This window comes from Microbispora hainanensis, assembly GCF_006874475.1.
Classification (GTDB): Bacteria; Actinomycetota; Actinomycetes; order Streptosporangiales; family Streptosporangiaceae; genus Microbispora; species Microbispora hainanensis.
In genome coordinates this window covers 1-55,777 of sequence record NZ_VIRM01000002.1, presented here as the reverse complement: position 1 = coordinate 55,777, position 55,777 = coordinate 1, and the positions used below count along the sequence as shown (strand labels likewise).

At 70.0% G+C, this 55,777-nt stretch carries 63 protein-coding genes (1 of these 63 cut by a window edge); 10 read left to right on the top strand and 53 right to left on the bottom strand.

Translation table 11 applies throughout. The annotated features are described in order from the left end of the window. From tsaD to FLX08_RS01790, 10 genes are all read right to left on the bottom strand, one after another. On the bottom strand, positions 1-826 hold the 5' portion of the coding sequence (gene tsaD, locus FLX08_RS01835; protein ID WP_142616421.1) for a tRNA (adenosine(37)-N6)-threonylcarbamoyltransferase complex transferase subunit TsaD. 212 nt of this gene lie to the left of the window's left edge; 826 of the gene's 1,038 nt are visible here — the first part of the coding sequence; it begins with the start codon at positions 824-826; its stop codon lies off the left edge, out of view. 22 nt (positions 827-848) lie between these two features. Beyond that, positions 849-1,337: a ribosomal protein S18-alanine N-acetyltransferase gene (gene rimI / locus FLX08_RS01830; RefSeq protein WP_244312203.1), complete on the bottom strand. Its 489-nt coding sequence runs from the start codon at positions 1,335-1,337 to the stop codon at positions 849-851. A 19-nt stretch (positions 1,338-1,356) separates the two neighbouring features. After that, a complete protein-coding gene (gene tsaB, locus FLX08_RS01825) occupies positions 1,357-2,079 on the bottom strand; it encodes a tRNA (adenosine(37)-N6)-threonylcarbamoyltransferase complex dimerization subunit type 1 TsaB (protein ID WP_142616420.1) in 723 nt (240 codons plus the stop codon). A gap of 122 nt (positions 2,080-2,201) precedes the next feature. Beyond that, positions 2,202-2,756, bottom strand: coding sequence for a class F sortase (locus FLX08_RS01820; RefSeq protein WP_142616419.1), 555 nt, complete (start codon positions 2,754-2,756; stop codon positions 2,202-2,204). Positions 2,757-2,758: 2 nt separating this feature from the next. Continuing rightward, positions 2,759-3,391 (bottom strand): hypothetical protein, encoded by a 633-nt coding sequence (locus FLX08_RS01815; protein ID WP_142616418.1) that lies wholly within the window; start codon positions 3,389-3,391, stop codon positions 2,759-2,761. A 291-nt stretch (positions 3,392-3,682) separates the two neighbouring features. Then, on the bottom strand, positions 3,683-4,144 hold the full coding sequence (tsaE, locus tag FLX08_RS01810) for a tRNA (adenosine(37)-N6)-threonylcarbamoyltransferase complex ATPase subunit type 1 TsaE (RefSeq protein WP_142616417.1): 462 nt from the start codon (positions 4,142-4,144) through the stop codon (positions 3,683-3,685). After that, positions 4,141-5,193, bottom strand: a complete 1,053-nt coding sequence (locus FLX08_RS01805) for an alpha/beta fold hydrolase (protein ID WP_142616416.1) — start codon at positions 5,191-5,193, stop codon at positions 4,141-4,143. Before FLX08_RS01805 ends, tsaE begins: the two co-directional genes overlap by 4 nt. Before the next feature lie 24 nt (positions 5,194-5,217). Next, positions 5,218-6,363 carry an alanine racemase gene (alr, locus tag FLX08_RS01800; protein WP_142616415.1) on the bottom strand — a complete coding sequence of 382 codons (1,146 nt, stop codon included), beginning with the start codon at positions 6,361-6,363 and terminating at the stop codon, positions 5,218-5,220. A gap of 54 nt (positions 6,364-6,417) precedes the next feature. After that, positions 6,418-7,923, bottom strand: a complete 1,506-nt coding sequence (locus FLX08_RS01795) for an NAD(P)H-hydrate dehydratase (protein WP_142616414.1) — start codon at positions 7,921-7,923, stop codon at positions 6,418-6,420. A 131-nt stretch (positions 7,924-8,054) separates the two neighbouring features. Further along, complete coding sequence (locus tag FLX08_RS01790; RefSeq protein WP_142616413.1) at positions 8,055-8,405, bottom strand: holo-ACP synthase; 351 nt, start codon at positions 8,403-8,405, stop codon at positions 8,055-8,057. Between the two features lie 106 nt (positions 8,406-8,511). On the opposite strand from FLX08_RS01790, the gene coaA reads away from it, so the two are divergent. From coaA to FLX08_RS01755, 7 genes are all read left to right on the top strand, one after another. Continuing rightward, the gene (coaA, locus tag FLX08_RS01785; protein WP_142616412.1) at positions 8,512-9,453 is read left to right on the top strand and encodes a type I pantothenate kinase; all 942 of its coding nucleotides are present in this window, start codon (positions 8,512-8,514) and stop codon (positions 9,451-9,453) included. A 125-nt stretch (positions 9,454-9,578) separates the two neighbouring features. Next, positions 9,579-10,505: an ABC transporter ATP-binding protein gene (locus tag FLX08_RS01780; protein WP_142616411.1), complete on the top strand. Its 927-nt coding sequence runs from the start codon at positions 9,579-9,581 to the stop codon at positions 10,503-10,505. Next, complete coding sequence (locus FLX08_RS01775; RefSeq protein WP_142616410.1) at positions 10,502-11,368, top strand: ABC transporter permease; 867 nt, start codon at positions 10,502-10,504, stop codon at positions 11,366-11,368. Before FLX08_RS01780 ends, FLX08_RS01775 begins: the two co-directional genes overlap by 4 nt. After that, positions 11,365-12,318 carry an ABC transporter ATP-binding protein gene (locus FLX08_RS01770; RefSeq protein WP_244312201.1) on the top strand — a complete coding sequence of 318 codons (954 nt, stop codon included), beginning with the start codon at positions 11,365-11,367 and terminating at the stop codon, positions 12,316-12,318. Before FLX08_RS01775 ends, FLX08_RS01770 begins: the two co-directional genes overlap by 4 nt. Continuing rightward, positions 12,315-13,031: an ABC transporter permease gene (locus tag FLX08_RS01765; RefSeq protein WP_142616409.1), complete on the top strand. Its 717-nt coding sequence runs from the start codon at positions 12,315-12,317 to the stop codon at positions 13,029-13,031. Before FLX08_RS01770 ends, FLX08_RS01765 begins: the two co-directional genes overlap by 4 nt. 128 nt (positions 13,032-13,159) lie before the next feature. Further along, positions 13,160-14,503, top strand: coding sequence for an AAA family ATPase (locus FLX08_RS01760; RefSeq protein WP_142616408.1), 1,344 nt, complete (start codon positions 13,160-13,162; stop codon positions 14,501-14,503). 23 nt (positions 14,504-14,526) lie between these two features. After that, on the top strand, positions 14,527-14,973 hold the full coding sequence (locus FLX08_RS01755; protein WP_244312200.1) for a hypothetical protein: 447 nt from the start codon (positions 14,527-14,529) through the stop codon (positions 14,971-14,973). Positions 14,974-15,020: 47 nt separating this feature from the next. Here the strand turns inward: FLX08_RS01755 and FLX08_RS01750 are convergent, their stop codons facing one another. The 5 genes from FLX08_RS01750 to rplM all read right to left on the bottom strand — a co-directional run bounded on the left by FLX08_RS01750 (position 15,021) and on the right by rplM (position 21,319). Next, entirely contained in the window at positions 15,021-15,911 is an 891-nt protein-coding gene (locus FLX08_RS01750) for an alpha/beta hydrolase family protein (protein WP_142616407.1), read from the bottom strand. Positions 15,912-16,049: 138 nt separating this feature from the next. After that, positions 16,050-18,836 (bottom strand): helix-turn-helix transcriptional regulator, encoded by a 2,787-nt coding sequence (locus FLX08_RS01745; protein WP_142616406.1) that lies wholly within the window; start codon positions 18,834-18,836, stop codon positions 16,050-16,052. A 102-nt stretch (positions 18,837-18,938) separates the two neighbouring features. Continuing rightward, positions 18,939-20,324 carry a phosphoglucosamine mutase gene (gene glmM, locus FLX08_RS01740; RefSeq protein WP_142616405.1) on the bottom strand — a complete coding sequence of 462 codons (1,386 nt, stop codon included), beginning with the start codon at positions 20,322-20,324 and terminating at the stop codon, positions 18,939-18,941. Further along, positions 20,324-20,845 (bottom strand): 30S ribosomal protein S9, encoded by a 522-nt coding sequence (gene rpsI / locus FLX08_RS01735; RefSeq protein ID WP_142616404.1) that lies wholly within the window; start codon positions 20,843-20,845, stop codon positions 20,324-20,326. The genes glmM and rpsI overlap by 1 nt, the downstream gene beginning before the upstream one ends. Positions 20,846-20,875: 30 nt before the next feature. Continuing rightward, positions 20,876-21,319 (bottom strand): 50S ribosomal protein L13, encoded by a 444-nt coding sequence (rplM, locus tag FLX08_RS01730; protein WP_142616403.1) that lies wholly within the window; start codon positions 21,317-21,319, stop codon positions 20,876-20,878. Positions 21,320-21,656: 337 nt separating this feature from the next. Here rplM and FLX08_RS01725 point away from each other — a divergent pair, with 337 nt between their 5' ends. The 3 genes from FLX08_RS01725 to FLX08_RS01715 all read left to right on the top strand — a co-directional run bounded on the left by FLX08_RS01725 (position 21,657) and on the right by FLX08_RS01715 (position 27,827). Further along, the gene (locus FLX08_RS01725) at positions 21,657-22,379 is read left to right on the top strand and encodes a CAP domain-containing protein (RefSeq protein WP_167530240.1); all 723 of its coding nucleotides are present in this window, start codon (positions 21,657-21,659) and stop codon (positions 22,377-22,379) included. A gap of 41 nt (positions 22,380-22,420) precedes the next feature. Next, a complete protein-coding gene (locus FLX08_RS01720) occupies positions 22,421-23,689 on the top strand; it encodes a hypothetical protein (protein ID WP_142616401.1) in 1,269 nt (422 codons plus the stop codon). A gap of 721 nt (positions 23,690-24,410) precedes the next feature. Then, on the top strand, positions 24,411-27,827 hold the full coding sequence (locus FLX08_RS01715) for a hypothetical protein (protein WP_142616400.1): 3,417 nt from the start codon (positions 24,411-24,413) through the stop codon (positions 27,825-27,827). Positions 27,828-28,081: 254 nt separating this feature from the next. Here the strand turns inward: FLX08_RS01715 and truA are convergent, their stop codons facing one another. From truA to FLX08_RS01525, 38 genes are all read right to left on the bottom strand, one after another. Continuing rightward, positions 28,082-28,972, bottom strand: a complete 891-nt coding sequence (gene truA / locus FLX08_RS01710; protein WP_142616399.1) for a tRNA pseudouridine(38-40) synthase TruA — start codon at positions 28,970-28,972, stop codon at positions 28,082-28,084. A 94-nt stretch (positions 28,973-29,066) separates the two neighbouring features. Beyond that, complete coding sequence (gene rplQ, locus FLX08_RS01705; RefSeq protein ID WP_142616398.1) at positions 29,067-29,588, bottom strand: 50S ribosomal protein L17; 522 nt, start codon at positions 29,586-29,588, stop codon at positions 29,067-29,069. 145 nt (positions 29,589-29,733) lie between these two features. Further along, positions 29,734-30,750 (bottom strand): DNA-directed RNA polymerase subunit alpha, encoded by a 1,017-nt coding sequence (locus tag FLX08_RS01700; protein WP_030508347.1) that lies wholly within the window; start codon positions 30,748-30,750, stop codon positions 29,734-29,736. A gap of 155 nt (positions 30,751-30,905) precedes the next feature. After that, a complete protein-coding gene (rpsD, locus tag FLX08_RS01695) occupies positions 30,906-31,532 on the bottom strand; it encodes a 30S ribosomal protein S4 (RefSeq protein WP_142563118.1) in 627 nt (208 codons plus the stop codon). Positions 31,533-31,552: 20 nt separating this feature from the next. Next, positions 31,553-31,957: a 30S ribosomal protein S11 gene (rpsK, locus tag FLX08_RS01690; RefSeq protein WP_020542285.1), complete on the bottom strand. Its 405-nt coding sequence runs from the start codon at positions 31,955-31,957 to the stop codon at positions 31,553-31,555. A 36-nt stretch (positions 31,958-31,993) separates the two neighbouring features. After that, positions 31,994-32,374 (bottom strand): 30S ribosomal protein S13, encoded by a 381-nt coding sequence (rpsM, locus tag FLX08_RS01685; RefSeq protein ID WP_142563119.1) that lies wholly within the window; start codon positions 32,372-32,374, stop codon positions 31,994-31,996. A 230-nt stretch (positions 32,375-32,604) separates the two neighbouring features. Continuing rightward, positions 32,605-32,718 carry a 50S ribosomal protein L36 gene (rpmJ, locus tag FLX08_RS01680; RefSeq protein WP_003956441.1) on the bottom strand — a complete coding sequence of 38 codons (114 nt, stop codon included), beginning with the start codon at positions 32,716-32,718 and terminating at the stop codon, positions 32,605-32,607. A gap of 46 nt (positions 32,719-32,764) precedes the next feature. Continuing rightward, complete coding sequence (infA, locus tag FLX08_RS01675; protein WP_030508344.1) at positions 32,765-32,986, bottom strand: translation initiation factor IF-1; 222 nt, start codon at positions 32,984-32,986, stop codon at positions 32,765-32,767. A 421-nt stretch (positions 32,987-33,407) separates the two neighbouring features. Beyond that, on the bottom strand, positions 33,408-33,854 hold the full coding sequence (locus FLX08_RS01670; protein ID WP_142616397.1) for a DUF1707 SHOCT-like domain-containing protein: 447 nt from the start codon (positions 33,852-33,854) through the stop codon (positions 33,408-33,410). An 82-nt stretch (positions 33,855-33,936) separates the two neighbouring features. Beyond that, on the bottom strand, positions 33,937-34,767 hold the full coding sequence (map, locus tag FLX08_RS01665; protein ID WP_142616396.1) for a type I methionyl aminopeptidase: 831 nt from the start codon (positions 34,765-34,767) through the stop codon (positions 33,937-33,939). 86 nt (positions 34,768-34,853) lie between these two features. Further along, positions 34,854-35,507, bottom strand: a complete 654-nt coding sequence (locus FLX08_RS01660; protein WP_142616395.1) for an adenylate kinase — start codon at positions 35,505-35,507, stop codon at positions 34,854-34,856. Next, positions 35,507-36,814, bottom strand: coding sequence for a preprotein translocase subunit SecY (gene secY / locus FLX08_RS01655; RefSeq protein WP_142616394.1), 1,308 nt, complete (start codon positions 36,812-36,814; stop codon positions 35,507-35,509). The genes FLX08_RS01660 and secY overlap by 1 nt, the downstream gene beginning before the upstream one ends. A 181-nt stretch (positions 36,815-36,995) precedes the next feature. Beyond that, a complete protein-coding gene (rplO, locus tag FLX08_RS01650) occupies positions 36,996-37,451 on the bottom strand; it encodes a 50S ribosomal protein L15 (RefSeq protein ID WP_142616393.1) in 456 nt (151 codons plus the stop codon). Positions 37,452-37,453: 2 nt separating this feature from the next. Then, a complete protein-coding gene (rpmD, locus tag FLX08_RS01645; RefSeq protein ID WP_079319858.1) occupies positions 37,454-37,636 on the bottom strand; it encodes a 50S ribosomal protein L30 in 183 nt (60 codons plus the stop codon). Positions 37,637-37,638: 2 nt separating this feature from the next. Further along, on the bottom strand, positions 37,639-38,271 hold the full coding sequence (gene rpsE / locus FLX08_RS01640) for a 30S ribosomal protein S5 (protein WP_030508336.1): 633 nt from the start codon (positions 38,269-38,271) through the stop codon (positions 37,639-37,641). 64 nt (positions 38,272-38,335) lie between these two features. Beyond that, positions 38,336-38,719 (bottom strand): 50S ribosomal protein L18, encoded by a 384-nt coding sequence (gene rplR, locus FLX08_RS01635; RefSeq protein WP_079319860.1) that lies wholly within the window; start codon positions 38,717-38,719, stop codon positions 38,336-38,338. Positions 38,720-38,721: 2 nt separating this feature from the next. Beyond that, positions 38,722-39,264, bottom strand: coding sequence for a 50S ribosomal protein L6 (gene rplF, locus FLX08_RS01630; RefSeq protein ID WP_142616392.1), 543 nt, complete (start codon positions 39,262-39,264; stop codon positions 38,722-38,724). Positions 39,265-39,282: 18 nt separating this feature from the next. Continuing rightward, positions 39,283-39,681 carry a 30S ribosomal protein S8 gene (rpsH, locus tag FLX08_RS01625; protein ID WP_030508333.1) on the bottom strand — a complete coding sequence of 133 codons (399 nt, stop codon included), beginning with the start codon at positions 39,679-39,681 and terminating at the stop codon, positions 39,283-39,285. A 112-nt stretch (positions 39,682-39,793) separates the two neighbouring features. After that, complete coding sequence (locus tag FLX08_RS01620) at positions 39,794-39,979, bottom strand: type Z 30S ribosomal protein S14 (protein ID WP_030451489.1); 186 nt, start codon at positions 39,977-39,979, stop codon at positions 39,794-39,796. Between the two features lie 2 nt (positions 39,980-39,981). Further along, entirely contained in the window at positions 39,982-40,566 is a 585-nt protein-coding gene (gene rplE, locus FLX08_RS01615) for a 50S ribosomal protein L5 (RefSeq protein WP_142616390.1), read from the bottom strand. Next, positions 40,566-40,865: a 50S ribosomal protein L24 gene (gene rplX / locus FLX08_RS01610; RefSeq protein ID WP_208761234.1), complete on the bottom strand. Its 300-nt coding sequence runs from the start codon at positions 40,863-40,865 to the stop codon at positions 40,566-40,568. Before rplX ends, rplE begins: the two co-directional genes overlap by 1 nt. Before the next feature lie 8 nt (positions 40,866-40,873). Further along, positions 40,874-41,242 (bottom strand): 50S ribosomal protein L14, encoded by a 369-nt coding sequence (rplN, locus tag FLX08_RS01605; RefSeq protein WP_030508330.1) that lies wholly within the window; start codon positions 41,240-41,242, stop codon positions 40,874-40,876. A 188-nt stretch (positions 41,243-41,430) separates the two neighbouring features. Next, positions 41,431-41,730: a 30S ribosomal protein S17 gene (gene rpsQ / locus FLX08_RS01600; RefSeq protein WP_142616386.1), complete on the bottom strand. Its 300-nt coding sequence runs from the start codon at positions 41,728-41,730 to the stop codon at positions 41,431-41,433. Beyond that, positions 41,723-41,959, bottom strand: coding sequence for a 50S ribosomal protein L29 (rpmC, locus tag FLX08_RS01595; protein ID WP_030508328.1), 237 nt, complete (start codon positions 41,957-41,959; stop codon positions 41,723-41,725). The genes rpsQ and rpmC overlap by 8 nt, the downstream gene beginning before the upstream one ends. Further along, positions 41,959-42,378 (bottom strand): 50S ribosomal protein L16, encoded by a 420-nt coding sequence (rplP, locus tag FLX08_RS01590; RefSeq protein WP_030508327.1) that lies wholly within the window; start codon positions 42,376-42,378, stop codon positions 41,959-41,961. Before rplP ends, rpmC begins: the two co-directional genes overlap by 1 nt. A gap of 2 nt (positions 42,379-42,380) precedes the next feature. Further along, a complete protein-coding gene (gene rpsC / locus FLX08_RS01585) occupies positions 42,381-43,226 on the bottom strand; it encodes a 30S ribosomal protein S3 (protein ID WP_076432510.1) in 846 nt (281 codons plus the stop codon). Continuing rightward, complete coding sequence (rplV, locus tag FLX08_RS01580; RefSeq protein ID WP_036328517.1) at positions 43,226-43,579, bottom strand: 50S ribosomal protein L22; 354 nt, start codon at positions 43,577-43,579, stop codon at positions 43,226-43,228. The genes rpsC and rplV overlap by 1 nt, the downstream gene beginning before the upstream one ends. A gap of 33 nt (positions 43,580-43,612) precedes the next feature. After that, positions 43,613-43,891 carry a 30S ribosomal protein S19 gene (gene rpsS, locus FLX08_RS01575; protein WP_030508324.1) on the bottom strand — a complete coding sequence of 93 codons (279 nt, stop codon included), beginning with the start codon at positions 43,889-43,891 and terminating at the stop codon, positions 43,613-43,615. An 11-nt stretch (positions 43,892-43,902) separates the two neighbouring features. Further along, positions 43,903-44,739 (bottom strand): 50S ribosomal protein L2, encoded by an 837-nt coding sequence (gene rplB, locus FLX08_RS01570; RefSeq protein ID WP_076432507.1) that lies wholly within the window; start codon positions 44,737-44,739, stop codon positions 43,903-43,905. Positions 44,740-44,868: 129 nt separating this feature from the next. Then, the gene (gene rplW, locus FLX08_RS01565) at positions 44,869-45,171 is read right to left on the bottom strand and encodes a 50S ribosomal protein L23 (protein WP_076432505.1); all 303 of its coding nucleotides are present in this window, start codon (positions 45,169-45,171) and stop codon (positions 44,869-44,871) included. Beyond that, positions 45,171-45,821 carry a 50S ribosomal protein L4 gene (gene rplD, locus FLX08_RS01560; protein WP_142616384.1) on the bottom strand — a complete coding sequence of 217 codons (651 nt, stop codon included), beginning with the start codon at positions 45,819-45,821 and terminating at the stop codon, positions 45,171-45,173. The genes rplW and rplD overlap by 1 nt, the downstream gene beginning before the upstream one ends. After that, positions 45,818-46,474, bottom strand: a complete 657-nt coding sequence (gene rplC, locus FLX08_RS01555) for a 50S ribosomal protein L3 (protein ID WP_142616382.1) — start codon at positions 46,472-46,474, stop codon at positions 45,818-45,820. The genes rplD and rplC overlap by 4 nt, the downstream gene beginning before the upstream one ends. Positions 46,475-46,487: 13 nt before the next feature. Further along, a complete protein-coding gene (gene rpsJ, locus FLX08_RS01550) occupies positions 46,488-46,796 on the bottom strand; it encodes a 30S ribosomal protein S10 (RefSeq protein ID WP_012887830.1) in 309 nt (102 codons plus the stop codon). Between the two features lie 245 nt (positions 46,797-47,041). Then, a complete protein-coding gene (gene tuf / locus FLX08_RS01545) occupies positions 47,042-48,235 on the bottom strand; it encodes an elongation factor Tu (protein ID WP_036328531.1) in 1,194 nt (397 codons plus the stop codon). Between the two features lie 99 nt (positions 48,236-48,334). Further along, positions 48,335-50,383, bottom strand: coding sequence for an elongation factor G (gene fusA, locus FLX08_RS01540; protein ID WP_244312278.1), 2,049 nt, complete (start codon positions 50,381-50,383; stop codon positions 48,335-48,337). A gap of 84 nt (positions 50,384-50,467) precedes the next feature. After that, the gene (rpsG, locus tag FLX08_RS01535) at positions 50,468-50,938 is read right to left on the bottom strand and encodes a 30S ribosomal protein S7 (protein WP_142616379.1); all 471 of its coding nucleotides are present in this window, start codon (positions 50,936-50,938) and stop codon (positions 50,468-50,470) included. A 1-nt stretch (position 50,939) separates the two neighbouring features. After that, positions 50,940-51,314, bottom strand: a complete 375-nt coding sequence (gene rpsL, locus FLX08_RS01530) for a 30S ribosomal protein S12 (RefSeq protein WP_030508316.1) — start codon at positions 51,312-51,314, stop codon at positions 50,940-50,942. A gap of 561 nt (positions 51,315-51,875) precedes the next feature. Next, positions 51,876-55,751, bottom strand: a complete 3,876-nt coding sequence (locus FLX08_RS01525) for a DNA-directed RNA polymerase subunit beta' (RefSeq protein WP_142616377.1) — start codon at positions 55,749-55,751, stop codon at positions 51,876-51,878. Positions 55,752-55,777: the final 26 nt, after the last annotated feature.

The following is a 55,777-nucleotide window of genomic DNA, read 5'->3' as shown; positions in this document are numbered from 1 at the left end:
CGCCCCCGATCAGCAGGTCCTTCACGTCATAGCGGGCGCACGCCTGCAGCGCCTTGCGGGTGAGCACGTCCACGACCGCCTCCTGGAACGACGCGGCGACGTCGGCCACGGGCACCGTCTCGCCCGCCGCCTCGCGGGCCTCGACCCACCGCGCCACGGCCGTCTTCAGGCCAGAGAAGGAGAAGTCGAGGGTGCCGTCGTCGTACTTGCCGCGCGGGAACGCCACCGCCGTGCCCGAGCCCTCGCGGGCGGCCCGGTCGATGTGCGGCCCGCCGGGGAAGGGCAGCCCGAGCACCCGCGCCACCTTGTCGAACGCCTCCCCGGCCGCGTCGTCCACGGTCGACCCGAGCGAGATCACGTCCTGGGCCACGTCGGGCACCAGGAGCAGCGAGGAGTGCCCTCCCGAGACCAGCAGCGCGACCGAGGGCTTGGGCAGCGGGCCGTGCTCCAGCTGGTCCACGGCGACGTGCGCGGCGAGATGGTTGACCCCGTAGAGCGGGACGCCGAGCCCCAGCGCGTACGCCTTGGCGGCGGCCACGCCGACGAGCAGCGCACCCGCGAGCCCGGGGCCCGCGGTGACGGCGACAGCGTCGATGTCGGAGAAGCGCAGCCCGGCGGCGGCCAGCGCGCCCTCGACCGTGGGCGTCATCGCCTCCAGGTGAGCCCGCGAGGCCACCTCGGGCACGACGCCGCCGAAGCGGGCGTGCTCGTCCATGCTGGAGGCGACGGTGTTGGCCAGCAGCGTGTGGCCGCGGACGATGCCTATGCCCGTCTCGTCGCAGGACGTCTCGATCCCCAGCACGATCGGCTCGTCATGCCTGCTCATGCCGCCTCCTCGCCTGTGCGGCTCATGCCCCGCCCCCCAGATCTCCGTCTCGTGGCCCGAGGTCCTTCACCATGGTGATGGCGTCGGTGCCGTCTTCGTAGTAGCGCCGTCGCAGGCCCAGCCGCCGGAAACCGAACCGCTCGTACATCGCCTGCGCGGCCGGGTTGTCGGCGCGGACCTCCAGGAACACCGAGACCGCGCCGCGGCGGGCGGCCTCGGTGAGCAGCTCGTTCAACAGCGCGGTCCCGACGCCGGCGCGCCGGTGATCGGCGAGGACCGCGATCGTCTGGACGTCGGCCTGGTCGCCCGCCGCCGCCAGACCGGCGTACCCCACGACGCGGTCGCCCACCTCGGCGACGACGTAGTGCCGGGTGCGCGGCTGGTCGGCCAGCTCGCCGCGCATCATGGCCTCGCTCCAGGCGTCCGCGGGAAACGTGGTCCGCTCGATGTGCATCACGGCGGGCAGATCATCGTGGGTCATCCGGCGCAGCACGACCTCGGTCTGCCTCATGGCGTGCCTCCGTGGCGGATCACGCCGTCACCCGCTTCGGCGCCCCGGGCACCTGCGCGTCGGGACGCCGCAGGTAGATGGGCCGGGGCGGGCCGAGCACGGCCAGCTCCCGCGCCTTCTCGACCGAGTCCACGCGGCCCTCGGGCACCCGGGCGAGCTCCGCCGCCTCCTCCTCGCTCAGCGTCGCGAGATGTTCGGCCGCCAGGGCAGCGAGCGCGCCCGCCGAGGGGTGTTCGGGGCCGCGCACCCGGTCGGGGCCGATCACGTCGGCATACATGGCGCCGCCCGCGCCGATCACCGGCAGTTCCCCGGGCAGGTCGTGCGGCCGGTCCACGCGCGGCCCGTCGAGCCGCGTGCGCGGGTCGCCGTACCGGGCCCAGAAGACCTCCTTGCGGCGCGCGTCGGTCGCGACGAGGAACGGACCGCTCTCCCGCGCGGCGTACGCGAGGGCGTCGAGCGTGCACATCCCGAACGCCGGCACCCCGGCGGCCATGGCCAGCGCCGTCGCGGTCATCAGGCCGACCCGCAGCCCGGTGTACGGCCCGGGGCCGGTCCCGGCGACGATGGCGGTGACGTCCTTGAGCGTCGCGCCGGACTCGCGCAGGACGTGCTCGACGGCGGGTGCGAGGAGCTCCCCGTGCCGCCGCGCGTCGATCGTGGTCGACTCCGCCACCACGCGGACGCCGTCGTGCAGCGCGACGGTGACGGCGGGAGTGGCGGTGTCGAAGGCCAGAACAAGCACGAAGGTCAAGCGTAGTCGCTGTGCGGAGGCGGACGGCCACGCCAGGGACCGGCCCCCGCCGCCCGGTCCTCACCGCCGCCACGGTCCCGGCCGTACGGCTGCCGCCGGCGATCAGGCGGGCTTCAGGCGTCGCGGATCAGGGAGGCGTAGACGATGACGTTGTCGCGGTATTCGTGCCGCGACCAGTCGAAGGCGCCGCCGCAGGTGATCAGGCGCAGGCCGTCTTCGGTGTAGACGCGCTCGGCCGGGAAGTCGTCCTTCGGCACGCGCTCCACCGACTCGACCCGATAGGAGGCGGTCCTGCCGTCGCTGCGCACCACCTTGACGACCTCTCCCCGGCGCAGGTCGCGCAGCCGGTAGAAGACGGCGGGCGCGGTCTTGGTGTCCACGTGGCCGATGATCACGGAGGCGCCGGGGTCGCCCGGCACGGCGCTTCCCGTGTACCAGCCCGCGGTGGACGGCTTGTCGAACGGCGGCAGTTCGACGTCGCCCTCGTCGGACAGGCCGAGCTTCATCAGGGGGGCCTTGAGGCGCAGCGCCGGGATGTCGATCCGCTTGGGTACGACGGAGGATTTGGCGGCGGGCCGGTCCGTCATCCCCTTGCCGCCCGCGACGGCGGCGAACGCGAGCCCGGTGACCACCCCGGCGATGATCACCCCCCGGGTGGACAGCGCCAAGGTCAGGCCCCGGAGCGCCTGCGGGCCACGCCGATGCCGACGCCGAGCGCGGCCAGCAGCACGACGACGGTCACGCCCATCGGCAGGCCGGACTCGTCTTCGGGGCCCCCGGCCGCCGTGCCGCCGCCGCCCGCGTGCGGCGCCCGGGTGGGAATCCTCGTGTGGTCCTGGGTGCGGTCCGGCTCCGGCGCGACGATCCGGAACGACGCGCTGCCGATGTCGTTGGTGGCCTCGCAGCGCACCTGCACGCGGTAGCCGCCCGCCTTGGCCCCGGCCCTGATGGTCGCGCTGCCGCGCACCATCGGCACGGTGGCCGCCGGAGTGGCCGACGCCGGGGCGACGAGCGTGACGAGCCCGGTGAAGGCGTCGGAGCGGGCGGTCGCCCGATATGCCGTGCCGCCCTGGGGCAGCGGGCACCTGGCGGTGATGTGGATGCTCTTGGTCGACCCGCCGACGATCCGCTTCGGATCGACCTCCACCCGCACGTCCTGGCGGGAGATCGAGACGAGCGGCGTCGACTGGGCCGAGGTCTGCGTCGTCGTGGGATCGGTGGAGACCGTCTCGGCCGACGCGGTGCAGCCAAGCGCGCCGAACAGTAAGGCTCCCCCGACGGCGACCTGCGTGATCCTGCTCAACGGCACACCTCTTCCACGCCGGTCCCTTACCCAGAAAATCCTTGCCGACTCATGACCGGGGATCTTCCTTGCCCCGATGATCCTCAGGAACGCGGACAGGCGTCAAGGACTGTGCGGCCGGCCGGTCTGGATCGCGTACGGACGACGTCCGGCTTGTCCCCGCAGGTCCTTGTCGCACGTCAGAGTCCGGGTTGCGGCCTTTATCCGGCTTATCCGGCCCGGGGCGGCTGGGTGCTCAGGCGATGGGCGATCAGGGGGATCGGACGGCGTGGTGGTCAGACGGCGTGGTGGTCAGACGAGGGAGAGATCGGACCAGCGCGGGCCCACGCCGGTCACCCGTACGCGGCGCTCCTCGCCTTCGGCGCCCCGATCGATCTGGACATCCAGGCGGTCCTCGGACAGGCCCTCGACCAGGCCCTCGCCCCACTCGACCACGGTCACCGACTCCTCAAGCGACGCGTCGAGGTCGAGGTCGTCCACCTCCAGCGTGCCGCCCAGCCGGTAGGCGTCCACGTGCACGAGCGCCGGCCCGCCGGACAGGGACGGGTGGACCCGGGCGATCACGAACGTGGGGGACGTGATCGGCCCGCGCACCTTCAGGCCCTCCGCGAGGCCCTGCACCAGGGTCGTCTTCCCCGCGCCCAGTGGCCCGCTCAGCACGACCAGGTCTCCGGGGGCGAGCAGCCCGGCCAGCCGCGCGCCCAGCGCCCGCGTCTCCTCGGCGGTCGTGGCCCGGAACTCGGCCGTCGTCACGTGTTCCCCCTCTCGGCTCGCTTCAGCAGCTCGCGGAGCGCCTCGTTCACGGCGTCGGGCCGTTCGAGCTGAACGAGGTGCGACGTCTCCGGCACGATGGTGAGCTGCGCGGTCGGCACGGCCGCCGCGATCGCCTTGCTGTGGTCGAGCGGCGTCAGCCAGTCGCGGTCGCCCACGATGATCGCGGTCGGCACCTTGTTGAGCACGTCGAGCGCGGTGAGCTTGTCGTGCGTCATCAGCGCCGGATAGAAGTCCGCGATCACCTCGGAGGGGGTCGCCCTGATCATCGACTCGACGAAGTCCACGACGGTGGGGCTGACGTTCTTGGAATCGCCGAACCCGAGGTGGCGCAGCGCCAGGAAGGACAGGTCGGTGCCGGCCTCGCGGCCCCGGTCGACCAGCGCGCCGCTCCTGCGCATGATCGACACGGCCGGCGGCACCGCGAGGTTGACGAGCTTGGAGACCAGGGCGGGCAGGCCCAGGGTGATCTCGGCGAGCTTGCCCGCCGAGGTCGCCACCAGCGAGACGCCGCGGATCTTGTCGCCGAACAACTCGGGCCGCCGCTCCGCCAGCGCCATGACCGTCATGCCGCCCATGGAGTGGCCCACCACCACGCATGGCCCGGGGACGAGCTCGTCCAGCACCAGCGCGAGGTCCTCGCCGAGGCGCTCGATCGTGCAGTCGCTGGCCATCGCGCGGGCGGAGTGGCCGTGGCAGCGCTGGTCCCACAGCACGAGCCGGTAGGAGTCGCGCAGGTCGCGCCGCTGGTAGTGCCAGGAGTCCGACGACAGGCAGTAGCCGTGGCACAGCACCACGGTCAGCGGCGCGTCCTGCACGCCGTCGATCTCGGCATGGATCTGCACGCCGTCCGAGGTCTCGAGCGTCACCGAACGTCCGCGCAGCTCGCCGAAGGGCTCACTCGCCTCCAGGTCCGGCCGCAGACGGATGCGGCCGACGGCGTACCTCTTGGCGAGCGTGGCCGCCGCCACTCCCGCGGACGCCGCACCGAAGACCGCTCCGGCGATCCCGACCTTGCGACGTGTGCTCATGCCTGCCCTCCTCGCAGCCGCGGCTCAGCGTCCGTCCGTATGGACACGAGGCACGCGGGATCCGATCCTCGTCACGATCTCATGGGTAATCGTGCCCAGGGAATCCGCCCATTCCTGACAAGTTGGCTCACCATTGTCCCCGGGACCAAAAAGGATCACCTCGTCCCCCGATTCCGCAGGATCGTCACCCAGGTCGATGACGAACTGGTCCATGCACACGCGCCCGGCGATGCGCCGCCGCCGGCCCGCTGCCAGCACCTCCGCCCGGTTGGTCCCATTTCGCAGGATGCCGTCCGCATACCCGAGAGGGACGAGGCCAAGCGTGGTCTCACGCTCGGTGACGTAGAGGTGCCCGTACGACACGCCCGAGCCCGGGGCGGCCCGCTTGACCTGCGCGAGCCTGGCCGTCAGCGTCATGGCCGGGCGCAGCCCGAAGTCGCCGAGCTCGGGGATCGGGCTCAGGCCATAGACGGCGATGCCCGTACGGACCATGTCATACCTGGCCTGCGGCAGTGTGACGGTCGCCGCCGAGTTGGCGAAGTGACGGATCGCGTCGCTCGGCACCCCCGCCTTGTCGGCGACGGCGAGCGCCTCCTCGAACGTCGCGAGCTGGTCCTCGATAGAGGGGTGACCCGGGATGTCCGCGCAGGCGAAGTGCGACCACAGCCCCGCGATCTCTATGGCCCCGCTCGCCCGCGCGGCGAGCGCGTGCTCGACCAGCGACGACCAGTCCGCCGGCGTCGCGCCGCCGCGGGAGTTGCCGGTGTCGGCCTTCAGGTGCACGCGGGCGGTGCGCCCGGTGCGCCGGGCGGCCTCGACGATCTCGTCCACGACCCACGTCGCCCCGGCCGACAGCTCGACGTCGGCGAGCAGCGCGGCGTCCAGCGGCTCGCCGGGGGTGATGAGCCACGACAGGATCGGCGCGGTGACTCCCGCCTCGCGCAGCGCCAGCGCCTCGCGGACGAGGGCCGTGCCGAGCCGGCTCGCGCCCGCCTCCAGGCACGCCTTGGCCACCGGAGCCGCGCCGTGGCCGTACGCGTCGGCCTTGACGACGGCCATCATCTCGGCGCCGGCGGCCGACTCCGCGAGCAGCCGCACGTTGCGCGCGATGGCGGACAGGTCGACGCGCGCCTCGGCCGGGGTGGCGGAGTGCACCGTTGAGAAGCTCATTTTTCCAGTGTGTCAGGTGGACCCGGGTGAATGCGCCCACCCTGACACCGCACGTCACAGCGTGCGCAGTGCCTCGGGCAGCGCCTCGGCGACGTCGAGCGCGGCGATCGGCGCCTGTCCGGGGCCCGCCGCGACGCCGCCGCCCGAGGCGACCCGCGCCGCCAGCCCGTGGACGTAGGCCGCGCACGAGACCGCGTCGTAGCCCGTCAGCCCGGCGGCGAGCAGGGCGCCCGCGATGCCCGACAGGACGTCGCCCGTGCCGCCCGTCGCCAGCCAGGGCGTCCCCGTGGTGTTGACCCGCACGGGCCTGTGCTCCTCGGCGACGAGCGTGGTCCTGCCCTTGAGCAGCATCGTCGCCCCCAGCTCGGCGGCGGCCCTGCGCACGTGTTCGAGCCGCTCGGCCTCGATGCGCTCACGCGGCACGCCGAGCAGCCGCGACAGCTCCCCCGCGTGCGGCGTGAGCACGGTCGGGGCGGCCCGGCGCAGCAGCGAGCGGTCCTTGGCGACCAGCGTCAGCCCGTCGGCGTCCACCAGCACGGGCACCCCGCTGGACAGCACCGCGCGGGCCACCGCGTGCGCCTCCGGGCCCGTCCCGAGCCCGGGGCCGAGCACCCACGCCTGCACCCGCCCGACCTCGTCGAGCGAGCTCTTCAGCACAAGCGACGGGTCGAGCACGGTCGTGACGGCCTCCGGCCAGCGGATCCTGACCAGCCGCACCGGCTCGGCCGAGCTGGCGAAGCGGACCATCCCCGCGCCGGCGCGCACCGCGCCGCCGACCGAGAGCACGGCGGCCCCGGTATATCTGTCGCTGCCCGCGGCGATCCCGACGACGCCCCGCCGGTATTTGTCGCTCTCCACGTCCGGGCGGGGCAGCAGGTCGGCGACGTCGTCGGCGGTCAGCGCGGTCACCTCGGGGTCCGGCAGGAAGGGCCCCAAGCCGATGTCCACCAGTTCGACCGCGCCCACGTGGGCGGCCCCGGGATCGATCAGCAGGCCGGCCTTGTACGCGCCGAACGTGACCGTCAGGTGCGCGCGCACCGCCGGTCCCTCCACGTGCCCGCTGCTCGCGTCCACCCCGCTCGGCACGTCGACCGCGACGACCAGGCCGCCGGTCGCCCCGGCCAGCTCCGCGAGCGTCGCGTACGGCTCCCGCAGCGCCCCGCTGCCCCCGATGCCGACGAGGCCGTCCATCACGAGGTCGGCGCGGGCCAGCAGCTCACGCGCCCGCGCGGCGTCGTACGGGTGCGCCCGGCCGCCCGCCTGCCGCAACGCGGCCAGGCCGCCCTCGTGGGTGCGCGAGCCCGCGAGGATCGCCTCCACCCGCGCTCCCCTGCGGGCCAGCCGGGCTCCGGCGTACAGGGCGTCCCCGCCGTTGTCGCCGCTGCCGATCAGCAGCGCCACGCGGGAGCCGTACACCCGGCCGCAGGATCCGGTGAGCAGGTGCGCGCAGACCGCGGCGAGCCCCGCGGCGGCCCTGCCCATCAGCGTTCCCTCGGGGAGCCTCGCCATCAGCGCGCGCTCGGCGGAGCGGATCTGGTCGGAGGTGTATGCGGTCCGCATGCGTCCGACGGTAGCCTGCCGGGTCGGCGATGGCGATCACCGGCCGCCCGCATCGGCGGCAAGGCGCCGCTGCGGCGCGGACGGCGGTCTTTCCGGCGCGGCCGGGCGTGCCGCTCTGTAAGGGCGTGGGCTCAGGACTCGGCGACGACGTAGGCGACCGCCATGCCGCCGTCGTGCGACAGCGAGACGTGCCATCTGCGTACGCCGAGGTCGCGGGCCACCTCGGCGGCCCGGCCCGTGATCCGCAGCTCGGGCCTGCCCTGTCCGCCGCGCACGATCTCCGCGTCGAGGTGCCGCAGGCCCGGCGGCACCCCGAGGGCCTTGGCCACGGCCTCCTTCGCGGCGAACCGCGCGGCCAGCGACTCCAGCGGCAGCGCTCCCTCGGCATCGGTGAACAGGCGCTCCCGCAATGCGGGCGTGCGCTCAAGGGCCGCGCCCAGGCGCGCCACCTCGACCACGTCCACCCCGATGCCCACGATCACACCGCCAGCGTACGGGCCTGTTGTCGTTCCCCATCGCGCGCCGGAGTAATCCATCGATTTCTGTCCACAGGCTGTGCACGACCCCCGATGGGCGCGGGCGACGGCCATGGCTACGCTTGCCGTCGTGGCAGATGGGGACGCGTACGTCGAGCTGAGCCGGGAGCAGTGGCGTGACCTGCGCAAGAACACACCGCTCACGCTCACAGAGGCCGAGCTGGAAGAACTGCGCGGCGTCCACGACCCGATCGACCTGTCCGAGGTCACCGACATCTACCTGCCGCTGACCCGGCTGCTGAACCTGCACTTCACCGGTTCGCGGCAGCGCGGCGCGGCCGTCGGCGCGTTCCTCGGCGAGCAGGACGCGCCCCCGCCGTACGTGCTGGGCATCGCGGGCAGCGTCGCGGTCGGCAAGTCGACCACGGCGCGCCTGCTGCACGCGCTGCTCGCCCGCTGGCCCGAGCACCCCCGGGTCGACCTGATCACCACCGACAGCTTCCTCTACCCCAACAAGGTCCTGGAAGAGCGCGGGATCATGCACCGCAAGGGCTTCCCGGAGAGCTACGACCGGCGGGCGCTGGTGAGCTTCGTGGCCGACGTGAAGGCGGGCCGCCACGCGGTGGAGGCGCCTGTCTACAGCCACCTGGAGTACGACATCGTGCCCGGCGCGGCGCAGAGGGTGGACCGGCCGGACATCCTCATCGTCGAGGGGCTCAATGTCCTGCAGCCCGCGCCGCCGGACGCCCTGGCGGTCTACGACTACTTCGACTTCTCCATCTACGTGGACGCCCGGATGGAGGACATCCGCACCTGGTATGTGGAGCGCTTCCACAAGCTGCGCCGCACGGCCTTCGCCGACCCGAAGTCCTACTTCCGGCACATCGCGGCGCTGTCTCGCGAGGAGGCGACCACGTTCGCCGAGAACGTGTGGCGGGACATCAACGAACGCAACCTGGTGGAGAACATCGCCCCCACCCGCCGCCGGGCCGGCCTGATCCTGCACAAGGGCCCCGACCACTCCGTCAGACGGGTGCGGCTGCGCAGAACCTGAGCCGGGTCCCGGTATGGCGGCGGTCTTGCGGTCTTCAGGAGGGCGTGAAAGGCATACCTGAGGCGTAGGCGGGTTCCTCCATCAGGCGGAGGCCCGGCGAACGCCCAGCCCAGTAGGGTCGGATCATGACAGCGAGCGCGACTCCATGCTTCGCGACCGAGGGGCTGACCAAGCGTTTCCCCCGCGTCACGGCGCTCGACGACCTCACGGTCGCCGCCGGCACCGGCGTGACCGGCCTGGTGGGCGCCAACGGCGCGGGCAAGTCGACGCTGATCAAGATCCTGCTCGGCCTGCTTCCTCCGACCTCCGGGCGTGCCTCGGTGCTCGGCTACGACACGGCCACCCAGGGCCTGGAGATCCGGCGTGCCGTCGGCTACATGCCCGAGCACGACTGCCTGCCGCCGGACATGTCCGCGACCGAGTTCGTGGTGCACATGGCCCAGATGTCCGGGCTGCCGCGTACGGCCGCCCGCGAGCGCGCCGCCGACACCCTGCGCCACGTGGGGCTGGACGAGGAGCGCTACCGCCCGATGGGCGGCTACTCCACGGGCATGCGGCAGCGGGTCAAGCTCGCCCAGGCCCTCGTCCACGACCCGAAGCTGGTCTTCCTCGACGAGCCCACCAACGGGCTCGACCCGCAGGGCCGCGACGAGATGCTCGCGCTGATCCGGCGCATCGGCACCGAGTTCGGCATCAGCGTGCTGGTCACCTCCCACCTGCTCGGCGAGCTTGAACGGGTGTGCGACCACGTCATCGTGATCGACGGCGGGCGGCTGCTGCGCTCCTCGGCGATCCGGGAGTTCACCCGGGCCGAGCAGACCATCGCGGTGGAGGTCGAGGAGGGGCGGCAGCGGCTGGCCGAGCGGCTGACCGCCGGCGGCGAGACGGTCGTCACCCAGGGCAGGCTGCTCACGGTCCAGGTGGCCGCGGACGACCCCGGCCGCACCTACGACGCCGTACGCGACGCCGTCTGCGACCTCGGCCTCAGCCTCCTGCGGCTGGAGCAGCGCCGGGGCCGCATCGAGGATGTGTTCAAGGAGCCGGTGGCATGACGACAGAGCCGACCGCGGTCATCCACGACATCGGATACCGCCACTACGACGGCGTGCGGCTGGGACGCGGCAGGGCGACGCTCGCCCTCGGCGTGCAGAGCCTGCGCGGCGTGTTCGGGCTCGGCCGCACGGCCCGCGCCAAGATCATGCCGCTGCTGCTGGCCGCGATCATGCTGATGCCGACCGTGGTGTCGATCGGCGTGATGGCGCTCGCCAAGCAGTTCATCATGCCCTATCCGAACTACGCGGTCTTCATGCAGCCGGTCATCGCGGTCTTCCTCGCCGCCCAGTCGCCGTACCTGGTCGCGCCGGACCTGCGCTTCCGCGTGCTGCCGCTGTATCTGTCCCGCCCGCTGACCGTGACCGACTACGTCCTGGCGAAGCTGTCCGCGCTGGCGGTCGCGCTGTTCGGGCTGCTGGCCGTGCCGCTCACCATCCAGTTCGTCGGCGAGCTGCTGGTCGACCTGCCCGGGCCGCCGCACACCGCCGACTATCTCGGCGCGCTGGGCGGCGCGGTTCTCCACGCGGTGCTGCTGTCGTCCGTGGGCATCGCCCTGGCGTCGTTCACCCCGCGCCGCGGGCTCGGCGTCGCGGTGGTGATCGCGTTCTACATGTTCACCGCCGCCGTCTCCGGGATCTTCACCGGCGTGCTGATCTCGTCGGGACGCGACGATCTCGCCGGGTGGGCCCTGCTGCTCAACCCGTTCTTCCTCGTCGACTACGCACAGTCGGCCATGTTCGGCACCGCGCCCGTCAACACGGAGTCGGCTCCGCCCGGCATCGCGTCGTGCCTGATCCTGCTGGCCGTGATCGCCGTGGCCGTGACGGGCGTTCTCCTGCGCTACCGGAAGGCGGCGTCGTGACCACCACTTCCTCTCCCGTGACCACCCGCCAGGGCGTGCTCGAACTCGCCCAGGTGTCCCGCTGGTATGGCAACGTCGTGGCGGTCAACGACGTCACGATGACCATCGGGCCCGGCGTCACCGGCCTGCTCGGGCCGAACGGCGCGGGCAAGTCGACGCTGCTGCACATGATGGCCGGGTTCCTCGCGCCGTCCAGCGGCACGGCGACCCTCGACGGCGGGCGCATCTGGCACAACCACGAGATCTACCGGCGGATCGGCCTGGTGCCCGAGAAGGAGGCCGTCTACGGCTTCCTCACCGGATGGCAGTTCGTGCTGTCGTCGGCCCGGCTGCACGGCCTGCCCTCGCCCGGCGACGCGGCCAAACGGGCCCTCGACCTGGTGGAGATGACGGACGCCGCCGGCCGCCGCGTCGAGACCTACTCCAAGGGCATGCGGCAGCGTGTCAAGGTCGCCGCCGCCCTCGTCCACGACCCCCAGGTGCTGCTGCTGGACGAGCCGTTCAACGGCATGGACCCCCGGCAGCGGCTCCACCTCATGGACCTCGTGCGCCGCATGGGCGAGGAGGGCCGGACGATCCTGTTCAGCTCGCACATCCTCGAAGAGGTCGAGCGGGTGGCCCACCACATCGAGGTCCTGGTCGCGGGGCGGCACGCCGCGTCGGGCGACTACCGCGAGATCCGGCGCCGCATGGCCGACCGGCCGCACCTGTTCCGGGTCAGGTCGAGCGACGACCGGCGCCTGGCCGCCGCGCTCATCGCCGACGCCTCCTCCAGCGCGGTCTCGCTGACCGAGCAGGGCGTCGAGGTCCAGGTGACCGACTACGCGCGCTTCACCGCGCTGCTGCCGCGGATGGCGCGCGACCTCGCCGTGCACCTGTGGCAGGTCTCCCCCACCGACGAGGACCTGGAAAGCGTCTTCTCCTACCTCATCTCCGGGAGCTCTCGATGAACACGGTGGTGGCGGACATCACCTACCGGGCCATGCTCGGGCGCAAGCGGATCTGGCTGCTGGTCCTGCTGCCGGTGGCGCTGGTCGCGCTCGCCGCGCTGCTCAGGCTGGTGAACGGCCAGGACGAGCAGACGGCCGTGCTGCTGATGAAGAGCTTCGCGATCGGCACGATGCTGCCGCTGCTCGGGCTGATCGCCGGGACGGGCGTGATCGCACCGGAGATCGAGGACGGCACGATCATCCACCTGCTGGCCAAGCCGATCTCGCGCCCGGTGATCGCGGTGACGAAGTTCGTGGTCGCGGCCTCCCTCGTCGCGGTGCTCGCGGCCGTCTCGACCTACGCCTCCGCCTATCTCCTGGTCGGCTCGGAGTCGGGCGTCGCGACCGGCTTCACGCTCGGGGCGCTGTTCGGCGGGGTCGCGTACGCCGCGGTGTTCCTGCTGCTGGGCGTCCTCACCCGCCACGCGGTCGCGGTCGGCGTCATCTACGCCCTGGTGTGGGAGGGCGTGGTCGGCGGCTACGTGCCCGGCGCCCGGAAGTTCTCCATCCAGCAGTGGGCCCAGTCGCTCGCCGACCAGGTCTCCTCCTCGCCCTTCTTCTCCACCGAGGTGACGCTCGGCTTCGCCGTACCGGCGATGGTCATCGTCACGATCGGCGCGGTCGTCTGGACCGGTCAGCGCCTGCGCTCCCTCTCCCTGACCGGCGACGACTAGCTAGACGAGTAAGTCCTAAGTCGCTGTGAGGAGCACTGCGAGGAACGGCGAAGTTTCCGTGAGCTTGATCGTGGCCCGCTCCGCCAGACGATGCCTCCGGGGGCCGCCTTCTCGCTACGGTGGGACACATGAGACCGCGCCTGGCGCAACTCCGCCTGACCGAGTTCAAGTCATTCCGCAGTTCTTCGGTCATGCAGTTGGGCGACATGACCGTGCTCATCGGGCGCAACAGCAGTGGCAAGTCCAACGCTCTGGACGGACTGGAAGTGCTTTCTCGGCTGGCAACAGGCGCCGACCTCGTGGAGGCCCTCGACAGCCGCCGAGGCGACGAGGGACCGCTTCGGGGAGGAATCGAAGGCTGTCCCCCGCATGGAACCGACCGCTTCCGTCTCGGCTGCACGGTTGTGTCGCCTGAGCGGGCCCTCAACGGCTATGCCCTCATTGATCTCGACGTTACCGTGCAGGTGCGGCCGGAACCCGAGATCATCAGCGAGACGCTGTCGGGAGTGTCCGGCAAACCACGCAATACAAAGGACCCCTCCTCCAAAATCTGGCACAAGCTGCTCACGACCCGTGATCCGGAGCCTGGGAGCGGGAGCATCGACGCCACCTGGTACCGGGGAACCCGAGGACGGGGCCGAGTGGCACCCTTCCGTGCGACCCGGCTGCTGACGACGCAGCTTCCGCTCCGGCTGGCCCAGGACACCGAGACGGAACGACATGTCGTCCAGGCGGCCAAGGATTTGATCCAAGCGCTTCAGGGCGCCTTCCATCTCGACCCCGTGCCTCACCTGATGCGGCAGTACGTGCCAGGGCGTGACGTACGACTGCGGCGTACCGGCGAAAACCTCTCGGCCGTGATCGGACAGATGGAGGAGCGCGACCCTGAGCAGTTCGCGCAATTGGTCGAACTCGTTCGGGATCTCGTGGAACATGAAGTGACGGGCATCGAGGTCATCCGGTCTGAACTGAACGACGTCATGCTCGCACTTCGCGAAGGCCGGGCCGTCACCCCCGCCCGGGAGATGAGTGATGGTCTTCTGCGCTTCATGGCCATCGCGACCACGTTGATCACTCGTGGCCGGCACGTGGATCTGAGTGGCATGCCGGACCACGAACGCCCTGTGACCGTGGTGATCGAGGAGCTGGAAAACGGCCTTCATCCCTCACAGGCGGGCAAAGCGCTCGAACTCGTACGCAGGGCGGTCAAGGACGATGGTGCACAGGTGCTTTTCACCACGCACAGTCCAGCCTTGCTGTCGGGGCTGTCCGCCGAGGACCACAGGTCCGTCATCGTCTGTTCCCGGGACCCGGAGACGCAGGAGTCGACGCTCACACCGCTACCCGAACTGGACGGGTATCCCCGGCTGATGGCGCAAGGCGATCTTGGGTCCGTCGTCACAGCGGGATTGCTGAACGAGGAGCGACGTAGCGATTTCTCAGAGTTCGACCGTCTCATGGGGCTTAGGTGATCATGGCTCGGCGCGTAGAATTCGTGGATACGTCGATCCTCTGCAATCTCCTCGATATACCAGGCAAGAACCAGCATCTGCGGGAGATCAGGGACGAACTACGACTGAAGAGCCGACAATGTGATCTCATCCTGCCCGTAACCGCGGTCATCGAGACCGGCAATCACATCGCGCAGCTCGGCAACGGACACGACCGGCGTGATAGGGCGCAGAAACTCCACGCCCTCCTCGGTCTCGTCATCAGAGGTGAGGCACCGTGGGTGCTGCACACGGTCGAATGGGGAGAGCCTTTTCTGCGCGAACTCCTTGGAGGAGGCGGTACGGGGATCGAACTGGCCGACCACGCCATGAGCGGGCTCGGCCTGGGCGACCTGTGCATTCTGACCGAGCGGGAGATGTACAGGCAACGGGTAGCCGGTGTCGACATCGGCATATGGACGCTGGACGACCAGCTCAAAGCACACGAGTGATATGCGTGACGGCGGCCGCCAGGGGGTGGCCGCCGTCACGGAGTGTGTCAGAACGGGCAGGTGCTGCGGTATTCCTCCACGGTCAGACCACGGCTCGGGCCCGGGCAGAGGAACCGGTCATAGCGGGTGTCGTCGTCCACGAACCGCTTCATCCAGGCCACCGCGTACTTGCCGATGGTGGTGTTGGTCGTGTTCGGCGCGAAGTGGGTGGCGTTGTTCAGTTCCAGATATGCCTTGTCGAGCGACGACGGCAGGCTGGTGTAGAAGGGCACCGCGTGCGAGGAGACCGGCGCGACCGTGTCGTTGTCCGCGCCGATGATCAGCGTCGGGGTCTGCACGCCCGGCCAGGTCTTGTCGAGGTTCCACGGCGTCAGCGGCACCGCGGCCCGCAGCGACGGCCGGTCGTCCACGGCCTCCAGCGTGCCGCCGCCGCCCATCGAGTGGCCCATCACGCCGAGCCTGCTCGCGTCCACCCGGCCGCGGACCGAGCTGCGCTCAGTCAGGTAGTCGAGGGCCGCGAGCAGCTGCCTGCCCCGGCTGTCGGGCTGGTCGAGCCGGGTCAGCGTGTCGATGTTGAACACCACGAAGCCGTGCGAGGCGAGCCGGGCGGCCAGCCACGCGAGGCTCGACTTGTCGGCCGTGTAACCGGGGGCGATGGCCACGCCGCCGAACGTCCCCTCGGACGTGGTGGTCGGATAGTAGATGGTCCCGCCGCCGAAACCGCTCACGAGCAGCGACGACACGTCGACCTGCGCGGTCGCGTACGGCCCGCGCGACGCCTCCAGCAGCGCGTCGGTGGGGTCGGGGCCGTGTACGGCGGCGTGGGCGGCGGGAGCGGTGAGGAGGCCGCCGGCCAGTGCGAGCAGCACGACGAGCGCCAGCGTCGTGACCGCGGAGGACAGGCGTCGCAGAAGCAGGGTTGGGGAGTGTGTCGGCACGTCGGTGCACTCCTTGGGGGGAGGAGTGGGAACGGCCACACGGGCCCGTTCCCGCGAACGGTTTGACCGTCGTCACTGTCGCGCCGCCGACGCCGCACGCGCATCGGTGAAATCACCGGCCGCCGCCACGCACCCTCCTCAGTACAGAAGGCGGGTCAGCTCGACCCGGGAGCGCACGCCGAGCCTGGCGAAGATGTTGCGCAGGTGATGCTCCACCGTGCGCGGGCTGATGAACAGCCGGGCCGCCACCTCGCGGTTCGTCGCGCCCTCCGCCACCAGGGTGGCGATCTGGAACTGCTGTGCCGTGAGCAGCCGGCCGGCCTCCGAGCGGGAACCCGAGGGCCGCACCGACTCCCCGGCCGCGCGCAGCTCCGCGCGGGCGTGCTCGCTCCACAGGCGGGCGCCGTACCGCTCGAACGTCTCCAGGGCGCCGTGCAGGTGCTCGCGGGCCGCGCCGGGGCGGCGCGACCGCCGCAGCATGCCGCCGTACAGCAGCCGCGTGCGCGCGGTCTCGAACGCGCACGCCCCCTGACGGTGCAGCTCAAGCGCCTCGGAGAAGCGCTCCCCCGCCTCGGCCGGGGGCGCGAGCAGCGCGTGGCACCGGGCCGCCAGCGCCAGCCGGTCGGGGTCGCGGGTGCTGTCGGCCCAGCGGTCCAGCATGACCAGCGCGTCCCTCGCCTGCGCGATGTCTCCGGTGCGTACGGCGCTCTCGACGAGCAGCGGCGTCGCCATCACCCGCACGACGAGGGGGTCACCCGTATGGGCAACCGTGCGCAGCCGGTTCACGGCGTCGGCGTGACGGTTCGCCGCGACGTCCAGATGGGCCAGGGCCAGCGTGCCGAGCGCCTCGGCCACGCTGACGCCGTGGGCGTTGGCCAGCTCGACGGCCCGCGCCGCCCGCAGGACACAGGTCTCCTCGTCTCCCGCGACGGCGGCGGTGAAGGCGAGCCAGGCGAGATGCTGCGCGCCGCTGGTGGCCCGGCCCGTCTCCTGCGCCAGGCGCAGGCCGTCCATGGCGTTGGCCGCGACCGCGTCATAACGGCCGCTCCAGAGCTGGGCCTGGATCAGGATCTCCAGCATCTGCGGCATGCTGGCGACCGCGCCGTGGGCACGCGCCATCTCGACCGCCCGGGACGCCAGCGTGAGCGCCTCCGCGCCGTTGCCGAGCAGGAGGTGCGCCACTCCGCCCCACACGAGCGCCGAAGGGCTGCCGGCCGAGGGCGGCGCCGTCACGCCGGTGACGACGCGGCGCAGCGAGGCGGTCGCCTCACGGTGGCGGCCCCGGAAGGTGGCGGCCATGCCCCCGAGATACTCCAGCGCCAGCCGTGTGACGTGGTCGTCGTCGGGCCGCCGCAGGGTCTCGGCCCGCCGCGCGATCGCCAGGAACCGGCGGTTGTCCCCCGCCAGGTAGCTCGCCTCGCCCGCCCGCACGAGCGCGCGCACGGCCTGCTCGCGGTCGGTGCGCAGCAGCCGCTCCGCGGCGGCGAGCAGCGTGTCGCAGGCGCTGCCGGTCGTGCCTGCGCGCAGCTCCAGGCTGCCCCTGACCAGTTCGGCGCGACCGCGCACCTCGGAGCCGGCCGCGAGCGTGTCGACCCGGGACAGCAGCGACCTCGCCCGCTGCGGCCGCCCGGCCTGCCAGGCGTGCCGGGCGGCCGCGGCCAGCCGTGCGGCCTTGGCCTCGCCGTGCCCGGTGAGCTCGGCCGCCCGTTCGAGGACGCGGAACGGCTCGGGGAACGCCGTCGCCTTCGCCGCGGCCTTCAGCGCCGCCGCGAGCGCGCGTACGAGGTCTTCGGCCAGGTGCTCGGCGGGCTCGTCGAGAGCGGCGGCGCGGTGCCAGGCCCGCCGCAGCCGCTGGTGCTCCCCGCCGGGAACACCGTCGTAGAGGCGTGCCAGCAGGCGGTGGGCGGCCCGCCGCCGGGCGAGGGACGCCTCGGCGTATGCGACGTGCCGCAGGATCGGGTCGGCCAGGTCGAAGCCGCCGTCCGGAGTCTCGGCGACGACGCCCGCGGTCTCCGCCGCCTCCAGGGGCGCGAGCCCGCACCGCGACTCCGCAGCGCGCACCAGCGTGGCGGCGTCGATGCCGGGATCGGCCGCGATGAGCAGGACGAGGTCGGCCGTGTCGGCGGGCAGGCCGCGGAGCCGGTCGGCGTACGCCCGCCACAGCCGTCCGGCGCGTGGCGGCGTCTCGGGCGGCGGCGCCGCGCCCGTGCGGTGCGCGCCGGTCAGCGAGCCGGCGAGCTCGGCCAGCGCGAGCGGGTTGCCCCGGGCCGCCCGCACCAGCGCCGTACGCAGGTCGCCCGGGAGACCGTCGGGGACGAGGTCGTCGAGCACCCGGCAGGACGCCCGCTCGTCGAGCGGGGCGAGCGGCAGCGGGGGCAGGTCGCCGGGGGCGGTGCCCGGTTCCCCGGAGGCGAGCAGCACAGCGACGGGGGCCGCGGCGGCCCGGCGCGCCACGAAACAGATCGCCTCCCGGCTGGGGGCGTCGAGCCACTGGAGGTCGTCGGCGCACACCAGCACCGGGCGTCCGGCGGTCCGCAGGAGCCGCAGCAGCGCGGCGGGCAGCACCAGGCCGCCCGGGGCGACGCCGGTGCAGAGCGCCTCGGCGAGCATCCGCATGTCGGCCGCCGACGTGTCCAGCCGGTCTTCGAGCGGGTGGAGCAGGGCGTGCAGCCCGGCGTACGGCAAGTGGGTCTCGCCTCTGACCCCCTGAGTGCGGAGCACGAGAAACCCCTGCCCGTCCGAAGCAGCGGCCGCGTACGCGGCGGCGAGGTCGAGCAGCGCGGTCTTGCCCGCACCCGGGCCGCCGAGCAGGAGCAGGCACCCGCCCGCACCGGTCCCGGCCCGGTCCACGAGCGCGCGCAGCGCGTCCGACTCCTTGTCACGCCCCCTTAACGCCCCCGTCGGAACACCGGTCAAATACGACATAAATCAGTGTTACGCGCACATTACGTAATTGAGAAGCACTTCCAATAAGGAACCCCGCCGGGCACGCACCCGGCGGGGTTCCTTATTGACTGGTGACGCGCGTCAGACGCAGACTCTGCGGACGACGTCCGCGAGGCGGTCCGCCACGGCCTTGGCCTGGTCGTGCGACTCGGCCTCGACCATGACCCGGATCATCGGCTCGGTGCCGCTCGGGCGGATCAGCACGCGGCCGGTCTCCCCGAGTTCGGCCTCCGACTCGGCCACGGCCGCCCGCAGCGCGGGGTCGGAGGCCTTCGCCTTGGCGACGTCCCTGACGTTGACGAGCACCTGCGGCAGCTTCGTCATCACCGACGCGAGGTCGGCGAGGGAACGGCCCTGCCGGGCCACCTCGGCCATCAGGTGGAGCGAGGTCAGCAGGCCGTCCCCGGTCGTGGCGTGGTCCAGCATGATCACATGACCGGACTGCTCACCGCCGAGGGTGTAGCCGCCGTCCTGCATCGCCTCCAGGACATACCGGTCGCCGACCGCGGTCTCCACCACGGACAGCCCGGCCTCCCGGAGGGCGAGCTTGAACCCCAGGTTGGACATGACCGTCGCGACGACCGTGTCCTTGGCGAGGCGGCCGTCGGACTGCATCGACAGCGCCAGGATCGCCATGATCTGGTCGCCGTCGACCTCCTCGCCCGCGCCGGTGACCGCCAGGCAACGATCGGCGTCGCCGTCGTAGGCGATGCCGAGGTCGGCGCCGCTTCCGACGACGGCCTCCCGTAGGACGGCCAGGTGGGTCGAGCCCACGCCGTCGTTGATGTTCAGCCCGTCAGGGGCGGCGCCGATGGTCTCCACGACCGCTCCGGCGCGCAGCAGCGCCTCCGGGGCGACCATGTGCGCCGCGCCGTGCGCGCAGTCGACGACGACCCGCAGCCCGTCGAGGCGGTGGGGCAGCGTGGTCAGCAGGTGGGAGACGTATCGATCGGCCTCGCCGTACGCCTCACGGACCCGGCCGACGGACGCGCCGACCGGGCGGTCCCATTTCTCCCCGAGCCGTTGCTCGATCTCGTTCTCCACCGCGTCGGGCAGCTTGTAGCCGCCCCGGCTGAAGAACTTGATGCCGTTGTCCGGCGCGGGGTTGTGCGACGCGGAGAGCATGACGCCGAGGTCGGCTCCCAGCGCGTTGGTCAGATACGCGACCGCGGGGGTGGGCAGCACGCCGAGCCGCAGCACGTCCACGCCAGAAGACGCGAGGCCGGCGACCACGGCGGCCTCCAGGAACTCTCCTGAAGCCCGCGGGTCCCGGCCTACGACGGCGATCGGGCGGCCGCGCCGCCCGACGCTGGCGTGGAACGCCCCGGCGTCGCCGAGCACGTGCGCGGCGGCCACGGACAGGTCCATGGCCAGTTCCGCGGTGAGGTCGCGCCCGGCGACCCCACGTACCCCGTCGGTGCCGAAGAGGCGCCCCCGGGAGGGGGCGCCTACGGGGTTCCGCGACATTAACGCTTGCTGTACTGCGGAGCCTTACGGGCCTTCTTGAGGCCGTACTTCTTCCGCTCCGTGGCGCGGGCGTCACGGGTGAGGAAGCCGGCCTTCTTCAGCGGCGGGCGGTTGACCTCGGCGTCCAGAGCGGCGAGCGCGCGGGACAGGCCCATGCGCAGCGCACCGGCCTGGCCGGTCACGCCGCCGCCGTCGATGCGGGCGATGACGTCGAACGCGTCCTCGGCGCCGAGCACGACGAACGGCTCGTTGATCAGCTGCTGGTGGACCTTGTTCGGGAAGTAGCTGTCCAGCGAGCGGCCGTTGATCGTCCACTTGCCGGTGCCCGGCACGATGCGGACACGGGCGATGGCCTCCTTGCGGCGGCCGGTGCCGTACGAGTTGCCCGTGGTGACGGGCTTGCGCACGGCGCCCTCGCCGGCGGGGGCCGACTCGGTGGTGTACTCGGAGGGGAACTCCTCCGGGGAGTAGTCTTCCGGCTCGCCCTCGACGAGCGTCTCGATACCGGTGGGCTCGGCCACGGTTCTCCTCTTAACTTTCCTGGCTCGCGATTACTGGGCGATCTGGGTGATCTGGAAGGGCACCGGCTGCTGGGCCTGGTGCGGGTGCTCGGCGCCGGCGTAGACCTTGAGCTTCTTGGCCATCTTCCGGCCCAGGGCGTTCTTGGGAAGCATGCCACGGACGGCCTTCTCGACGGCCCGGTCCGGACGCTTCTCCATGAGCTCGCCGTAGCTGACGGAGCGCAGACCGCCGGGGTAACCCGAGTGGCGGTACGCCTTCTTCTGCTCGAGCTTGTTGCCGGTCAGGGCGATCTTGTCGGCGTTGATGACGATGACGAAGTCACCCGTGTCGACATGCGGAGCGAAGATCGGCTTGTGCTTCCCGCGGAGCAGGGTCGCCACCTGGCTGGCCAGCCGGCCGAGCACGACGTCGGTCGCGTCGATGACGTACCACTGACGTTCGACGTCGTTGGGCTTCGGTGAGAACGTGCGCACGGCAGTGCCTTCTGTCGGAATGTGAACTCTCGGTAGGTTGCGCAGGCACGGCGACAACCTCCGTCTCCACATGTACGGGAGAAGACGCCGGACGCGCCGTGCACCGGTCTGCGGACAGACCGATCCACACACAACGAACTAGCAGACTACCGACCCGATGCCGCCTGGTCAAAACAGCCTGCGGCGCGCGGGATTGGAACGCCTCATTTGAACGTTCATCAAATCCATACCCATTCGCCTCTTCTTCCCCATGGCGCGGATCTCTATATTTGACTGCGGTATGTGGCAGACCCCTCACAAAAAACACACCTTCCGTGGCCCCCTGCGGGGGACTCAGATGGGTCTGCTGGCGTGCGCGGTGGCCATCCTGCTCACCGGCGTCGTGATCGGCAGGATGAGCGCCAGGTCGAGCGCGGTCGACGACGTCTATCTGCGCGAGGCCGAGCCGTCCCCGTCGTCGAGCGTGAACGCGGCGGGCGCGGTGCCGCGCGAGCGGCCCACCCTCGACCACGTGCTGCGCACCGTGACTCCGGTCGCCCCCCGGGAGGAACCGCAGCGCCGCCCCCGGAAGGAGAGGCCGCCCTCCAACCTGATCGACGGCTACGGCAGCGGCTCGCGGCACACCGTGATCACGCCCGGAAATGACGGCGGCGACGCGTACGACGCCGACTCGATGCGGTCCGCCTCGATGGAGGCCGAGGTCGTGCGCCTCGTCAACGCCGAGCGCCGCAAGCACGGCTGCCGGCCCCTGCGCGTGGACTCCCGCCTGGTGGAGTCCGCCCGCGCGCACTCGGACGAGATGGCGTCGAGCAAGCTGTTCCGGCACAGCTCCCCCGGCGGCGCCTCCCCCTGGGATCGCATGGGCGCGGCGGGCTACCCCGACGGCGGGGCCGAGACGATCGCCAGGGGCTACCAGACCGCCGAGGCGGTCGTACGCGGCTGGATGGCCGGGCGGAGCGACCGCGCCACACTGCTCGACTGCCGCCTGGTCGCGACCGGGGTCGGCGTGGCCACGGGGGAGGGCGGCCCGTGGTGGACCGAGGACTTCGGGTATTCCTGACCCTTCCTCATCTGTCCAGTTCGCCGACTAATCTCAGCGCCATGGGTTATCCCGGCGACCAGCAACCACCTCCGCCGCATCATCCCCCGGATCCCCGCAGGCGAGACCTGCCGCCATACTCCGGCGGGGACGACGTGCCCCTCGCCGGCCGTCGCGACGCGACCCCCTACGGCGGGGGGCAGCCGCCATACCAGCGCGAGCCGTCGCCGTATGCCCGCGAGCAGGCTCCATATGAGCGCGAGCGGTCGCCGTACGCGCGCGAGCAGGCGCCCTACGAGGGCTATCCGCAACAGGGCTATCCACAGCAGGGGTACCAGCACCAGCCCGAGCAGCAGCCGTACGCCGGGGCCGGGCCCTACGAGCAGGAGAGCCCCCAGCCTGCGGAGGAGCTCGCGTCCGGCCCGTACGCGGCTCCAACCGGGCCGTACGCGTCCTCCACCGACCCGTACGCGTCCCCCTCCGGCCCGTACGCGGCCTCCTCCAGGGGTCAGGCGGGCGGTGACCGGGACGCGGACATGCGGCGGCGGCCGACGGCGTCGCGGATGCCTCCGCCGCCGCCGGAGCCCGTGTGGGATCCGGACGCGAAGGGCCCCTGGTGGCGTCGCCCCTGGGCGCTCGGCCTCGCCCTGCTGCTCATGATCGGGGCGCTGTTCACCGGTCTGTGGTACGCCGCGCGCAACGAAAAGCCGCCGGTCGCCGCACCGACGCCCACCGGTCACCCCTCACCGCCGCTCGTCTCCGAGGGGCCTCCCGGCAAGTTCGGCTACACCGCCTCACGGACGACCGACAAAACCCCGCTGTCGCTCCGCGAACTGTTCGCGAAGAGCAAATTCGTCAAGAACAAGCATTCCTACGTCCGCACGGCGTACCGCAAGGAGAAAAAATGCGCGGACGGCGTCACGGGCGACAAAATCGCCAAAGCGCTCAAGGCGGGCGGATGCACGCAACTCCTGCGGGCGAGCTTCGCGGACTCCAAGGGCGTGGTCATCGGCACCGTGGGCGTCGCCAACCTCAAGACCTCCGCCACGGCGAAGAAGGTCGCCTCGGCCGGGGGCGGCGGCGAGCGCAAGGACTACCTCAAGCCGCTGCCGGGCAAGGACGAGGCCACCAAGCACCTCGGCACCGGTGAGGCGTACGCGGGCGGCTGGACCCACGGCCACTACGCGGTGCTGCTCTGGTTCCAGTTCAAGGATGGCCACAAACCAGCCAAGAACGAGCTGAAACGGCTCTACCAGGCAGCGGTGGACGTCACCGACGCGACTGTTTTCCCTGCCCTCGACACCCGTTCGCTGAACGGTGGCCCCAGCTGAGGCCAGGCGTTCGCTGAGGTTGACGCCGGTGGGCGAGCTGGGGCGGCACGGACCGAAACGCCCATAGGGGCACGCCGATCGCGCCTGCGCCGTTACGCTTCCGGCTATGCGTGGCAAGGATTCCGGGCACGAACACGAAACGGCGTGGGCCCGCCCCGAGGCGGACGCCGAAGGCTCGGCGACATCTCCGACGCCACCTCCGAGCTTCGGACAGACCCCGCCGCCCGGGTTCGGTCAGCCCCCGGCGGACGACGGCACGGCCTGGGCCCCGAACGCCGTGGGTGCGGCGGACCGGACCACGGAAGTGTCCTACCCGACCAGGTTCGGGCTACCTGGCGGCCTCGGGGCGCCGCAATCGTCCGACGACGACCCGGAAAGCACGAACAGGTTCAGGGCCGTTCCGGCGTACGGCCCGCCGCCCGCCGCCCCCGGGGACGCCGCCGCCTCCGGCTATTCCGGCATGTCAGGCGGCTACGGGGTGTCGGGGGACGCCGGAGCGTCCGGGGGCGAGGACCCGGCGGGGAACGCCGGGGTGTCGGGAGACGCCGGGAACCTTCCCGCGCCGCGCCGCCCCGGAGACGGGCCCCTTGCCCTGCCCGCGCCCGGTGAGCCGCACTCCGGATCCGATCACGGCGCCGGTCAGGGTGCCGGTCAGGGTGTTGGTCAGGGTGCCGGTCAGGGTGTTGGTCAGGGTGCCGGTGACGGTTCCGGCTACGGGGCCATGTCTTCGCAGCCCGTGCCTCCGCAGCCCGTGCCTCCGCAGCCCGCGTATGGCGCCGGCACGCCCACCTGGCAGCAGCCGGAGGGCCAGGGCATCCACGCATGGCAGTCGCCCGGTCCCGGCGACCCGCAGCATCCCGGGTATGGCCCGCCCGCGTGGCAGCCCCCGGCTCCGGCCACGCCCCCGTGGCAGCCGCCCGCGCCCGGCCCGGGCGGGCCCTCCTGGCAGCCCGAAGGCCAGGGCATCCACCCGTGGCAACCTCCGGCCGACCCCAACGCCGCCGGCCCGCAGCCGCCCGCGCCCGGCCCGGGCGGGCCCTCCTGTCAGCCCGAAGGCCAAGGCGTTCAGTCCTGGCAACCTCCGGCCGACCCCAACGCCGTGCACTGGGACCACCAGCACCCACAGCACCCGCCGGGCCCGGACGCGCCCTGGCAGCCCGCGCAGCCGTCCTGGCAGCCTGCACAGGGCGGGGGCGGCCCGGCGTACCCGCAGCTTCCCCCGCCTCCGGGCCCGCAGCAGCCCGTCCACGGCCCCGGCACGCACTCCTGGCAGCCGCCCGCCGAGGGAGCGAACCCCGCAGCGTGGCAGCCGCCCGCGGAGGGACCCAACCCGGCGTGGCAGGCGCAGGCCGATCCGGGAGCGCAGCCGTGGCCCCCGCACGGCCCCGGAACACCGGCCTGGGAACCGCCCCCGCCTGGCTCGGCCCCGCCTGGCTCGGCCCCGCAGCCGTGGCAGCAGGAGCCGCCCTCCGCGAGCGGCGGAGCCCCGCACATGTGGCCCGCCCCGGTCGGCGATCCCGGCGCGCAATCCGGTCCGCATCCCGGCATGCATCCCGGTCCCCACCCCTCCGGCTCCCAGCCCGGCCCGCAGCCCGGCATGCAGCCTGGCGGCGTCACCTCCTGGCCCTACTCAGGCAACGAGTCGCAGTGGCCGCAGGGCCCCGCCCAGGCCGGGACGGGTGACCCCGGCCCCGTCCCGTGGCAGGCCCCACCAGGCGGCGCACCGGCCGGTCCCGGCGCCTTCGGCGCGTCCCCCTCGCCCTACGACGAGGGATCTCACAGCGGGGCGTGGCAGGGCCCCGCCGGGCCTCCCGTCTGGCAGCAGCCCGGCGGCCCTCCCCCGGCACCGGGCTCGTACGGGCCGGATCAGCAGAACACCGGCGGCCCCTGGGCCGCCCAGCCCGGCGTGCCGACGTTCCCCGAGTGGGGACCCGCCCCGGGGCAGCCGTCCGGCGGTGAGGGCCGGCCGCAGGCTCCGGCGCCCCACCAGGGGTATCCGCCCGCCGCCCCGCCGCAGTTCGGGCCCGAGTACGGCCCCCAGTATGGGCCCCAGTACGGCCCCCAGTACGGGCCGCAGTATGGGTCCCAATATGGGCAGCAGCATCCGCCGCAGCCCGGCTCGGAATTCCCGGGCGCATACCCGGAGGCGTACGGGCAGGGGGCCGTGTCCCCGGAGGCGGGGCGCCCCGGCGAGCCCGGAGACATGCCCGTGTGGCCGCCACGGCTGCCGGGCGAGCCATACCCGCAGGGAGAGCTGCCCGCGGGCACCTCCTGGCCGCCGACGCATGCCTACCAGGACGAGCCCGGCGCGGCGCAGGCGTCCGAGGGCCCGTCCGGCGACCGGACGGGCACGAGCGAGCCGGGCGGCGCGCCCGGCGATGCGCTCGGCACGCCCGGCCAGACCACGGCGTCCGACCACCAGAGCTCGTCAGACGAGCCCACCCCGGCCGGCCAGCACACATTGCCGCACCACCCGGCGCCGTCCGGCGGCCACACCGCACACGACCACACCACCGCGCAAGACCACACCGCGCCGGACCACTCCGCGCCGGACCACTCCGCTGCGGCAGATCACACGAGCGCCCCCATGAGGGACGTGCCTGCCGATGGCGGCTCGTCCGCCGAAGGACCGGGACGGACGGGCGCCGCCGCATCGGGCGGTTCCGGGCAGGACGCCCCCGCGGACGCGTCGTATCCCCCCGGGCAGCCTCACGCGGCGCCAACCACTGGGCCAAACCACGCGGCGCCGGATCACGCGGCGCCGATCGCCGGGCCGCCCGAGGGCTTCGGAGCCGAGATCGCCGCTGCGGTGACCCCCGTCGAAGGGTTCTTGCTGCCCGGCACACCGTATGAACCCGGCCAGGCCCTCGCGCACTCCGAACAGACCGCTCCGCACACCGGACCGCAGCACTCGGCCCACGACAGGACGACACAGCCGCTGCCCGCACCGCAGCCCGAGGAACCGTTCCCAGCACCCACACAGACATCGATCGCGCCTGGTCAGGCGCAGGACAGCGCACCGTACGGGACACCACTGGGGAGACAGGACGAGACACCGGGTCAGACCGCGTCTCAGTCACCGTCCCAGTCGCCGTCCGCGACGTCCCCCTCGGATGTCCCGCCATCCGCCGCGCCTCCGGGTGCGGCGCCATCCGAAACGCCGCCCCCGGGTCCGTCCGCGAGCGACGGCACCAACGGGGCGGACTCCCCCGACCCCAGTTCAGGACAGATGGCGACAACCTCTCCCACGACCGGTTCGCCCTCGCAGCCGACCGGTGAGACTCCGTTCGCGTTCACGCCGGTGACCCCGGCCAAGGCGGGCAAGCCGACGCCTCCACCCGGATTCGGGCCCGACCCCTCCACCCCCGGCGGCCCTGAGGGCAACCTCCCGGCAAGGCTGGGCACCGCCGGCTCTCCCCCCTCCGACGGGAAGATCAAGCGGATCCTGATGGCCGCCGGCGCCGTGGTCGTCGTGGGGGCGATCGGCACCGCGGCCTACTTCGCCTACTCGGGCGAGCCGGACGGCGGCCAGGCCGCGCCTACGCCTCCCGCCACCACCGCCGCCTCGCCCCCCGCCGAGGAGCCGACGCCGACTTCCACGGTGTCCTCCGCCATCCTCGATTCCGAGCAGACCGACCCCAAGACCCTGAAGCCGACAGAGGCGTTCCCGGACGAGAAGGTGACGCTGGCGGGCCGGACGTACCGCCGGGTCACGATGAACGTGACCGACGACTGCGGGAAGGCGGCGACGGGCGCGTTCGCGCAGGCCCTCGCCGAGCAGCAGTGCCGCAGGGTGCTCCGGGCCACCTTCGTGGACAGCAAGCGCCAGTATGCCGTGACCGCGGGCATCGCCGTGCTGCCCGGCAAGACCGAGGCCCTCGCCGTCGACCAGGCCAAGGATCTCAACGCGAACGTCTGGTTCCGCGGCCTCGACGGCGACAAGAAGAGCCGGGCGGACCAGGTGTCGATCTCCGGCGGCTACGCCGCGGGCATGGTCTGGGGACGCTACGTCGTGTTCAGCTACGCCACCTACGCCGACGGGCACACCCCGGACGCGAACGACAAGAGCCTGGGGCCGATCAGCGGCGCCTTCCGGGACCACATGGCGAAGGTGATCGAGAAGCGCGCCTCACGCTGACGATCCCGGCGCGCGGTCTCGGCGAGAGGCCGCGCGCCGCCGCAGCCCCGATCGCCGCAGCCCCCATCGGCGCGGCGTCAGGCCGGGGACGGCGGCGCTGCCGGGTGCGGGTCACGCCGCGGGTCACGCCGCGGGGCGCCCCAACGTCCCCAGGGCCCCGATGACCCCTCATGCTTCTCGGCCTGGGGTCAGGTGCTCTTGGGGTCAGGTGCTCCTTGGGGTCAGGTGCTCTTGGGGTCAGGTGCTCCTTGGGGTCAGGTGCTCAGGGTGCGCACGCGGCGGGTGGCGGCGGCCCGCCGTGCCAGTTCCTCCGGCCCGGGATAGCGCACCTCCTCAAGCGTGAGACCGTGCGCGGGCGCGACGTGCACGCCCGAGTCCCGTACGGCTCCCGCCAGCACCTCCGCGGGCCACTCGACGGGCCGCCTGCCCTCCCCCACGGTCAGCAGCGAGCCGACCAGCGCCCGGACCATCGAGTGGCAGAAGGCGTCGGCGACCACGGTCGCGAGGAGGATCCCGTCCTCGCCCCTGACCCAGTCGAGCCGCTGCAGCTCGCGGATGGTGGTGGCGCCCTCGCGCTTGCGGCAGAAGGCGGCGAAGTCGTGCTCGCCCAGCAGGCGGGCGGCCGCCGCGTTGAGCAGGTCCACGTCGAGCGGCCGGGGATACCACAGCACCTCGCGCCGCCGCAGCGGGTCCACCCCGCCGGGGGCGTCGCAGACGCGGTAGCCGTACCGGCGTGACAGCGCGGAGAACCGGGCGTCGAAGCCCTCGGGTGCCACGCTGACGGCGTGCACCCGCACGTCGAGGGGCAGCACACCGGCCAGCCGCCTCGTCAGCGCAGCGAGCCACTCAGCGCCGCGCTCCTCCCACGCCCGTTCCGGATCCTCGGGGACGGGGGCACGCCCGGACGAGGCGGCCGCCAGCGCCGCGAGCGGGACGTCGACGTGCGCCACCTGCCCCCTCGCGTGGACGCCCGCGTCGGTGCGGCCCGCGACGGTGAGCGACGGCGGGGCCTCCAGGCGCAGGATCCGGCCCAGCGCGTCCTCGATCTCCCCCTGCACGGTCCGCCGCTCCGGCTGGCGCGCCCAGCCGGAGAAGTCCGTGCCGTCGTAGCCCAGGTCCAGCCTCAGCCGCAGTTCTCGCTCCACGCCATCCCTCGTACGGTGCGTCGTACGCTGCACAAACGAAGAGCGGGCCCAGCATCCCCGGAAGGGAAACTGAGCCCGCTCACAGAGCCTGGGATCAGGCCTCGTCCTTCTTGTCACCCTCCGCCGGAGCGGCCTCGGCGGCCTCGGCGGTGGTGCTCTCGGCGGCCTCGTCCTGCGCCGCCGGCGTCTCCTCGGTCTCGGCAGCGGCCGGAGCGGCCTCGGCGGCCGGAGCCGTACGGGAGACCGTGACCGGGTTCAGCTGCTCGGTGACCAGCTCGATGACCGCCATCGGAGCGGCGTCGCCCTTGCGCGGGCCGAGCTTGGTGATCCGGGTGTAGCCACCGGGACGCTCGGCGTACGTCGGGGCGATCTCGGTGAAGAGGTGGTGGACGACGCCCTTGTCGCGGACGACCGTCAGCACCTGGCGACGGTTGTGGATGTCGCCCTTCTTCGCCTTGGTGATCAGCTTCTCCGCGAGCGGGCGGAGACGCCTGGCCTTGGCCTCGGTGGTGGTGATCCGGCCGTTCTGGAACAGCGCCGTGGCGAGGTTCGCCAGGATCAGCCGCTCGTGGGACGGGCTGCCACCGAGACGGGCGCCCTTGGTGGGCTTGGGCATGTCATGCTCCTCATGGATAACCCGCTCCGGCCGTGTCAGGTACCGGGGTCGGGCCGACCGGCGTACCGGTCGTGACTTGTCATCGCCGCCTCATGCCGCCCTGGACGGGCGGCACGAGACGATGGTGCCGCTGCGCGGAGACGGATCAGTACTGCTCGGTCTCGATGAACCCGCCGTCCTCGTCGTCGTAACCGCCGCCGGCGACGGCGGAGGGGTCGAACCCGGGCGGGGAGTCCTTGAGAGCCAGGCCCATCTCGTGCAGCTTCTGCTTGACCTCTTCGATCGACTTGGCGCCGAAGTTGCGGATGTCCAGCAGGTCCTGCTCGCTGCGGGCGACGAGCTCACCCACGGTGTGGATGCCCTCGCGCTTGAGGCAGTTGTACGAACGGACGGTGAGGTTGAGCTCCTCGATCGGCAGCGCCAGGTCGGCCGCGAGAGCCGCGTCCGTCGGCGACGGGCCGATGTCGATGCCCTCGGCCTCGACGTTGAGCTCACGGGCCAGGCCGAACAGCTCGACGAGGGTCTTGCCGGCCGAGGCCACCGCGTCGCGGGGCTTCATGGACGGCTTGGTCTCGACGTCGAGGATCAGGCGGTCGAAGTCCGTGCGCTGCTCGACACGGGTGGCCTCGACCTTGTAGGTGACCTTGAGGACCGGAGAGTAGATCGAGTCGATCGGAATCCGGCCGATCTCCTGGCCAGGCTGCTTGTTCTGGGCGGCGGAGACGTAGCCGCGGCCGCGCTCGACGGTCAGCTCCATCTCCAGCTTCGCCTTGCCGTTCAGCGTGGCGATGTGCAGGTCGGGGTTGTGCACCTCGACACCGGCCGGAGGCGCGATGTCGGCCGCGGTGACCTCACCCGGGCCCTGCTTGCGCAGGTACATCACCACGGGCTCGTCGTGCTCGGACGAGACGACCAGCGACTTGAGGTTCAGGATGATGTCGGTGACGTCTTCCTTGACCCCGGGCACGGTCGAGAACTCGTGGAGCACGCCCTCGATGCGGATGCTGGTGACCGCCGCCCCCGGGATGGAGGACAGCAGCGTGCGCCGCAGCGAGTTGCCGATGGTGTAACCGAAGCCCGGCTCGAGCGGCTCGATGATGAACCTGGACCGGTGCTCCTCGAGCGACTCCTCCTGGAGGCTCGGGCGCTGTGCGATGAGCATCAGGATCTCCTGGATCCGGGACGGCCCCGTCACGCTGGACGGGAGGTCCCTGGGTTACGGCGACGCCCGCTATTTGACGCCGCTCGCCTACAACCATGATGCCGTACGGCCGGGAGTGTACCGGCCGCACGGCGTCATGAAGTGCCGGGACTCTACTACTTGGAGTAGAGCTCGACGATCAGCTGCTCCTGGACCAGCGTGTCGATCTGCTGGCGAACCGGGAGCTGGTGCACGAGGATGCGCATGTTCTCGGCGGAGACGCCCAGCCAGGCCGGGACGGTCTTGTCGCCGGCGGTCGCGCGGGCCACCTCGTACGGAAGCAGGTTGCGCGACTTCTCGCGGACCTCGATGATGTCGTGCTCGCGCACGCGGTACGACGGGATGTCGACCTTCTTGCCGTTCACGAGGAAGTGGCCGTGGCGCACCTGCTGGCGGGCCGCGTCACGCGACTCGGCGAAACCGGCGCGGTAGACCACGTTGTCGAGACGGCTCTCCAGGATCTGGAGCAGGTTCTCACCCGTCTTGCCCGCCTTGCGGTTGGCTTCCTCGTAGTAGTTGTGGAACTGCTTCTCGAGGACGCCGTAGATGCGGCGGGTCTTCTGCTTCTCACGGAGCTGGAGCTGGTACTCCGACTCCTTCGGACGGCCGCGGCCGTGCTCGCCCGGCGGGTACGGGCGGATCTCGATGGGGCACTTGGCGGACTCGCACTTCTTGCCCTTGAGGAAGAGCTTGGTCTTCTCACGGCGGCAGAGCTTGCAGTCCGGACCCGTGTAACGAGCCATTTCTCTCTACTCTCCTGAGCTCAGACGCGACGGCGCTTGGGCGGACGGCAGCCGTTGTGCGGGACCGGGGTCACGTCCTGGATGGACCCGACCTCAAGACCGGTCGCCTGCAGCGAACGGATCGCGGTCTCACGGCCGGAACCGGGGCCCTTGACGAAGACGTCGACCTTGCGCATGCCGTGCTCCATGGCGCGGCGAGCGGCGTTCTCGGCAGCCATCTGCGCGGCGAACGGGGTGGACTTACGGGAGCCCTTGAACCCGACGTGGCCGGCGCTGGCCCAGGAGATCACGTTCCCGTTCGGGTCGGTGATCGAAACGATCGTGTTGTTGAACGTGCTCTTGATGTGGGCGTGCCCGTGAGCGACGTTCTTCTTCTCCTTGCGGCGCACCTTCTTCGGTGCGCCCTGGCGGCTCTTCGGCGGCATTGAAGCGCTAACTCCTGGAAATGTGGCTGCTAAGGACTACTTCTTGCCCGGCTTCTTCTTGCCGGCGACGGTCTTCTTCTTACCCTTGCGGGTGCGCGCGTTCGTCTGCGTCCGCTGACCGTGGACAGGCAGCCCCTTGCGGTGCCGAATGCCCTGGTAGCAGCCGATCTCGATCTTGCGTCGGATGTCGGCCTGAATCTCGCGGCGCAGGTCACCCTCGATCTTGTAGTTCGCCTCGATGTAGTCACGCATCGGAACGAGCTCGGCGTCCGTGAGCTGGTGGACGCGCAGGTCGGGGCTGATGCCGGTCGCGTCAAGGATCTCCTGGGCGCGGGTGCGGCCGATTCCGAAAATGTAGGTGAGAGCGATCTCCAGCCGCTTGTCGCGGGGGAGGTCGACGCCAACCAGGCGGGCCATGGTCGGGCATTCTCCTTCAGTGTGGCGGAGGTCTTGCGCCACACTTCCCCTCCCATGCCCGGGCGAGGGCCCCGGCCTCCGACCGGGGGTCTCCCGCGTGGTACGGGCTCCTCGCGGAGACCGCCTGCGCGGGTGTGTGACGCGCTTTCGTTGTCCCGGCCCGCACGCGGCGAGCCCGCCACGGGGGCGGACTCAGCAGGGGCCTGGTGGCGACGTACTGAGAGCTGGGCTCAGCCCTGGCGCTGCTTGTGGCGCAGGTTGTCGCAGATCACCATGACGCGACCGTGCCGGCGAATCACCTTGCACTTGTCGCAGATCTTCTTGACGCTCGGCTTGACCTTCATAGTCCTTATTCGTTCCGCATACGGCCCGTCCCCGCTGGCGGGGGGGCTACTTGTACCGGTAGACGATCCGGCCGCGACTGAGGTCGTAGGGGCTCAGCTCCACGACCACCCGGTCGTCGGGCAGGATCCTGATGTAGTGCATCCGCATCCGCCCGCTGATGTGGGCCAGGACCTTGTGACCGTTGTCGAGCTGCACCCGGAACATGGCGTTCGGGAGCGACTCAATAACAGTGCCCTCAATCTCGATGGCGCCGTCTTTCTTGGCCATGGCCCTCGCGTTTCACAGTTCGGATCGTCAGAGGCTTCGGAACACTAAGCAGCCGCGACCTTCGGGCGCTTCCAGAGAGCGGCGACCAGCCAGGCCGCCTAGGCGCAAAGGTCATAGTGAACCGACAAAGGAGTGTACGACAACCCGGGCCGAATTGCGAAACGACGGCAGGGGTCCCGACACAACCAGATCACAGAGTACCCCCCGAGGGGGTGTCCGGCCAACGCGGCGCGGGCCCGATGCCTGATGCCGGCTTCCGGCGGAGGCCGCCGCACCCGCCCGCCTGGCACCGCCGACATGCCGCCGCGGGCGGGTGCGGCCTGAGCACCGCGGGGGCACGGCCCGAGCGGGCCGTACGTCGCGACACCGGACGTCTACCCGCCCGAGGCTCCCCCGACGGCGGTCCCCCGGTAAAGAACGCTCAGGCGCCGCCTCGGGACCGTCCGCCCGCGTCGGAGAGCGTCTTGATGAGGAGGATGACGCCCCAGGGGCCCATGACCCACATCGGCCACGGAGGGATGAAATGTCCCGAAGCGATGGTGGTGAAGAGCCAGATCATCCAGGTCACGCCACTGGCGCCCGCCCAGGCGCCCCACGCGCTCTTCAGGCTGCCCGGCGTCTTGTCGGGCCGGGCGGGCTGGGCACGTTGCACGGGCTCGGTCGCGGCGGGCAGCCGGTGCAGGTCGATCTCCGGCAGATCGGAGGTGAGCCGGGCCAGTTCCCCGTACGTGCGGCTCTGGTAGACCGCTTCAAGCCGCTCGTTGAACTCGTCCATGGTGAGCCTGCCCTCGGCCACGTGCTCACGCAATGCCGCGGCGACCCGGTCACGGTCGCCGTCGGAGGCCCGCATCTCCGGCACTGCCGCCATCTACCATCTCCCGGTCCGTCGAGCGATACGACCATTATTGTTCAAGCGACGCCGAAATGGCGGGCCCCGTTAAGGAGGCGGGTCAGGATGCGCTTTCTCCCGCGTCCGGGACGACGCCGGGGAAACGGGAGGCTCCGCCGTCGAGCGCCGTGAGAACCAGAGGGCCGTTCTCCGTCACCGCGACACTGTGCTCGAAGTGGGCGGAGGCGCGCCCGTCGAGCGTCACGACCGTCCAGTCGTCGGCCAGCACCTTGGTGCGGTCGGTCCCGAGGTTCACCATCGGCTCGATCGCCAAGCACATGCCGACCTCGAAGCGGGGGCCGCGCCCCGGCTTGCCGTGGTTGGCCACCCAGGGGTCCATGTGCATCTCGGTGCCGATGCCGTGCCCGCCGTACTCCTGAGGGATGCCGTAGCGGCCCTGAGAGCGCACGTACTTCTCGATCTGGTGGCCGATGTCGGACAGGTGCCCGCCGACCCGCAGGGCGGCGATGCCGCGCCACATGGCCTCCTCGGTCACCCGCATGAGCTCGGTCAGCTTGGGGTCGACCTCGCCGATCCCGACGGTGATCGCCGAGTCGCCGTGCCACCCGTCGAGGATCGCGCCGCAATCGATCGAGATGATGTCGCCCTCGCGGAACGGACGGCGGTCGGTGGGGATGCCGTGGACGACCTCGTCGTTCACGGAGGCGCAGATCGTGGCGGGGAAGCCCTGGTAGCCCTTGAACGACGGGATCGCGCCCTCGTCCCGGATGGCCTTCTCGGCGATGGCGTCGAGGTCGAGCGGGGTCATCCCGGGCTCGACCGATGTCCGGAGCAGCTCCAGTGTGCGAGCGACGACCAGGCCGGCCGCACGCATCTTCTCCAGTTGCTCGGCGCTCTTTATCTGAATTCCGTGCCGGTTCTTCTTGAACACGTGACGCACCCCCTCTCGAAATTGTCCCATATAAGCCTGAACGCCACCCCATGCACTGGAGTGGCGTTCCCGGCCGCGGTCATGAATCAGTCGGCGAACCGCCGCAGCGCCGACATCGCCCGCTGGGTGATCTCCTCGACCGGACCGGTCGCGTCGACCCCCTGCAGGATCCCCTCGTCCGCGTAGAACGAGATCAGCGGCTGCGTCTGCTCCTGGTAGACCTCCAGGCGCCGCCTGATGGTCTCCTCACGGTCGTCGTCCCGCTGGAAGAGCTCCCCGCCGCAGGCGTCGCAGACGCCCTCCACGGCGGGCGGGTCGAACACGACATGCCACACCTTGCCGCAGGAGCGGCACGTACGGCGGCCCGCGAGGCGCCGGACGACCTCGTCGTCCTCGACGACCAGGTTGAGGACCACGTCGAGTGCCGTGCCGAACTCGGCCAGCATCTTCTTGAGGACCTCGGCCTGGGGCACGTTGCGGGGGAAGCCGTCCAGGAGGAAGCCCTCCTGCGCGTCGTCCTCCGACAGCCGGTCGCGGACCATGGCCACGGTCACCTCGTCGGGGACGAGGTCACCGCGGTCCATGTACTCCTTGGCGAGCTTGCCGAGCTCCGTGCCCCCGGAGACGTTGGCACGGAAGATGTCGCCTGTCGAGATTTTCGGGATCGACAGGTGCGAAGCGATGAACTGGGCCTGCGTCCCCTTACCCGCTCCGGGGGGCCCTACCAGGACGACGCGCACTATCTCAGGAAGCCCTCGTAGTTGCGCTGCTGAAGCTGGCTCTCGATCTGCTTGACCGTGTCCAGACCAACACCAACCATGATCAGAATGCTGGTCCCTCCGAACGGGAAGTTCTGGCTCGCTCCGGCCACCGCCAGCGCGATGATCGGGATGAGCGAGATCACACCCAGATACGGAGCGCCTGCGGCCGTGAGCCTGTTGAGCACGTAGCTCAGGTACTCAGCGGTCGGCCGGCCCGGACGGATGCCCGGGATGAACCCACCGTACTTCTTCATGTTGTCAGCCACTTCAGAGGGGTTGAAAGTGATGGACACGTAGAAGTACGTGAAGAAGACGATCAGCAGGAAGAACGTGGCCATGTAGATCGGGTGGTCGCCCCTGATCATGTTCTGGGCCAGCCACTCGATGACCACGTTGGGCTTCTGGCTGTTGCCGAACAGCGTCACCAGAAGCTGCGGCAGGTAGAGCAGCGACGAGGCGAAGATGACCGGGATGATGCCGGCCTGGTTCACCTTGAGCGGGATGTAGGTCGAGGTGCCGCCGTACATGCGACGGCCGACCATCCGCTTGGCGTACTGCACCGGGATCCGGCGCTGCGCCTGCTCGATGAAGACGACGACGCCGATCATCACGACGCCGACGATCATCACGACGACGAACTTGAACGGGCTCTGCCGGAAGATGTTCACGAGCTCCGACGGGAACACCGCGATGACCTGAGTGAAGATCAGGATCGACATGCCGTTGCCGACGCCGCGGTCGGTCACCAGCTCGCCCAGCCACATGATCACGGCGGTGCCGGCGGTCATCGTGACGACCATGGTGATCAGCGGGAAGACGTCCTGGCTGAGCAGGATCTCCTGGTTACAGTTCTGGAAGAGCTGCCCGCTGCGGGCCAGAGCGATGAACGCGGTGGACTGCAGCACCGCCAGCCCGATGGTCAGGTAACGGGTGTACTGCGTGATCTTCGCCGTGCCCGCCTGGCCCTCCTTCTTGAGGGCCTCCAACCGCGGGATCACCACCGTCAACAGCTGCAAGATGATGCTCGCGGTGATGTACGGCATGATGCCGAGCGCGAACACTGAAAGTTTCAACAGGGCGCCGCCGCTGAAGAGCTGCACCATCCCGTAGAGGTTGGCAGCGTCTCCCGCCTGGGCCTGCTCCAGACACAGGGCCACGTTCTGGGCGTTGACCCCCGGAGTGGGAAGCACCGAGCCAAGCCGGAACAGCACGATGATGCCCAGTGTGAAGAGCAGCTTCTTGCGCAGGTCAGGCGTCCGGAACGCCCGGGTAATCGCGGTCAGCACGGTCCCTCCTGCGCGCCAGTGACGCGGTAACGGTCGGCGATGGCCCGCAAGGCGTCCATCGACATGTCTTCCTGCCAGAGTGCTTGGTCGAACACGGGGGGACCCCCGTGCCAGGCGAACTCTAACGCACTACGGGCGCGGAGGCTCATAGTGAACCTCCGCGCCTCGCAGCACGTGATGCCTACAGCTCGGAAACCGAGCCACCGGCCGCGGCGATCTTCTCCTTCGCGCTGGCGGAAAAGGCGTGCGCCTGCACGTTCACCGCCACGGAGATCTCGCCGGTGCCCAGCACCTTGACGGGCTGGTTCTTGCGGACCGCACCCTTGGCCACCAGGTCGTCGAGCGTGACGTCGCCGCCCTGGGGGAACAGCTCCCCGAGCCTGTCCAGGTTGACGACCTGGTAGGTCGTCTTGAACAGGGCGTTGGAGAAGCCCTTCAGCTTCGGCAGCCGCCGCTGGAGCGGGACCTGGCCACCCTCGAAGCCCGGCATGACACTCGTACGGGCCCGGGTGCCCTTGGTGCCACGGCCGGCCGTCTTGCCCTTGGAGCCCTCGCCACGGCCCTTGCGGGTCTTGGCCTTGTTGGCGCCGGGGGCCGGACGGAGGTCGTGGATCTTGAGCGGAGCGTTCTCGGTCATGACTAGTCGACCTCCTCAACCTCGACGAGGTGCGACACCTTGGCGACCATGCCCCGGATCTCCGGGCGGTCCTCCTTGACGACGACGTCGCCGATTCGCTTCAGACCCAGCGAACGCAGCGAGTCACGCTGGTTCTGCTGGCCACCGATCTTGGACCGGGTCTGGGTGATCTTCAGACGAGCCATCACTAGCTCACCGCCTTCGCGGCCGCGGCCGCCTCGGCCAGACCCTCGGCGCGAGCCTTCAGCATCGCCTTGGGAGCGACGTCCTCGATCGGCAGGCCACGGCGGGCGGCGATCTCCTCGGGCCTGCTGAGGCCCTTCAGAGCCGCCACGGTGGCGTGCACGATGTTGATCGGGTTGTCCGAGCCGAGCGACTTGGACAGCACGTCGTGGATCCCGGCGCACTCCAGGACCGCGCGCACCGGGCCACCCGCGATGACGCCCGTACCGGGCGAGGCCGGACGCAGGAGGACGACGCCGGCGGCGTCCTCGCCCTGCACCGGGTGCGGGATGGTGCCCTGGATGCGCGGAACCTTGAAGAAGTGCTTCTTGGCCTCCTCGACGCCCTTGGCGATCGCCGCGGGCACCTCCTTGGCCTTGCCGTAGCCGACCCCGACGAGACCGTTGCCGTCGCCGACGATGACCAGCGCGGTGAAGCTGAAGCGCCGGCCGCCCTGGACGACCTTGGCCACTCGGTTGATCTTTACGACGCGCTCGATGTACGAGACGCCCTTGTCTGCGGCGCCACCGCGGCGGTCATCACGACGGTCACGCCGCTCGCCACCGCCGCCGGCACCGCGACGCGGAGCTGCAGCCATCAGTGGTTCCTCTTCTCGTTGCTCTTTGGACGGGTCGTCAGTGGCGACCCATGGGCCGGAGTCATCAGAACTCCAGCCCGCCTTCACGGGCGCTGTCCGCGAGAGCGGCGATCCGCCCCGCGTAGCGGTTGCCACCGCGGTCGAACACGACAGCGGTGATCCCGGCGGTCTTGGCCCGCTGAGCGAGAAGCTCGCCGACCTTCTTCGCCTTCTCGGTCTTGTCACCCTCGGCACCGCGCAGCGAGACGTCCATGGTGGACGCGCTCACCAGCGTGTGGCCCTGAGTGTCGTCGACGATCTGCACGAACAGGTGACGGGTCGACCGGTTGACGACCAGGCGCGGACGCTCGGCCGTGCCGAAGACGTTCTTGCGGACACGGCGGTGCCGGCGAGCCCGGGAGACCGTGCGGGCGGCCGTGTGCTTGCCGAACGCAGTCTTTCCAGCCATGCCTACTTACCAGCCTTTCCGACCTTGCGGCGGACAACCTCGCCCTGGTAGCGCACGCCCTTGCCCTTGTACGGGTCCGGCTTGCGCAGCTTCCTGATGTTGGCGGCGACCTCGCCGACCCGCTGCTTGTCGATGCCGTCCACGTGGAACAGGGTCGGCCTCTCGACACGGAAGCTGACGCCCTCGGGGGCCTTGATGATCACCGGGTGGCTGAAGCCCAAAGAGAACTCCAGCTCCGTCGGACCCTTGGCCTGGACGCGGTAACCGACGCCGACGATCTCGAGCGTCTTCGTGTAGCCCTGCGTGACGCCCGCCACCATGTTGGCGATGAGCGTGCGGGACAGGCCGTGCAGCGCACGAACCCTGTTCTCGTCGTTCGGGCGCGTGACGGTGATGGTGCCGTCCTCGCCGCGCGAGACCTCGATGGGCTCGGCGACCGTGTGAGTGAGCGTGCCCTTGGGCCCCTTGACCTGGACTTCCCGGCCGTCGATCGTGATGTCGACACCCGCCGGTACGGGGATGGGCAGCCGTCCGATTCGCGACATGCTGAGTGCCTCCCCTCGTTACCAGACGTAGGCGAGGACTTCCCCGCCCACTCCACGCTTGCTCGCCTGCCGGTCCGTCATCAGACCGCCGGACGTCGAGATGATCGCGACGCCCAGACCGCCCAGAACGCGGGGCAGGTTGTCCTTCTTTGCATAAACCCGCAGACCGGGCTTCGACACCCGGCGCAGGCCCGCGATGGCGCGCTCGCGGCTGGGGCCGAACTTCAGCTCCATCACGAGGTTCTTGCCAACCTTGGCGTCCTCGACGCTCCAGCCCTGGATGTAGCCCTCCTGCTGGAGGATCTCCGCGATGTGTGCCTTGATCTTGGAGTAAGGCATGCTCACGGTGTCGTGATAGGCCGAGTTCGCGTTACGCAGACGAGTCAACATGTCTGCGATCGGGTCGGTCATCGTCATGGCCGGTGGCCTTCCTCACCGCGGTTTCCCCGATGGGACCTTCGGTGTGGTCGTGGGCGCTGCGACCAGCGCCCGGTTGATATGACTTCTTTACGGCTGGCCCGCGGAGGGCTTACCAGCTCGACTTGGTGATGCCGGGCAGCTCGCCCCGGTGCGCCATCTCGCGGAAGCACACGCGGCACAGCCCGAACTTGCGGTAGACAGCGCGGGGACGGCCGCAGCGGGAGCACCGAGTGTACGCCCGGACCTCGAACTTCTGCTTGCGCGCTGCCTTGACCTTCAGCGACGTCTTCGCCATGATCAGGCCTCCTTGAAGGGGAAACCGAGGAGCTTCAGCAGCGCCCGGCCCTGCTCGTCGTTCTTCGCGGTGGTCACGACCGTGATGTCCATGCCCCGCTGCCGGTCCACCCTGTCCTGGTCGACCTCGTGGAACATGACCTGCTCCGTGAGGCCGAAGGTGTAGTTGCCGTTGCCGTCGAACTGCTTAGGCGACAGACCACGGAAGTCCCGGATACGCGGCAGCGCCAGGGACAGCAGGCGGTCGAGGAACTCCCACATGCGGTCGCCGCGCAGCGTCACGTGCGCGCCGATCGGCATGCCCTCGCGCAGCTTGAACTGCGCGATGGACTTGCGGGCGCGGGCGACGGCCGGCTTCTGGCCGGTGATCGCGGTCAGGTCGCGAACCGCGCCCTCGATGAGCTTCGAGTCGCGGGCGGCCTCGCCGACACCCATGTTCACCTTGATCTTGGTGATCGTGGGCACCTGCATGATGTTCTCGATGCCGAACTCCTCGCGCAGCTTCGCGATGATCTCCTCGCGGTAGCGCTGCTTGAGGCGCGGAACGGGGCGCCCGGTTTCAGTGGACGCAGTAGTGGTGGCGGTCATCAGCTGTCCTCACCCGTCGCCTCGGCGTCGCCCTTCTCGGCGGCCTTCTTCTCGGGCTTCTTCTCGTCATCCTTGAGCTTCTTGACGTTGCTCACGTGGATGGGAGCCTCCATGGTCTGCACGCCGCCTTCCTTGGCGCCGCGCGGTCCCTGGTTGGTGACCTTGGAGTGCTTCTTGATCATGTTGACGCCCTCGACCACCACGCGCTCGTCACGCGGGTAGGCGGCGATGATCCGGCCCTTGGCGCCCTTGTCCTTGCCGGCGATGACCTGGACGAGGTCGCCCTTCTTCACGTGCAGCTTCGGCATCACAGCACCTCCGGTGCGAGCGAGATGATGCGCATGAACTTCTTGTCGCGCAGTTCACGGCCCACCGGGCCGAAGATGCGGGTGCCCCGGGGGTCACCGCTGTCCTTGATGATGACCGCGGCGTTCTCGTCGAAGCGGATGTAGGAGCCGTCGGGGCGGCGGCGCTCCTTCACGGTGCGCACCACGACAGCCTTGACAACGTCGCCTTTCTTAACGCCTCCGCCGGGAATGGCGTCCTTCACCGTGCCCACGATGATGTCGCCGATACCCGCGTAGCGCCGACCCGAGCCACCGAGAACGCGGATGCAAAGAATCTCCTTGGCACCCGTGTTGTCGGCGACCTTGAGCCGCGACTCCTGCTGGATCACGTCTACTCCTGTGTGTCGTGCCGGTTCTCACCCTCACGGTGAGCCTGGCCGAACCTGATGTGGTCTTTTTCCCTCGGCGACAGCCGTACGACCGCCGCCGCGGGCGGACGGGACCGATGGCCGGCCCCGCCCCTTGGACACCATCATGGGGGGCGGTCTCCCACCCCCCACGAGGCGCGTCTTTGGTGTTACTTGGCCTTCTCGAGGATCTCGACGACCCGCCACCGCTTGGTGGCCGACAGCGGCCGGGTCTCCATCAGGAGGACGCGGTCGCCGACGCCGCAGACGTTCTGCTCGTCGTGGGCCTTGTACTTTGTCGTACGGCGGATGACCTTGCCGTACAGCGGGTGCTTGACGCGGTCCTCGACAGCGACGACGACGGTCTTGTCCATCTTGTCGCTGACGACCAGGCCCTCGCGGGTCTTGCGGTAGTTCCGCTGCGTCTCCGCGGTCGTCTCAGTGGTCGGGGTCTCGGTTGCTTCAGACATCGCTCGGCTCCTTCTCGACCGTGACGATTCCGAGCTCGCGCTCGCGCATCACGGTGTAGATGCGGGCGATCTCGCGGCGGACGGCGCGCAGCCGCCCGTGGCTCTCCAGCTGACCCGTCGCCGACTGGAAGCGGAGGTTGAACAGCTCCTCCTTGGCTTCCTTCAGCTTCTGGACCAGCACCTCCTGGTCCTCGACACGCAGCTCCGCGGCGGTCAGACCCTTAGCCATCACGCCTCACCCACTTCACGCTTGACGAAACGGCACTTCATGGGGAGCTTGTGCATCGCACGCCGCATGGCCTCACGGGCCACGGGCTCGGCGACACCGGACAGCTCGAACATGACACGGCCGGGCTTGACATTGGCGATCCACCACTCCGGAGAACCCTTACCGGAACCCATGCGGGTCTCGGCCGGCTTCTTCGTGAGGGGGCGGTCCGGGAAGATGTTGATCCACACCTTGCCGCCACGGCGGATGTGCCGGGTCATGGCGATACGCGCGGCCTCGATCTGACGGTTGGTCACGTAGGAGTGCTCAAGCGCCTGAATGCCGAACTCGCCGAAGACGACCCGGGTGCCGCCCTTGGCGGCGCCGCTACGGTCGGGCCGGTGCTGCTTGCGGTGCTTGACCCTGCGCGGGATCAGCATGGTCAGCTCCCTTCAGCACCCGGCTGCTCCGCCGGGCCGGTCTCGGGGGCGGCCTGCGCGGCCGCCTCAGTCCTGGGTGCACGGTCGTTACGGCCCGCGCCGCCACGACGCGGACGCTCGCCGCCACGACGCGGACGCTCGCCCGCGCCACCGCGACGGTCGTCGCGCTCACGACGCTGGCTCGCGCGGGCGCCGGCCGCGGCCGCCTCCCGCTCGGAGCGGCTGGTCGGGGCCTCGCCCTTGTAGATCCACACCTTCACGCCGATGCGGCCGAAGGTGGTGCGGGCCTCGTAGAAGCCGTAGTCGACGTCCGCACGGAGCGTGTGCAGGGGCACGCGGCCCTCGCGGTAGAACTCCGAGCGCGACATCTCGGCGCCGCCCAGACGGCCGGAGCACTGGACACGGATGCCCTTGGCCCCGCTCTTCATGGCGGACTGCATGGCCTTACGCATGGCCCGGCGGAACGAGACGCGGCTGGACAGCTGCTCGGCCACGCCCTGCGCGACGAGCTGCGCGTCGATCTCGGGGTTCTTCACCTCGAGGATGTTCAGCTGGACCTGCTTCTTGGTCAGCTTCTCCAGGTCGCCGCGGATGCGGTCGGCCTCGGCGCCGCGGCGGCCGATGACGATGCCCGGCCGGGCGGTGTGGATGTCGACCTGGACGCGGTCGGTCGTGCGCTCGATCTCGACCTTGGAGATGCCGGCCCGCTCCATGCCCTTCTGCAGCATGCGGCGGATCGCCACGTCCTCGGCGACGTACGACTTGTACAGCTTGTCGGCGTACCACCGGCTCTTGAAGTCGGTCGTGATGCCGAGGCGGAACCCGTGCGGGTTAACCTTCTGGCCCACTAGCGGGTCCTTCCCTTCGGCTCGCGGGACTCCACGATCACGGTGATGTGGCTGGTCCGCTTGTTGATCCGATAGGCACGACCCTGGGCACGCGGGCGGAAGCGCTTGAGCGTCGGGCCCTCGTCGACCCACGCCCGGCTCACGAAGAGCGTGTCCCGGTCGAGCTTGAAGTTGTGCTCAGCGTTCGCGATCGCGCTCGAGAGCACCTTGTAAACGGTCTCGCTCGCCGACTGGGGAGCGAACTGCAGCACGGCCTGCGCCTCCGAAGCGGGCAGCCCGCGAATGAGGTCCACCACGCGGCGGGCCTTCCGGGGCGTGTGGCGCGCGTACCGCGCCTGTGCCCTGGCTTCCATCGCTTTCTCCTCTAACTGCTGGCTTGAAGGCGCTTACCGCCGGCTGCGGCGGTCTTCCTTGACGTGGCTGCGGAACGTCCGCGTGGGGGCGAACTCACCGAGCTTGTGACCGATCATCGACTCGGTGACGAACACCGGGACGTGCTTGCGACCGTCGTGCACGGCGATCGTGTGACCGATCATGTCGGGCACGATCATGGAGCGCCGCGACCACGTCTTGATGACGTTCTTGGTGCCCTTCTCGTTCTGGGCGTCCACCTTCTTCTGAAGGTGATCGTCCACGAAGGGACCCTTCTTAAGACTACGTGGCATTTCGGCTGCTCCTACCGCTTCTTCCTCTTGCTCCGACGACGGATGATCAGCCGGTCGCTGGGCTTGTTCGGCTGCCGGGTACGGCCCTCGGGCTTACCCTTCGGGTTCACCGGGTGACGACCACCGGAGGTCTTGCCCTCACCACCACCGTGCGGGTGGTCGACCGGGTTCATGGCGACACCGCGCACCGTGGGGCGCTTGCCCTTCCAGCGGTTGCGGCCGGCCTTGCCGATGCTGATGTTGCCCTGCTCGGCGTTGCCCACCTGGCCCACCGAGGCCCGGCAGCGCACGTCGACCTGGCGCATTTCTCCGGACGGCATACGCAGCGTGGCGTACATGCCCTCCTTGGCGAGCAGCTGGATCTGCGCGCCGGCGCTGCGGCCGAGCTTGGCGCCGCCACCCGGGCGGAGCTCCACCGCGTGGATGAAGGTACCGGTCGGGATGTTGCGCAGCGGCAGGCAGTTGCCCGGCTTGATGTCGGCCGTGGGGCCGTTCTCGATCCGGTCCCCCTGCTTGAGGCCGACCGGGGCGAGGATGTAGCGCTTCTCGCCGTCGGCGTAGTGGAGCAGCGCGATGCGGGAGGTCCGGTTCGGGTCGTACTCGATGTGCGCGACCTTGGCCGGGATCCCGTCCTTGTCGTGGCGGCGGAAGTCGATGATCCGGTAGGCGCGCTTGTGCCCGCCTCCCTGGTGCCGGGCGGTCACCCGGCCGTGGACGTTACGGCCGCCCTTGCTGTGCAGTGGGGCAAGCAGCGACTTCTCCGGGGTGCTGCGCGTGATCTCGGCGAAGTCCGAGACGCTCGCGCCGCGACGACCCGGAGTCGTCGGCTTGTACTTACGGATGCCCATCTCTTTCGTTCATCCTTCGTCGGTTCGTACCGGTCGGGGTCCGCCTCTCGGCGGTCCCCGCGGTGCTTACTCAATGGGGCGAGTCCCTCGCTCGGTGGCGAGGGGCCCCTCTCCCCGCTGCGGCAGGTGCTAGCCGATCTGACCGAAGATGTCGATCCGCTCGCCCTCGGCCAGGCTCACGATCGCGCGCTTGGTGTCCGGGCGCTGGCCGTAGCCGTGCCGGGTCCGCTTGCGCTTGCCCTGGCGGTTGATCGTGTTCACGCCGGTCACCTTGACGCCGAAGATCTGCTCGACGGCGATCTTCACCTGCGTCTTGTTGGCACCCTTGCGCACCAGGAACGTGTACTTGTTGTGCTCATCGATCAGGCCGTAGCTCTTCTCGGAGACGATCGGCTTGAGGATGATGTCGCGCGGGTCGGCGATCTTCTGCATCAGGCCTCTTCCTTCCCGCTGTTCGCCAGCCGGGCCACGACCTGGTCGTAGGCCTCACGGGTGAAGACCACGTCGTCGTGGCACAGCACGTCGTAGGTGTTCAGCTGTCCCGCGTCCAGCAGGTGGACCTCGGGCGCGTTGCGCAGGCTGAGCCAGGTCAGCTCGTCGTTCTCGTCGACCACGACGAGCACGCTGCGGGCCTGCGTGATCTTGCGCAGCGCCTCCAGGGTGGCCCTGGTCTTGGGCGTGTCACCCGTGACCAGGCTGTCCACCACGTGGACGCGGCCGCCGCCGGCCCGGTCGGACAGCGCACCCTTGAGGGCGGCCGCCTTCATCTTCTTGGGCGTCCGCTGCTCGTACGAGCGCGGCTGCGGGCCGTGGACGACGCCACCGCCGGCGAACTGCGGCGCGCGGGTCGAGCCCTGGCGGGCGCGGCCGGTGCCCTTCTGCCGGTACGGCTTCTTGCCGCCGCCGGAGACGTCACCACGGGTCTTGGTGGCGTGGGTGCCCTGCCGGCGAGCGGCGAGCTGGGCGACGACCACCTGGTGGATCAGCGGGACGTTGACCTTGGCACCGAAGACCTCCTCGGGGAGGTCGACGGTCCCCGTCTTGGCGCCGCTGGCGTCGAGGACGTCAATGGTCGTGGTCACTTCGCAGCAACCCCCTTCTTGGCAGCGGTGCGGAGGAGGACCAGGCTGCCGTTGGCGCCGGGGATCGCACCCTTGATCAGGATGAGGCCCTTCTCGGCGTCCACGGCGTGCACCTTGAGGCTCTGGACCGTCGTGCGGACGTTGCCCATCCGGCCGGCCATGCGCACGCCCTTGAAGACCCGGCCCGGGGTGGCGCAGCCACCGATGGAGCCGGGGGAGCGGTGCTTGCGCTGGGTACCGTGCGAAGCGCTCAGACCACGGAAGTTGTGGCGCTTCATGACACCGGCGTAGCCCTTGCCCTTGCTCTTGCCCGTGACGTCGACGTACTGCCCGGACTCGAAGGTGTCGGCGAGGAGCTCCTGGCCGACCGTGTACTCGGAGGCGTCGTCGGTGCGAACCTCGGCGAAGTAGCGGCGCGGGGTGATGTCGTGCTTGCGCAGGTAGTCGCCCAGGGGCTTGTTCACCTTGCGCGGGTCGATCTGTCCGTAGCCGAGCTGGACGGCGGAGTAGCCGTCCTTCTCCGGAGTGCGGACCCGGGTCACCACGCACGGACCGGCCTCGACGACGGTGACCGGGATCACCCGGTTCGCCTCGTCGAAGACCTGGGTCATGCCGAGCTTCTTGCCCAGGACGCCCTTGATCTGCTTAGCCATGTCAGTGCGTTCCTTAGAGCTTGATCGAGATGTCCACGCCGGCGGGAAGGTCGAGACGCATGAGCGAGTCGACCGTCTTCGGCGTCGGGTCGATGATGTCAATCAGCCGCTTGTGCGTACGCATCTCAAAGTGCTCGCGGCTGTCCTTGTACTTGTGCGGCGACCGGATGACGCAGTACACGTTCTTCTCGGTCGGCAGCGGCACCGGGCCAGCGACCTTGGCGCCGGTCCGCGTCACCGTCTCGACGATCTTCTTGGCCGAGCTGTCGATGACCTCGTGGTCATACGCCTTGAGCCGGATGCGGATCTTCTGTCCCGCCATAATGGCCTCGGTGTCCTTCGCTGTCGTCCTATAAAGCTTCACGCGGCCTGGTGCCGCAGGTCTTTTCCACGTGACCGACGCCCCGGAGCCTGTCCGGTCCTCCGTGATCTGGCAGTGGCTTCGGTCGAGGTGCGGCCGAAAGCACTGCGAGATCACGGTCTCGTCGTCCGTGGGAGGCCGTTTCCGGCCCCTCCGTGGCGCGGCGGTCAGGCCCTCACGGGCCCGACCGCCGCCCAGCGGTGCTACTACTTGATGATCTTCGTCACACGGCCGGCGCCGACGGTGCGGCCACCCTCGCGGATCGCGAACTTGAGGCCCTCCTCCATCGCGATCGGCTGGATGAGCTGGACGGTCATCTCGGTGTTGTCACCGGGCATGACCATCTCGGTGCCCTCCGGCAGGTTCACGACACCGGTCACGTCCGTGGTACGGAAGTAGAACTGCGGCCGGTAGTTGTTGAAGAACGGCGTGTGGCGGCCGCCCTCGTCCTTGGACAGGATGTAGACCTGCGCCTCGAACTCGGTGTGCGGGGTGGTCGTGCCCGGCTTGATGACACACTGGCCGCGCTCGACGTCCTCGCGCTTGATGCCGCGCAGGAGCAGACCGACGTTGTCACCGGCCTGGCCCTCGTCGAGGAGCTTGCGGAACATCTCGACGCCGGTGACGGTCGTCGTGGTGCTCTTCTCCTTGATGCCGATGATGTCGACGGTCTCGTTGACCTTGACGACACCGCGCTCGATACGGCCGGTGACGACGGTGCCGCGACCGGTGATCGAGAACACGTCCTCGATCGGCATGAGGAACGGCTTGTCGGTGTCACGAACGGGCTCGGGGACGTTCTCGTCCACGGCGTTCATGAGCTCGATGATGGAGTCGCCCCACTTCTCGTCGCCCTCGAGCGCCTTGAGCGCCGAGACGCGCACGACCGGCAGGTCGTCGCCCGGGAACTCCTGGGCGGACAGCAGCTCGCGGACCTCGAGCTCGACGAGCTCCAGGATCTCCTCGTCGTCGACCATGTCGGCCTTGTTGAGGGCCACGACGATGTAGGGAACGCCGACCTGGCGGGCCAGGAGGACGTGCTCCTTCGTCTGCGGCATCGGACCGTCGGTCGCCGCGACCACCAGGATCGCGCCGTCCATCTGGGCGGCACCGGTGATCATGTTCTTCACGTAGTCGGCGTGACCGGGGCAGTCCACGTGGGCGTAGTGGCGCTTCTCGGTCTGGTACTCGACGTGCGCGATGGAGATGGTGATTCCGCGAGCCTTCTCCTCGGGCGCCTTGTCGATCTTGTCGAACGGGGTCGCCTCGTTGAGCTGCGGGAAACGGTCGTGAAGCACCTTGGTGATCGCCGCGGTCAGAGTGGTCTTGCCGTGGTCGATGTGCCCAATGGTGCCGATGTTCACGTGCGGCTTGTTCCGCTCGAACTTGGCCTTGGCCACTGGTCTGTCTCCTTAGAGATTCTGACTTGACTTTCGTCTTCTACCTCAGGCTCGGCACGGCGGGGCGCCCTGAGGCGCTCCGCCGTACCGCGAGCGGAACTATTCGCCCCGAGCCTTCGCGACGATCTCCTTGGCGATGCCCGGGGGCACCTCCGCGTAGGAGTCGAACTGCATGCTGTAGCTCGCCCGCCCCTGAGTGCGGCTGCGCAGGTCGCCCACGTAGCCGAACATCTCGGAGAGCGGAACGAGCGCCCTGATCACACGGGCGCCGGACCGTTCGTCCATTGCCTGGATCTGTCCGCGACGACCGTTGAGGTCGCCGATGACGTCTCCCATGTAGTCCTCGGGCGTGGTGACCTCGACGGCCATCATCGGCTCGAGGAGTACGGCGTCTGCCTTGCGCGCGGCCTCCTTGAAGGCCATCGAGCCGGCAATCTTGAAGGCCATTTCCGACGAGTCGACCTCGTGGAAGGCACCGTCCTGAAGCGTGACCTTGACGCCGACCATCGGGTAGCCGGCGAGCACGCCGAACTCGGCCGCCTCCTGCGCGCCCGCGTCCACCGACGGGATGTACTCCCGCGGGATGCGGCCACCGGTGACCTTGTTCTCGAACTCGTAACCGTCGTTGCCCTCGCCGAGCGGCGCCAGGTCGATGATCACGCGCGCGAACTGGCCGGAACCACCGGTCTGCTTCTTGTGCGTGTACTCGACCTTCTCCACCTTGCGGCGGATGGTCTCGCGGTAGGCGACCTGCGGGCGACCGACGTTCGCCTCGACCTTGAACTCGCGGCGCATCCGGTCGACGAGGATCTCCAGGTGGAGCTCGCCCATACCCCAGATGACGGTCTGGCCGGTCTCCTCGTCACGGCGGACCTGGAAGGACGGGTCCTCCTCGGCCAGCCGCTGGATCGCGGTCGACAGCTTCTCCTGGTCGCCCTTGGTCTTGGGCTCGATGGCCACGTTGATGACCGGCGCCGGGAACGTCATCGACTCGAGGACGACCTGCTTGACCGGGTCGGAGAGGGTGTCACCAGTGGTGGTGTCCTTCAGACCCATGACGGCGACGATCTGACCAGCGGTCGCGGTGGGGCGCTCCTCGCGCTTGTTCGCGTGCATCTGGTAGATCTTGCCGATCCGCTCCTTCTTGCCCTTGACCGAGTTCACCACAGTGGTGCCGGCCTCGAGCGTCCCGGAGTAGACGCGGATGTAGGTGAGCTTGCCCAGGTGCGGGTCGCTCATGATCTTGAACGCCAGCGCCGCGAACGGCTCGGTCGGGTCCGGGTGGCGCTCGATGATCTCCTCCTCGTTGCCCACCGCGTGGCCCTTGAAGGCCGGGATGTCGGTGGGAGCCGGGAGGTAGGCGACGATCGCGTCGAGCAGGGGCTGCACGCCCTTGTTCTTGAACGCGGTGCCGCACAGGACCGGGTTGATCGCGCCGCTGATGGTCGCCCGGCGGATCGCGGCGACAAGCTGCTCCTCGGACGGCTCGACGCCCTCCAGGAAGAGCTCCATGAGCTCGTCGTCGTTCTCGGCGACGGTCTCGACGAGCTTGTCGCGCCACTCACGGGCCGCGTCGGCGTGGTCGGCCGGGATGTCGACGGTGTCGTACATCTCGCCCTTGGCCGCCTCGGCGCTCCAGAGCAGGCCCTTCATCTTCACCAGGTCGATGACGCCCTTGAAGTCGGCCTCGACGCCCCAGGGAAGCTGGATGACCGCCGGCGTGGAACCCAGCCGGTTGATCATCATGTCGACACAGCGGTGGAACTCCGCGCCGACCCGGTCCATCTTGTTCACGAAGCAGATGCGGGGCACGCCGTACCGGTCGGCCTGGCGCCAGACCGTCTCCGACTGCGGCTCCACGCCGGCGACGCCATCGAACACCGCGACCGCGCCGTCGAGAACACGCAGCGACCGCTCGACCTCGATGGTGAAGTCCACGTGTCCGGGCGTGTCGATGATGTTGATCGTGTGATCAAGCCAGCTGCAGGTGGTCGCGGCGGAGGTGATGGTGATGCCGCGCTCCTGCTCCTGCTCCATCCAGTCCATGGTGGCAGCGCCCTCATGAACCTCACCGATCTTGTAGTTGATGCCGGTGTAGAACAGGATGCGCTCAGTCGTCGTGGTCTTGCCCGCGTCGATATGGGCCATGATCCCGATGTTGCGGACCCTGGCCAGGTCAAGAGCGGTCGTGGTGGCCACTTCTTCGCGTCCTTAACTCGTCGTCGGTGCTCACTACCAGCGGTAGTGGGCGAAGGCCTTGTTGGACTCGGCCATCTTGTGCGTGTCCTCGCGCCGCTTGACGCTGGCGCCGAGGCCGTTGCTCGCGTCGAGCAGCTCGTTCATGAGCCGCTCGGTCATGGTCTTCTCGCGGCGTGCGCGGGAGTACTGGACGATCCACCGCAGCGCCAGCGTGGTGCTGCGCGAGGCCTTGACCTCGACCGGCACCTGGTAGGTGGCGCCACCGACACGGCGGCTCTTCACCTCGAGCGTCGGGCGGACGTTGTCGAGAGCGCGCTTGAGGGTGACGACCGGGTCGTTGCCGGTCTTCTCCCTGCAGCCCTCGAGGGCGCCGTAGACGATCGACTGCGCGAGGGAGCGCTTGCCGTCCAGGAGAACCTTGTTGATCAGAGCGGTGACCAGCGGCGAGTTGTGCACCGGGTCAGCGACCAGCTGGCGGCGGCCAGGGGAACCCTTGCGCGGCATGTCAGCTCTTCTCCTTCTTCGCGCCGTAGCGGCTACGGGCCTGCTTGCGGTTGCGGACGGCCTGAGTGTCCAGCGAACCACGGATGATCTTGTAGCGAACACCCGGCAGGTCCTTCACACGACCACCGCGCACGAGCACCATCGAGTGCTCCTGGAGGTTGTGGCCCACCCCAGGGATGTAAGCCGTGACCTCGATGCCGTTGGTGAGCCGAACACGGGCCACCTTGCGCAGCGCCGAGTTGGGCTTCTTGGGGGTCGTCGTGTAAACGCGGGTGCAAACGCCGCGCCGCTGCGGGCTCCCCTTGAGGGCAGGAGTCTTGGTCTTGCTGACCTTGTCCTGCCGGCCCTTACGGACCAACTGCTGAATGGTGGGCACCGCGTCTCCGTTTCGTGCCTAGCCGGTGATACGTAGGACCCGGTCGAGGTGGCGAGGCCGCCTCTCACAGGCTTGCAGGTACTGCCGGTGTCATGACCTGCTGGTTTTCCATCCCCTTCGACCCCCGCGGTCGGGCGTGTCGCGCTCTTGTCGCATCACACCCGGGCAGATCCGGTCGATCTGGAGGAGTCACGCGGCGCCCCCCGCACGCCCCTCTCGTCGAGAAGCGGCATTTGAGCGCACGCATGCGAGCCCACAGACGGGCACGAGGGTAGAGCTTACCCTTCCCCGTACAACACGTCAAAACAGAGGAGGACGCCCCGGAGGGACGTGCCCCGCTGTCTTGACGTGCCACTGCGCCGACGGCCCAAGCCGGACCGTCGAAGGACTCGGCCTCCCATCATACCGCCCCCACGAGGCGCTTCTCACGGTTTCCACGCCGTCCCCGCCCGGCGTCCCGCGCGCACGCGGAACGCGGACAACGAAAAAGCGGCCCGGGGGATGCCCCGGACCGCTTTCCGTATGTCACCCGCCGCGGCGATCGCTCACCGCGGCGACCTGTCAACGGCCGTACTGGCCGAAGTCGTACTCCTCCAGCGGGACGGCCTCGCCGCTGCCGGAGCCGAAGGTGTAGTCCGCGGCCGAGCCGTCGTAGCCGCCGACCGTGTACATCGCGGCCTTGGCCTCCTCGGTCGGCTCCACCCGGATGTTGCGGTACTGGGGCATGCCCGTACCGGCCGGGATGAGCTTACCGATGATGACGTTCTCCTTGAGGCCGAGCAGCGAGTCGGACTTGGCGTGGATCGCCGCGTCGGTGAGGACTCGCGTCGTCTCCTGGAAGGACGCCGCCGACAGCCACGATTCGGTGGCCAGCGAGGCCTTGGTGATGCCCATCAGGACCGGACGGCCGGAGGCCGGCTGGCCGCCCTCCGCCACCGTCTGACGGTTGATGGCCTCGAAGCGCGGCCGCTCGACCAGCTCACCGGGCAGCAGCTCGGTGTCGCCGGACTCCAGCACGTTCACGCGCTTGAGCATCTGCCGGACGATGACCTCGATGTGCTTGTCGTGGATCGACACACCCTGCGAGCGGTAGACCTGCTGCACCTCGTCCACGAGGTGGAGCTGGACGGCACGCGGGCCGAGGATGCGCAGGACCTCGTTGGGGTTGCGCGCACCGGCGACCAGGAGCTGGCCGACGTCCACGTGCTGCCCCTCGGAGACCAGCAGCCGCGACCGCATCGACACCGGGTAGGCGACCTCCTCGGAGCCGTCGTCCGGAATGATGACGATCTTGCGGGTCTTGTCGGTCTCGTCGATCCGGACTCGGCCGGCGACCTCGCTGATCGGGGCCACACCCTTGGGGATGCGGGCCTCGAACAGCTCCTGGACACGCGGCAGACCGTGGGTGATGTCGGCGCCCGCCACACCACCGGTGTGGAAGGTACGCATGGTCAGCTGGGTGCCGGGCTCACCGATCGACTGGGCCGCGATGATGCCGACGGCCTCGCCGACGTCCACGAGCTTGCCGGTGGCCAGCGAACGGCCGTAGCAGGTCGCGCAGACACCGATCTTGGCCTCGCAGACGAGCGTGCTGCGGGTCCTGACCGTCTCGATGCCGGCGTTCACCAGCGCCGTCACGGTGTCGTCGTTGATGTCGACGCCCGCCGACGCGATGAGCTTGCCGTCCACCTCGACGTCCTCGGCCAGGATGCGGCCGTGCACGTTGCTCTCGGCGTTCTCCGCCTTGACCAGGTTGCCCTGGGAGTCGCGCTCGCCGACGTGCAGCGGGACGGCCCGGTCGGTGCCGCAGTCGATCTCGCGCACGATGACGTCCTGCGCGACGTCGACCAGACGACGGGTCAGGTAACCGGAGTCGGCGGTCCGCAGAGCGGTGTCCGCCAGACCCTTCCGCTGACCGTGGGTGGAGATGAAGTACTCCAGCACCGACAGGCCCTCACGGAAGGAGGACTTGATCGGGCGCGGGATCGTCTCACCCTTGGTGTTGGACACCAGGCCGCGGATGCCGGCGATCTGCCGGACCTGCATGCGGTTACCACGGGCGCCGGAGTTGACCATCATCCAGACCGGGTTGGTCGCCGGGAACGCGTTGACCATGTCGGTCTCGACGTCCGCCGTCGCGTGGGTCCAGATCTCGATGAGCTCCTGACGACGCTCCTCATCGGTGATCAGACCACGGTCGTACTCCCGCTGGACCTTGTCGGCCCTGCGCTCGTACGACTCCATGATCTCGGCCTTGTTCGGCGGCGCCACGACGTCCTCGATGGAGATCGTGACACCGGCGCGGGTCGCCCAGTAGAAGCCGGCGTCCTTCAGCGAGTCGAGCGCGTTGGCCACCTCCACCTTCGGGTACCGCTCGGCCAGCTCGTTGACGATCGCCGAGAGCTGCTTCTTGCCGACCTGGTAGTTCACGAAGGGGTAGTTGTCGGGCAGCGTCTGGTTGAACAGGCACCGGCCCAGCGTGGTCTCCAGCCGGATCGCGTCGCCGGGCTCCCAGCCCTCGGGGGCCTCCCAGCCGCGCGGCGGCGGGACGTCCTTGAGCCGCACCTGGACCTTGGCCTGGATGTCCAGCTCGTGGCGGTCGAAGGCCATGAGAGCCTCCGACACCGTCGCGAACACCCGGCCCTCGCCGACGCCGCCCTCCTTGTGCGTGGTCAGCCAGTAGAGACCGATGACCATGTCCTGGGTGGGCATCGTCACCGGCTTGCCGTCCGCCGGCTTGAGGATGTTGTTCGTCGACAGCATCAGGATCCGGGCCTCGGCCTGGGCCTCGGCCGACAGCGGCAGGTGCACCGCCATCTGGTCGCCGTCGAAGTCCGCGTTGAACGCGGTGCAGACGAGCGGGTGGATCTGGATGGCCTTGCCCTCGACGAGCTGCGGCTCGAAGGCCTGGATGCCCAGACGGTGCAGGGTGGGGGCGCGGTTGAGCAGCACCGGGTGCTCGGTGATGACCTCTTCCAGCACGTCCCACACGACCGGCTTGGACCGCTCGACCATCCGCTTGGCGGACTTGATGTTCTGCGCGTGGTTGAGATCGACCAGGCGCTTCATCACGAACGGCTTGAACAGCTCCAGCGCCATCTGCTTGGGCAGGCCGCACTGGTGGAGCTTGAGCTGCGGGCCGACGACGATGACCGAACGGCCGGAGTAGTCGACGCGCTTGCCGAGCAGGTTCTGCCGGAAACGACCCTGCTTACCCTTCAGCATGTCGCTGAGGGACTTCAGCGGACGGTTGCCGGGGCCCGTGACCGGGCGGCCGCGGCGGCCGTTGTCGAACAGGGCGTCGACGGCCTCCTGGAGCATCCGCTTCTCGTTGTTCACGATGATCTCGGGCGCGCCGAGGTCGAGCAGACGCTTGAGGCGGTTGTTCCGGTTGATGACCCGGCGGTACAGGTCGTTCAGGTCCGAGGTGGCGAAGCGGCCACCGTCGAGCTGGACCATCGGCCGCAGGTCCGGCGGGATCACCGGGATGCAGTCGAGGACCATGCCGCTCGGTGAGTTGCGGGTGTTGAGGAACGCCGCGACGACCTTGAGCCGCTTGAGGGCGCGGGCCTTCTTCTGGCCCTTGCCGCTGCGGATCGTCTCGCGCAGGTTCTCCGCCTCGGCCTCCAGGTCGAAGCTGGCGAGCCGCTCCTGGATGGCCTGGGCGCCCATGCCGCCGCGGAAGTAGCGGCCGAACCGGTCGCGCATCTCGCGGTAGAGCAGCTCGTCGCCCTCCAGGTCCTGGACCTTGAGGTTCTTGAAGCGGCTCCAGACCTCCTCGAGCCGGTCCAGCTCACGCTGGGCGCGGTCGCGGAGCTGGCGCATCTCGCGGTCGGCGCCCTCACGCACCTTGCGGCGGGCGTCGCCCTTGGCGCCGCTGGCCTCCAGCTCGGCCAGGTCGGCCTCGAGCTTCTTCTGGCGGGCCTCGATGTCGGCGTCACGGCGCTGCTCGATGTGCTGCCGCTCGACGGAGATCTTCGCCTCCAGCGACGGCAGGTCGCGGTCACGCATCTCGGTGTCGACATGCGTGATCATGTACGCCGCGAAGTAGATGACCTTCTCCAGGTCCTTCGGGGCCAGGTCGAGCAGGTAACCGAGGCGCGACGGGACGCCCTTGAAGTACCAGATGTGGGTGACCGGAGCGGCGAGCTCGATGTGGCCCATCCGCTCGCGGCGCACCTTGGCGCGCGTGACCTCGACGCCACAGCGCTCACAGATGATGCCCTTGAAGCGGACGCGCTTGTACTTGCCGCAGTAGCACTCCCAGTCCCGGGTCGGACCGAAGATCTTCTCGCAGAAGAGCCCGTCCTTCTCCGGCTTGAGGGTCCGGTAGTTGATGGTCTCCGGCTTCTTCACCTCGCCGTGCGACCACTGCCTGATGTCGTCGGCGGTCGCGAGGCCGATGCGCAGCTCGTCGAAGAAGTTGACGTCGAGCACTAGATAATCCCCTTTTGAATCAGACC

Coding starts and splice junctions, on each gene's coding strand:
- rimI (WP_244312203.1), bottom strand. CDS start 1,337: ATGAGGCAGACCGAGGTCGTGCTGCGCCGGATGACCCACGATGATCTG.
- FLX08_RS01805 (WP_142616416.1), bottom strand. CDS start 5,193: ATGAGCACACGTCGCAAGGTCGGGATCGCCGGAGCGGTCTTCGGTGCG.
- alr (WP_142616415.1), bottom strand. CDS start 6,363: ATGAGCTTCTCAACGGTGCACTCCGCCACCCCGGCCGAGGCGCGCGTC.
- FLX08_RS01795 (WP_142616414.1), bottom strand. CDS start 7,923: ATGCGGACCGCATACACCTCCGACCAGATCCGCTCCGCCGAGCGCGCG.
- coaA (WP_142616412.1), top strand. CDS start 8,512: ATGGCTACGCTTGCCGTCGTGGCAGATGGGGACGCGTACGTCGAGCTG.
- FLX08_RS01780 (WP_142616411.1), top strand. CDS start 9,579: ATGACAGCGAGCGCGACTCCATGCTTCGCGACCGAGGGGCTGACCAAG.
- FLX08_RS01775 (WP_142616410.1), top strand. CDS start 10,502: ATGACGACAGAGCCGACCGCGGTCATCCACGACATCGGATACCGCCAC.
- FLX08_RS01765 (WP_142616409.1), top strand. CDS start 12,315: ATGAACACGGTGGTGGCGGACATCACCTACCGGGCCATGCTCGGGCGC.
- FLX08_RS01760 (WP_142616408.1), top strand. CDS start 13,160: ATGAGACCGCGCCTGGCGCAACTCCGCCTGACCGAGTTCAAGTCATTC.
- FLX08_RS01745 (WP_142616406.1), bottom strand. CDS start 18,836: ATGTCGTATTTGACCGGTGTTCCGACGGGGGCGTTAAGGGGGCGTGAC.
- glmM (WP_142616405.1), bottom strand. CDS start 20,324: ATGTCGCGGAACCCCGTAGGCGCCCCCTCCCGGGGGCGCCTCTTCGGC.
- FLX08_RS01725 (WP_167530240.1), top strand. CDS start 21,657: ATGGGTCTGCTGGCGTGCGCGGTGGCCATCCTGCTCACCGGCGTCGTG.
- FLX08_RS01720 (WP_142616401.1), top strand. CDS start 22,421: ATGGGTTATCCCGGCGACCAGCAACCACCTCCGCCGCATCATCCCCCG.
- FLX08_RS01715 (WP_142616400.1), top strand. CDS start 24,411: ATGTCTTCGCAGCCCGTGCCTCCGCAGCCCGTGCCTCCGCAGCCCGCG.
- rplQ (WP_142616398.1), bottom strand. CDS start 29,588: ATGCCCAAGCCCACCAAGGGCGCCCGTCTCGGTGGCAGCCCGTCCCAC.
- FLX08_RS01700 (WP_030508347.1), bottom strand. CDS start 30,750: ATGCTCATCGCACAGCGCCCGAGCCTCCAGGAGGAGTCGCTCGAGGAG.
- rpsD (WP_142563118.1), bottom strand. CDS start 31,532: ATGGCTCGTTACACGGGTCCGGACTGCAAGCTCTGCCGCCGTGAGAAG.
- rpsK (WP_020542285.1), bottom strand. CDS start 31,957: ATGCCGCCGAAGAGCCGCCAGGGCGCACCGAAGAAGGTGCGCCGCAAG.
- rpsM (WP_142563119.1), bottom strand. CDS start 32,374: ATGGCCCGCCTGGTTGGCGTCGACCTCCCCCGCGACAAGCGGCTGGAG.
- rpmJ (WP_003956441.1), bottom strand. CDS start 32,718: ATGAAGGTCAAGCCGAGCGTCAAGAAGATCTGCGACAAGTGCAAGGTG.
- infA (WP_030508344.1), bottom strand. CDS start 32,986: ATGGCCAAGAAAGACGGCGCCATCGAGATTGAGGGCACTGTTATTGAG.
- FLX08_RS01670 (WP_142616397.1), bottom strand. CDS start 33,854: ATGGCGGCAGTGCCGGAGATGCGGGCCTCCGACGGCGACCGTGACCGG.
- rplO (WP_142616393.1), bottom strand. CDS start 37,451: ATGACCGAGAACGCTCCGCTCAAGATCCACGACCTCCGTCCGGCCCCC.
- rpmD (WP_079319858.1), bottom strand. CDS start 37,636: ATGGCTCGTCTGAAGATCACCCAGACCCGGTCCAAGATCGGTGGCCAG.
- rpsE (WP_030508336.1), bottom strand. CDS start 38,271: ATGGCTGCAGCTCCGCGTCGCGGTGCCGGCGGCGGTGGCGAGCGGCGT.
- rplR (WP_079319860.1), bottom strand. CDS start 38,719: ATGGCTGGAAAGACTGCGTTCGGCAAGCACACGGCCGCCCGCACGGTC.
- rplF (WP_142616392.1), bottom strand. CDS start 39,264: ATGTCGCGAATCGGACGGCTGCCCATCCCCGTACCGGCGGGTGTCGAC.
- rpsH (WP_030508333.1), bottom strand. CDS start 39,681: ATGACGATGACCGACCCGATCGCAGACATGTTGACTCGTCTGCGTAAC.
- FLX08_RS01620 (WP_030451489.1), bottom strand. CDS start 39,979: ATGGCGAAGACGTCGCTGAAGGTCAAGGCAGCGCGCAAGCAGAAGTTC.
- rplE (WP_142616390.1), bottom strand. CDS start 40,566: ATGACCGCCACCACTACTGCGTCCACTGAAACCGGGCGCCCCGTTCCG.
- rpsQ (WP_142616386.1), bottom strand. CDS start 41,730: ATGTCTGAAGCAACCGAGACCCCGACCACTGAGACGACCGCGGAGACG.
- rpmC (WP_030508328.1), bottom strand. CDS start 41,959: ATGGCTAAGGGTCTGACCGCCGCGGAGCTGCGTGTCGAGGACCAGGAG.
- rplP (WP_030508327.1), bottom strand. CDS start 42,378: ATGCTGATCCCGCGCAGGGTCAAGCACCGCAAGCAGCACCGGCCCGAC.
- rplV (WP_036328517.1), bottom strand. CDS start 43,579: ATGGAAGCCAGGGCACAGGCGCGGTACGCGCGCCACACGCCCCGGAAG.
- rpsS (WP_030508324.1), bottom strand. CDS start 43,891: ATGCCACGTAGTCTTAAGAAGGGTCCCTTCGTGGACGATCACCTTCAG.
- rplB (WP_076432507.1), bottom strand. CDS start 44,739: ATGGGCATCCGTAAGTACAAGCCGACGACTCCGGGTCGTCGCGGCGCG.
- rplW (WP_076432505.1), bottom strand. CDS start 45,171: ATGCAGAAGATCGCCGACCCGCGCGACATCATCCTCAAGCCGATCGTC.
- rplC (WP_142616382.1), bottom strand. CDS start 46,474: ATGGCTAAGCAGATCAAGGGCGTCCTGGGCAAGAAGCTCGGCATGACC.
- rpsJ (WP_012887830.1), bottom strand. CDS start 46,796: ATGGCGGGACAGAAGATCCGCATCCGGCTCAAGGCGTATGACCACGAG.
- fusA (WP_244312278.1), bottom strand. CDS start 50,383: ATGGCCCATATCGACGCGGGCAAGACCACGACGACTGAGCGCATCCTG.
- rpsG (WP_142616379.1), bottom strand. CDS start 50,938: ATGCCGCGCAAGGGTTCCCCTGGCCGCCGCCAGCTGGTCGCTGACCCG.